This window comes from Candidatus Nitrosocosmicus agrestis, assembly GCF_008389435.1.
GTDB classification, from domain to species: domain Archaea; phylum Thermoproteota; class Nitrososphaeria; order Nitrososphaerales; family Nitrososphaeraceae; genus Nitrosocosmicus; species Nitrosocosmicus agrestis.
Genome location: NZ_VUYS01000014.1, coordinates 1 through 57671, shown reverse-complemented (window position 1 = coordinate 57671; position 57671 = coordinate 1). Strand labels below are relative to the sequence as shown.

Annotated in this window: 56 protein-coding genes, 3 tRNA genes and 1 other RNA gene (1 of these 60 running past the window's edge); 32 read left to right on the top strand and 28 right to left on the bottom strand. The window is 34.5% G+C overall.

Annotated elements, in window-relative coordinates; all coding sequences use genetic code 11:
• Positions 1 to 194: the 5' end (the start) of a hypothetical protein gene (locus F1Z66_RS09930; protein ID WP_149863458.1), read on the bottom strand. The gene continues 226 nt to the left of window position 1, outside the view; only the first 194 of its 420 coding nucleotides appear in the window; its start codon is at positions 192 to 194; its stop codon lies off the left edge, out of view.
• 27 nt (positions 195 to 221) lie between these two features.
• Positions 222 to 545, bottom strand: a complete 324-nt coding sequence (locus F1Z66_RS09925; RefSeq protein ID WP_149863457.1) for a P27 family phage terminase small subunit — start codon at positions 543 to 545, stop codon at positions 222 to 224.
• A gap of 152 nt (positions 546 to 697) precedes the next feature.
• On the opposite strand from F1Z66_RS09925, the gene F1Z66_RS09920 reads away from it, so the two are divergent.
• Positions 698 to 2230 carry a 4-hydroxyphenylacetate 3-hydroxylase family protein gene (locus tag F1Z66_RS09920; RefSeq protein ID WP_149863456.1) on the top strand — a complete coding sequence of 511 codons (1533 nt, stop codon included), beginning with the start codon at positions 698 to 700 and terminating at the stop codon, positions 2228 to 2230.
• 79 nt (positions 2231 to 2309) lie between these two features.
• On the opposite strand, the gene F1Z66_RS09915 is transcribed toward F1Z66_RS09920, so the two are convergent.
• Positions 2310 to 3425 carry a type II glyceraldehyde-3-phosphate dehydrogenase gene (locus F1Z66_RS09915; protein ID WP_230207511.1) on the bottom strand — a complete coding sequence of 372 codons (1116 nt, stop codon included), beginning with the start codon at positions 3423 to 3425 and terminating at the stop codon, positions 2310 to 2312.
• A 418-nt stretch (positions 3426 to 3843) separates the two neighbouring features.
• On the opposite strand from F1Z66_RS09915, the gene pfdA reads away from it, so the two are divergent.
• The 6 genes from pfdA to pckA all read left to right on the top strand — a co-directional run bounded on the left by pfdA (position 3844) and on the right by pckA (position 9679).
• Positions 3844 to 4326: a prefoldin subunit alpha gene (pfdA, locus tag F1Z66_RS09910; protein WP_159357489.1), complete on the top strand. Its 483-nt coding sequence runs from the start codon at positions 3844 to 3846 to the stop codon at positions 4324 to 4326.
• Between the two features lie 59 nt (positions 4327 to 4385).
• On the top strand, positions 4386 to 5735 hold the full coding sequence (gene ftsY, locus F1Z66_RS09905) for a signal recognition particle-docking protein FtsY (protein WP_149863454.1): 1350 nt from the start codon (positions 4386 to 4388) through the stop codon (positions 5733 to 5735).
• 36 nt (positions 5736 to 5771) lie between these two features.
• Entirely contained in the window at positions 5772 to 6734 is a 963-nt protein-coding gene (gene argF, locus F1Z66_RS09900) for an ornithine carbamoyltransferase (protein WP_149863453.1), read from the top strand.
• Between the two features lie 50 nt (positions 6735 to 6784).
• The gene (locus F1Z66_RS09895) at positions 6785 to 7093 is read left to right on the top strand and encodes a Rieske (2Fe-2S) protein (protein WP_149863452.1); all 309 of its coding nucleotides are present in this window, start codon (positions 6785 to 6787) and stop codon (positions 7091 to 7093) included.
• A 155-nt stretch (positions 7094 to 7248) separates the two neighbouring features.
• Positions 7249 to 7923 carry an SAM-dependent methyltransferase gene (locus tag F1Z66_RS09890; protein WP_149863451.1) on the top strand — a complete coding sequence of 225 codons (675 nt, stop codon included), beginning with the start codon at positions 7249 to 7251 and terminating at the stop codon, positions 7921 to 7923.
• A 193-nt stretch (positions 7924 to 8116) separates the two neighbouring features.
• On the top strand, positions 8117 to 9679 hold the full coding sequence (pckA, locus tag F1Z66_RS09885; RefSeq protein WP_149863450.1) for a phosphoenolpyruvate carboxykinase (ATP): 1563 nt from the start codon (positions 8117 to 8119) through the stop codon (positions 9677 to 9679).
• Positions 9680 to 9725: 46 nt separating this feature from the next.
• Here pckA and F1Z66_RS09880 read toward each other — a convergent pair.
• Positions 9726 to 9854: transfer RNA gene (locus tag F1Z66_RS09880), tRNA-Gln, on the bottom strand.
• 92 nt (positions 9855 to 9946) lie between these two features.
• The gene (locus tag F1Z66_RS09875) at positions 9947 to 10294 is read right to left on the bottom strand and encodes a hypothetical protein (RefSeq protein WP_149863449.1); all 348 of its coding nucleotides are present in this window, start codon (positions 10292 to 10294) and stop codon (positions 9947 to 9949) included.
• A gap of 75 nt (positions 10295 to 10369) precedes the next feature.
• Here F1Z66_RS09875 and F1Z66_RS09870 point away from each other — a divergent pair, with 75 nt between their 5' ends.
• Positions 10370 to 11119: a YkgJ family cysteine cluster protein gene (locus F1Z66_RS09870; RefSeq protein WP_230207509.1), complete on the top strand. Its 750-nt coding sequence runs from the start codon at positions 10370 to 10372 to the stop codon at positions 11117 to 11119.
• A gap of 14 nt (positions 11120 to 11133) precedes the next feature.
• Here the strand turns inward: F1Z66_RS09870 and F1Z66_RS09865 are convergent, their stop codons facing one another.
• Positions 11134 to 11757, bottom strand: a complete 624-nt coding sequence (locus tag F1Z66_RS09865; protein ID WP_149863448.1) for a superoxide dismutase — start codon at positions 11755 to 11757, stop codon at positions 11134 to 11136.
• Positions 11758 to 11895: 138 nt separating this feature from the next.
• On the opposite strand from F1Z66_RS09865, the gene F1Z66_RS09860 reads away from it, so the two are divergent.
• Together F1Z66_RS09860 and F1Z66_RS09855 are read left to right on the top strand one after the other, a co-directional pair.
• On the top strand, positions 11896 to 12327 hold the full coding sequence (locus F1Z66_RS09860) for a 50S ribosomal protein L32e (RefSeq protein WP_149863447.1): 432 nt from the start codon (positions 11896 to 11898) through the stop codon (positions 12325 to 12327).
• 12 nt (positions 12328 to 12339) lie between these two features.
• On the top strand, positions 12340 to 12786 hold the full coding sequence (locus tag F1Z66_RS09855; protein WP_149863446.1) for a 50S ribosomal protein L19e: 447 nt from the start codon (positions 12340 to 12342) through the stop codon (positions 12784 to 12786).
• A 21-nt stretch (positions 12787 to 12807) separates the two neighbouring features.
• Here the strand turns inward: F1Z66_RS09855 and F1Z66_RS09850 are convergent, their stop codons facing one another.
• Both F1Z66_RS09850 and F1Z66_RS09845 read right to left on the bottom strand, forming a co-directional pair.
• The gene (locus F1Z66_RS09850; protein ID WP_159357487.1) at positions 12808 to 13227 is read right to left on the bottom strand and encodes an NUDIX domain-containing protein; all 420 of its coding nucleotides are present in this window, start codon (positions 13225 to 13227) and stop codon (positions 12808 to 12810) included.
• A gap of 163 nt (positions 13228 to 13390) precedes the next feature.
• The gene (locus F1Z66_RS09845; RefSeq protein ID WP_149863444.1) at positions 13391 to 14290 is read right to left on the bottom strand and encodes a D-aminoacyl-tRNA deacylase; all 900 of its coding nucleotides are present in this window, start codon (positions 14288 to 14290) and stop codon (positions 13391 to 13393) included.
• Positions 14291 to 14406: 116 nt separating this feature from the next.
• On the opposite strand from F1Z66_RS09845, the gene F1Z66_RS09840 reads away from it, so the two are divergent.
• The 8 genes from F1Z66_RS09840 to F1Z66_RS09805 all read left to right on the top strand — a co-directional run bounded on the left by F1Z66_RS09840 (position 14407) and on the right by F1Z66_RS09805 (position 21755).
• Entirely contained in the window at positions 14407 to 15153 is a 747-nt protein-coding gene (locus F1Z66_RS09840; RefSeq protein WP_149863443.1) for a transcription elongation factor Spt5, read from the top strand.
• 41 nt (positions 15154 to 15194) lie between these two features.
• Entirely contained in the window at positions 15195 to 15677 is a 483-nt protein-coding gene (locus F1Z66_RS09835) for a 50S ribosomal protein L11 (protein ID WP_149863442.1), read from the top strand.
• Positions 15678 to 15765: 88 nt separating this feature from the next.
• Positions 15766 to 17427: a thermosome subunit beta gene (gene thsB / locus F1Z66_RS09830; protein WP_149863441.1), complete on the top strand. Its 1662-nt coding sequence runs from the start codon at positions 15766 to 15768 to the stop codon at positions 17425 to 17427.
• 93 nt (positions 17428 to 17520) lie between these two features.
• Positions 17521 to 17838, top strand: an RNA gene (ffs, locus tag F1Z66_RS09825) — signal recognition particle sRNA.
• A gap of 92 nt (positions 17839 to 17930) precedes the next feature.
• The gene (locus F1Z66_RS09820) at positions 17931 to 18290 is read left to right on the top strand and encodes a hypothetical protein (protein WP_149863440.1); all 360 of its coding nucleotides are present in this window, start codon (positions 17931 to 17933) and stop codon (positions 18288 to 18290) included.
• A gap of 334 nt (positions 18291 to 18624) precedes the next feature.
• Positions 18625 to 19374 carry a vWA domain-containing protein gene (locus F1Z66_RS09815; protein WP_201448583.1) on the top strand — a complete coding sequence of 250 codons (750 nt, stop codon included), beginning with the start codon at positions 18625 to 18627 and terminating at the stop codon, positions 19372 to 19374.
• 20 nt (positions 19375 to 19394) lie between these two features.
• Positions 19395 to 20816, top strand: coding sequence for a protein kinase domain-containing protein (locus F1Z66_RS09810; protein WP_149863439.1), 1422 nt, complete (start codon positions 19395 to 19397; stop codon positions 20814 to 20816).
• Positions 20817 to 20831: 15 nt separating this feature from the next.
• Positions 20832 to 21755: a PP2C family serine/threonine-protein phosphatase gene (locus tag F1Z66_RS09805; protein ID WP_149863438.1), complete on the top strand. Its 924-nt coding sequence runs from the start codon at positions 20832 to 20834 to the stop codon at positions 21753 to 21755.
• 87 nt (positions 21756 to 21842) lie between these two features.
• Here F1Z66_RS09805 and F1Z66_RS09800 read toward each other — a convergent pair whose 3' ends face one another.
• A complete protein-coding gene (locus F1Z66_RS09800) occupies positions 21843 to 23072 on the bottom strand; it encodes a tetratricopeptide repeat protein (protein ID WP_149863437.1) in 1230 nt (409 codons plus the stop codon).
• A gap of 522 nt (positions 23073 to 23594) precedes the next feature.
• Positions 23595 to 24857: a Clp1/GlmU family protein gene (locus tag F1Z66_RS09795; RefSeq protein ID WP_149863436.1), complete on the bottom strand. Its 1263-nt coding sequence runs from the start codon at positions 24855 to 24857 to the stop codon at positions 23595 to 23597.
• Positions 24858 to 25087: 230 nt separating this feature from the next.
• Between F1Z66_RS09795 and F1Z66_RS09790 the strand changes: the two genes are divergently transcribed.
• Positions 25088 to 25510 (top strand): hypothetical protein, encoded by a 423-nt coding sequence (locus F1Z66_RS09790; protein ID WP_149863435.1) that lies wholly within the window; start codon positions 25088 to 25090, stop codon positions 25508 to 25510.
• A gap of 80 nt (positions 25511 to 25590) precedes the next feature.
• Here the strand turns inward: F1Z66_RS09790 and F1Z66_RS09785 are convergent, their stop codons facing one another.
• Both F1Z66_RS09785 and F1Z66_RS09780 read right to left on the bottom strand, forming a co-directional pair.
• Entirely contained in the window at positions 25591 to 26388 is a 798-nt protein-coding gene (locus tag F1Z66_RS09785) for a DNA-methyltransferase (RefSeq protein WP_149863434.1), read from the bottom strand.
• A 1265-nt stretch (positions 26389 to 27653) separates the two neighbouring features.
• A complete protein-coding gene (locus F1Z66_RS09780; protein WP_149863433.1) occupies positions 27654 to 29414 on the bottom strand; it encodes an ATP-dependent DNA ligase in 1761 nt (586 codons plus the stop codon).
• A gap of 138 nt (positions 29415 to 29552) precedes the next feature.
• Here F1Z66_RS09780 and F1Z66_RS09775 point away from each other — a divergent pair, with 138 nt between their 5' ends.
• Both F1Z66_RS09775 and F1Z66_RS09770 read left to right on the top strand, forming a co-directional pair.
• Positions 29553 to 30011, top strand: coding sequence for a CBS domain-containing protein (locus tag F1Z66_RS09775; protein WP_149863432.1), 459 nt, complete (start codon positions 29553 to 29555; stop codon positions 30009 to 30011).
• Positions 30012 to 30351: 340 nt separating this feature from the next.
• Positions 30352 to 30426 (top strand) — tRNA-Thr (locus F1Z66_RS09770).
• A 485-nt stretch (positions 30427 to 30911) separates the two neighbouring features.
• Here the strand turns inward: F1Z66_RS09770 and F1Z66_RS15520 are convergent.
• Both F1Z66_RS15520 and F1Z66_RS09765 read right to left on the bottom strand, forming a co-directional pair.
• The gene (locus F1Z66_RS15520) at positions 30912 to 31064 is read right to left on the bottom strand and encodes a hypothetical protein (protein ID WP_154670538.1); all 153 of its coding nucleotides are present in this window, start codon (positions 31062 to 31064) and stop codon (positions 30912 to 30914) included.
• A gap of 219 nt (positions 31065 to 31283) precedes the next feature.
• Positions 31284 to 31589, bottom strand: a complete 306-nt coding sequence (locus F1Z66_RS09765) for a hypothetical protein (RefSeq protein ID WP_149863431.1) — start codon at positions 31587 to 31589, stop codon at positions 31284 to 31286.
• Between the two features lie 150 nt (positions 31590 to 31739).
• Here F1Z66_RS09765 and F1Z66_RS09760 point away from each other — a divergent pair, with 150 nt between their 5' ends.
• The gene (locus tag F1Z66_RS09760; protein WP_149863430.1) at positions 31740 to 32027 is read left to right on the top strand and encodes a hypothetical protein; all 288 of its coding nucleotides are present in this window, start codon (positions 31740 to 31742) and stop codon (positions 32025 to 32027) included.
• 755 nt (positions 32028 to 32782) lie between these two features.
• On the opposite strand, the gene F1Z66_RS09755 is transcribed toward F1Z66_RS09760, so the two are convergent.
• Positions 32783 to 33496 carry a hypothetical protein gene (locus F1Z66_RS09755; protein ID WP_149863429.1) on the bottom strand — a complete coding sequence of 238 codons (714 nt, stop codon included), beginning with the start codon at positions 33494 to 33496 and terminating at the stop codon, positions 32783 to 32785.
• 1273 nt (positions 33497 to 34769) lie between these two features.
• Positions 34770 to 35132: a hypothetical protein gene (locus F1Z66_RS09750; protein ID WP_149863428.1), complete on the bottom strand. Its 363-nt coding sequence runs from the start codon at positions 35130 to 35132 to the stop codon at positions 34770 to 34772.
• A 1490-nt stretch (positions 35133 to 36622) separates the two neighbouring features.
• Between F1Z66_RS09750 and F1Z66_RS09745 the strand changes: the two genes are divergently transcribed.
• Both F1Z66_RS09745 and F1Z66_RS09740 read left to right on the top strand, forming a co-directional pair.
• Positions 36623 to 37165: a hypothetical protein gene (locus F1Z66_RS09745; RefSeq protein WP_149863427.1), complete on the top strand. Its 543-nt coding sequence runs from the start codon at positions 36623 to 36625 to the stop codon at positions 37163 to 37165.
• Between the two features lie 280 nt (positions 37166 to 37445).
• A tRNA-Leu gene (locus tag F1Z66_RS09740) sits at positions 37446 to 37562 on the top strand.
• A gap of 335 nt (positions 37563 to 37897) precedes the next feature.
• Here the strand turns inward: F1Z66_RS09740 and pdxT are convergent.
• Both pdxT and pdxS read right to left on the bottom strand, forming a co-directional pair.
• A complete protein-coding gene (gene pdxT, locus F1Z66_RS09735) occupies positions 37898 to 38536 on the bottom strand; it encodes a pyridoxal 5'-phosphate synthase glutaminase subunit PdxT (RefSeq protein WP_201448582.1) in 639 nt (212 codons plus the stop codon).
• Positions 38533 to 39456, bottom strand: coding sequence for a pyridoxal 5'-phosphate synthase lyase subunit PdxS (gene pdxS / locus F1Z66_RS09730; RefSeq protein ID WP_255437915.1), 924 nt, complete (start codon positions 39454 to 39456; stop codon positions 38533 to 38535). The genes pdxT and pdxS overlap by 4 nt, the downstream gene beginning before the upstream one ends.
• A 197-nt stretch (positions 39457 to 39653) precedes the next feature.
• Here pdxS and F1Z66_RS09725 point away from each other — a divergent pair, with 197 nt between their 5' ends.
• A complete protein-coding gene (locus tag F1Z66_RS09725; protein WP_149863425.1) occupies positions 39654 to 39992 on the top strand; it encodes a hypothetical protein in 339 nt (112 codons plus the stop codon).
• Between the two features lie 143 nt (positions 39993 to 40135).
• The gene (locus F1Z66_RS09720) at positions 40136 to 40786 is read left to right on the top strand and encodes an ammonia monooxygenase (protein WP_134482982.1); all 651 of its coding nucleotides are present in this window, start codon (positions 40136 to 40138) and stop codon (positions 40784 to 40786) included.
• Between the two features lie 313 nt (positions 40787 to 41099).
• On the opposite strand, the gene F1Z66_RS09715 is transcribed toward F1Z66_RS09720, so the two are convergent.
• Both F1Z66_RS09715 and F1Z66_RS09710 read right to left on the bottom strand, forming a co-directional pair.
• Positions 41100 to 42065: a 2-oxoacid:ferredoxin oxidoreductase subunit beta gene (locus F1Z66_RS09715; protein ID WP_149863424.1), complete on the bottom strand. Its 966-nt coding sequence runs from the start codon at positions 42063 to 42065 to the stop codon at positions 41100 to 41102.
• On the bottom strand, positions 42055 to 44082 hold the full coding sequence (locus tag F1Z66_RS09710; RefSeq protein ID WP_149863423.1) for a 2-oxoacid:acceptor oxidoreductase subunit alpha: 2028 nt from the start codon (positions 44080 to 44082) through the stop codon (positions 42055 to 42057). The genes F1Z66_RS09715 and F1Z66_RS09710 overlap by 11 nt, the downstream gene beginning before the upstream one ends.
• 491 nt (positions 44083 to 44573) lie before the next feature.
• On the opposite strand from F1Z66_RS09710, the gene F1Z66_RS09705 reads away from it, so the two are divergent.
• Both F1Z66_RS09705 and F1Z66_RS09700 read left to right on the top strand, forming a co-directional pair.
• Positions 44574 to 45152, top strand: coding sequence for a methane monooxygenase/ammonia monooxygenase subunit B (locus F1Z66_RS09705; RefSeq protein ID WP_201448581.1), 579 nt, complete (start codon positions 44574 to 44576; stop codon positions 45150 to 45152).
• Between the two features lie 545 nt (positions 45153 to 45697).
• Positions 45698 to 46087, top strand: a complete 390-nt coding sequence (locus F1Z66_RS09700; protein WP_159357485.1) for a CBS domain-containing protein — start codon at positions 45698 to 45700, stop codon at positions 46085 to 46087.
• A 514-nt stretch (positions 46088 to 46601) separates the two neighbouring features.
• Here the strand turns inward: F1Z66_RS09700 and F1Z66_RS09695 are convergent.
• From F1Z66_RS09695 to F1Z66_RS09670, 6 genes are all read right to left on the bottom strand, one after another.
• Complete coding sequence (locus F1Z66_RS09695) at positions 46602 to 48401, bottom strand: M3 family oligoendopeptidase (protein ID WP_149863421.1); 1800 nt, start codon at positions 48399 to 48401, stop codon at positions 46602 to 46604.
• A 101-nt stretch (positions 48402 to 48502) separates the two neighbouring features.
• A complete protein-coding gene (locus F1Z66_RS09690) occupies positions 48503 to 49270 on the bottom strand; it encodes a hypothetical protein (RefSeq protein ID WP_149863420.1) in 768 nt (255 codons plus the stop codon).
• Between the two features lie 242 nt (positions 49271 to 49512).
• Positions 49513 to 49848, bottom strand: a complete 336-nt coding sequence (locus F1Z66_RS09685) for a hypothetical protein (protein ID WP_149863419.1) — start codon at positions 49846 to 49848, stop codon at positions 49513 to 49515.
• Positions 49849 to 49882: 34 nt separating this feature from the next.
• On the bottom strand, positions 49883 to 50311 hold the full coding sequence (locus F1Z66_RS09680; RefSeq protein ID WP_149863418.1) for a type II toxin-antitoxin system RatA family toxin: 429 nt from the start codon (positions 50309 to 50311) through the stop codon (positions 49883 to 49885).
• Positions 50312 to 50538: 227 nt separating this feature from the next.
• Entirely contained in the window at positions 50539 to 50964 is a 426-nt protein-coding gene (locus F1Z66_RS09675) for an Sjogren's syndrome/scleroderma autoantigen 1 family protein (RefSeq protein ID WP_149863417.1), read from the bottom strand.
• Between the two features lie 5 nt (positions 50965 to 50969).
• On the bottom strand, positions 50970 to 51491 hold the full coding sequence (locus F1Z66_RS09670; protein WP_149863416.1) for a PadR family transcriptional regulator: 522 nt from the start codon (positions 51489 to 51491) through the stop codon (positions 50970 to 50972).
• A 305-nt stretch (positions 51492 to 51796) separates the two neighbouring features.
• Here F1Z66_RS09670 and F1Z66_RS09665 point away from each other — a divergent pair, with 305 nt between their 5' ends.
• Positions 51797 to 52303, top strand: coding sequence for a 30S ribosomal protein S13 (locus F1Z66_RS09665; protein ID WP_149863415.1), 507 nt, complete (start codon positions 51797 to 51799; stop codon positions 52301 to 52303).
• A 15-nt stretch (positions 52304 to 52318) separates the two neighbouring features.
• On the top strand, positions 52319 to 52840 hold the full coding sequence (locus tag F1Z66_RS09660) for a 30S ribosomal protein S4 (RefSeq protein ID WP_149863414.1): 522 nt from the start codon (positions 52319 to 52321) through the stop codon (positions 52838 to 52840).
• A 21-nt stretch (positions 52841 to 52861) separates the two neighbouring features.
• On the opposite strand, the gene F1Z66_RS09655 is transcribed toward F1Z66_RS09660, so the two are convergent.
• Entirely contained in the window at positions 52862 to 53845 is a 984-nt protein-coding gene (locus tag F1Z66_RS09655; protein WP_149863413.1) for an ArsR family transcriptional regulator, read from the bottom strand.
• Positions 53846 to 54011: 166 nt separating this feature from the next.
• Between F1Z66_RS09655 and glmS the strand changes: the two genes are divergently transcribed.
• Positions 54012 to 55787 (top strand): glutamine--fructose-6-phosphate transaminase (isomerizing), encoded by a 1776-nt coding sequence (gene glmS, locus F1Z66_RS09650; protein WP_149863412.1) that lies wholly within the window; start codon positions 54012 to 54014, stop codon positions 55785 to 55787.
• Between the two features lie 144 nt (positions 55788 to 55931).
• Positions 55932 to 56636 carry a hypothetical protein gene (locus F1Z66_RS09645; protein ID WP_149863411.1) on the top strand — a complete coding sequence of 235 codons (705 nt, stop codon included), beginning with the start codon at positions 55932 to 55934 and terminating at the stop codon, positions 56634 to 56636.
• A gap of 6 nt (positions 56637 to 56642) precedes the next feature.
• Here the strand turns inward: F1Z66_RS09645 and F1Z66_RS09640 are convergent, their stop codons facing one another.
• Positions 56643 to 57491 (bottom strand): sulfurtransferase, encoded by an 849-nt coding sequence (locus F1Z66_RS09640; protein WP_149863410.1) that lies wholly within the window; start codon positions 57489 to 57491, stop codon positions 56643 to 56645.
• Between the last annotated feature and the right edge of the window lie 180 nt (positions 57492 to 57671).

The following is a 57671-nucleotide window of genomic DNA, read 5'->3' as shown; positions in this document are numbered from 1 at the left end:
TCATTGATTTGAGGCATTCCTATCTTATCAGTTATATCCAGAATGCCTAGTCTCTTTTCTTCACAAAATATTATTTTTGTAATTAAACTGCGCCATATGTCGACTGCCCCAATATTTCTTCCGTTCTCATTAATATTTATGACTCCGAAATATACTATTTTGTCTCTGTTATTTGATGAGGTTGACGACTGCATTCTGAATATAATGCTAGTAATCAACCCCTATTTAGTCATTGCATTATCTCTATTTTGTTCAATTTGATACTTTTCTACCATGATCGCCAAATTATCTATCTTGAGGTTCTTCTTGAATGGTTCATTCTTTATCTCACAAACTCTACGGTAACGGTTAACAATAGCAAATCTAGGATGTAGCGATCTATATGCACCCGTACTTATTTCAATAACCATGCCTTTTTTTTCTAATTCTTTTGAGACTTCTACTATTTCGTTCGAAGAATTATTTGTTAGAAATACAAGCCTCTCTCTCGAACATTTTTCCTCTCTCACTAGTATTAAAAAAATTTCAACTTCTAAATTGCTCATTTGCAATTCTTCAACCAATAGATTTCTCATAATATCCAATTGTTTCAATATCTTTCATAGATAAAGTTCAGGAATATAATGCCTATTTAAAGCGTCATTTATCATATACCGTGCATACAAATATTCAAATAATATCTTGTTCAATTTATTACATGCCTATCAAGAATGGGTCTGAGTACATAGAAAGTTTGAGAAACAGAAATTTACAAGTGTATCTTTTTGGAGAGCTAGTCAAGGAACCAGTGGATCATCCAATGATTAGACCCTCAATCAATGCAGTGGCTGCAACCTATGATATTGCAGTTAATGATCCGGAAATAGCGACTGCAAAATCTTCGTTGACTGGCATTAACGTTAATAGATTTTTACATATTGCTGAAAGCCCGCAAGATTTAGTTAACCAAAATAAAATGCAACGTAAGCTTGGACAAAATACTGGAACTTGTTTTCAACGCTGTGTGGGAATGGATGCACTCAATTCATTGTATTCTACCACATTTGAAATTGATCAAAAATATAAAACTCCATATCACTCAAGATTGATTGAATTCATTAAAAAAGCTCAATCCGAAAACTATGTCATTGGAGGGACTATGACTGATGTAAAAGGTGATCGTAGTTTATCCCCATCCCAACAAGAAGACCCTGATATGTTTGTTCATATTATAAAGAAAGATGAAAAAGGTGTATACATCAGGGGCGCCAAGGCTCATCAAACCGGTTGCATAAATTCTCATTGGCTGATTGTTATGCCGACAATGAGACTTAGGCCTGAAGACAAAGACTACGCTATAGTGGGAGCCATACCTGTGGATGCACCGGGAATAACTTATATTTATGGCAGGCAATCGTGCGACACTAGGAGTATGGAAGAGGGTAATTTAGACACTGGAAATTCGGAATTTTCTGGACAGGAAGCCTTAATAATTTTTGATAATGTGTTTATTCCAAATGATCTTATATTTATGCAAGGTGAGGTTGAATTTGCATCAATGCTAGTCGAGAGGTTTACATGTTACCATAGAAGAAGTTATGTTTGCAAGACAGGATTAGGTGATGTTATAATAGGTGCTGCAGCTGCAATTGCTGAATATAATGGTATTTCAAATGCTTCTCACATCAAAGATAAACTCATAGAAATGACACACCTAAATGAAACCATTTTTGCAGCTGGGATTGCATCTTCTTATCAGGCATATAAAACCCCTTCTGGTAACTATATCAACGATGATATGCTTGCCAATGTTTGCAAGCATAATGTCACCCGATTTCCTTATGAAATAGGTCGCCTTGCACAAGATATTGCGGGAGGTCTCATGGTTACCATGCCTTCTGAAAAGGATTTTAGGGGTCCGATAACTGGACCGCTGTTGGATAAATATCTTAAAGGTCGTAAAGGAGTATCTACAGAAGATAGAGTACGCATACTTCGATTAATTGAAAACATGACTTTAGGAAGAAATGCCGTGGGATATCTTACAGAATCAATGCACGGTGCTGGGTCACCACAGGCACAGAGGATACAGATAGCAAGACAGATGCAATTAGAATATAAAAAGAAGCTTGCCCGAAAGCTTGCTAAAATATCTGAAGGTGAGAATTCACTGAATGCGTCTGCCGCAGAATCATCTGAATATTTTGATAGAATATTTGGGATAAAACAAGATAAAGGTCAAAACAAATGAATATTAAAATAAATTATTTCTTTCAAATACTTGATTTGTTTTTTTTGCCGGATAGGACTCTATAAACTAGTACCACCATTTATTTCCCTCTAAATTTTCTTTCTAATATTTTCTTTTTTCTATTTATTCTAAATATTCTATCTGCTTTCTTCAATGCTTCTTCTCGTGGTTTATCGAGCAACATACCCTGTATTAACATGTAATTTTCTGGAATAACCATTCCGGTTTGATCATCTGAATAGGAAATTTTTAGAATATCATCTTGTACCCTTATCAATTCATCGTGAATATGCACCATCGATGTATCTCCATGCTCAAAACCTAACTCAATGGCCTGTTTTCTTAATTCTCCAGTTCCCTTAACGTTCTTCAAAACTGCTACTCCAAATTCATTTTGGAACAATTCTAGAATTTCATCCTTTGAAGGGGGTGTCCCTCTGAATCTGATTGTCATTTGATGGAGGTGCATCATCCTTGAGGGGACCTTGAGCGCATCGACAAATAAATTGACTTTTGGAATGAAATCTTTCAAGTCTTCTTGATGATGAGGATTCTTATCCCATTCTATTGAATCCTTAACTTCTTTCTTATCCTCCAAGTCTGCCCACCTTCTAATTAAATTAACATCGAAACGCTTTAATGATTTCCCATATTTTTCTACTAAAGGTTGTATTATTTTTCCCATTCCGGTAACATTACAACTACCTTGGATCACAAAGTCTTTTTTCCTTGCCTGTTCATAGTTGACTCTGGAATTATGAATCATATCTGCTACCGATTTTTCACCATACCTGTCTTCTCCACCTTGAAAAATTGCCTTTTTCTTTGCTGGCAAATAATATTTCTTTTTATTCTTGTAACCATTTCCTTCGGAAGATGCATCAATTACCAGATCTGCCTCAAGAATAGCATCTTCGATACTGCCTGAAATATCAAAATTGTTTTTTCTGAATTCTTTGTAAGAATCCTTTGGAACAAATACATTGAAACCGCTCTTGATGGCATCTTCGGTCTTGCCATCTGGAGAATATTTTGCAATACCTATTAGTTTAATTGATTTATCTTTTGAAACTGCAGTAGCTAGACGACTTCCTATAATACCGTAGCCATTAATGAAAACTTTAAACACTTTTAATTTAGAACGTAGTTTTATTAAATATATTTTTAATGTTTTATTCTCACGACCCTTAGACAATTCTCATTGGTACCTACATATACTATTGAATAACTCAATGCGGAAAAAAAGAATAGTCTATTTTTTGGAAACATTATACAAAGACATTTTGATCAATTGAGATTTATTTTTATAGAAAACCAGCAAATGTTCGTCTATTTCCCACTTTATCATAAGCGATGTTTTGAACTAGAAGAAATAGACGAGTTAAACTATTTCCACTGAAATAGTTTCTATTTTTTGAAGTATCCTCACAATATTTTTTAGGAATCCTAGTAAAATGGTGTTCAATCCGGGTATTTGTAGTCCATTATTGTAGAGATTGGAAATGTGAATATTATCAAAAATAACTGAATAACATGAGAATAACCAAGCCAAAGTTATAATAAAGTCCTCACGCATATATTGCAAGATGAGTATTAATGGCGGCAACAGACAAATGAATAGCATTGAGCAGACTGTAAATGACTTGATGCAAGAGTCAAAATTATTGGAAGCTTACTACAATGATATTATATCAAAGGAATCTGTTTTGCACCGATTATTTGAGGAATCTCATAATTCATTGGAGGCCTTGTCTGGTTTATCCTCAGAGTCTGATACACTTTCACTAGTACCAGTGGGCATCGGGGTCTTTGTCAAAAGCTCGATTTATCCTTTAGGACGTGTTCTCGTAAATATTGGAGCTGGAGTTGTAGTTGAAAAAAAGAAAGAAGATGCGATCAATTTCGTTGAACAACGGATCAAGGAATTTGAATTGGCAACAAAGCAATTAGCCGCCCAGAAGCAACAAATTTCTCAACGTATGATGGATATTCAAAATACCGTTAATTCCTACATGAATCAGATGCAAAGGGGAGGACCAAATTTAAATTCCCAGTCTCACGACCATGAATCATCGCTACACTCTCACACTCATTAATAGTGAGAACATTAAATCAGAGTTAATCTATTCGTTTATTTCGTATTAGGCGTAACAAAATGTTTGATAAATTAAAGAAGGCTTTTTCAAGTGCTGCTAGAAGCATTAGTCAAAAAGAACTATCTTCAAAGGACTTGGACGAAAGCCTTTTTGACCTAAATATCTCCCTCTTAGAAAGTGATGTATCACAAGAGGTTATTGATGATCTTTCTGCACAGATAAAAACAAATTTAGTCGGAATGAAACTTCAAAAGAATGAATCTACCGAAGAAATTATTGTTGATACCTTGAGGAGAAATTTTTCCGCGATTTTGGATAAGGCAGGTACAATTGACTTGCTGAAAGCCATTCAGGATAAAAAACAAAGTAAATCTGGCCCATTTAAGATTGTGTTTCTTGGGATAAACGGAACTGGAAAAACTACTACCGTAGCAAAGGTTGCGAATATGCTTAGAAAATCTGGATTCTCAGTGGTTATTGCAGCAGCTGATACTCATCGAGCTGGAGCTATCGAACAGATCTCCGCTCATGCTGAGAAATTGTCAATTAAGGTCATATCCCAAAGATATGGTGCCGACCCTTCAGCTGTATCTCGGGATGCACTTGAATATGCTCGAAAACACTATGTTGATGTTGTTTTGATTGACACTGCTGGACGTATGCAGACTGCCAAGAATCTTATGGATGAAATTGGGAAGATAGTTAAAGTCATAAAGCCAGATTTGAAATTATTTGTAGGAGATTCGCTCTCTGGTAATGATACTATCAATCAAGCTAAGGAGTTCTTTTCTTATACTTCGTTTGATGGAGCTATTCTTACCAAAGCCGATGCTGACGCAAAGGGTGGTTCAGTAATTTCAATTTCTTATATAACATCCAAACCAATTATTTATTTGGGTATTGGACAGGGATATGATGATATATTGTTATTTGATAAGGAAAAGTTTGTTGAAACGATTTTTAGTAATACATCTTTGATTGAATCGCAAAGACAATCTCAGTTTTCAAAATTTTCCGAAAAATCAAATGATTTAATTGTATCAGCAGCTCTGCCTATAGAAAAGAGGGTGGATAATTCGGAATTGAAAATTGTATCTGATATTCGGTCAAATACCTCATCTTCAGTAATTAACCCAAAGATAACAGACCTAGACCCTGCCGAATCATCATTGTCAGTAGATACATCGTCTAATGATCATAGTAGTTACGAAACTAAAAATAGTGACACCAAAGACTCGTCATCAAATGTGCAGGAACCGAAAGAGCCTTCAGTTGACTATTCACTTGATTCATCCAAGTCTATGCTCATTGAGAGGAGTGCTAATAATGAATTGGACGGCCATGATGTAGCAAAAGACAAATCAAGTGAAAAAAAGAGCCGGTTTGGTTGGTTTAAACGCAAAAAGTGACTTAAAGCAATAAATTAACGATTTTTTTTCACTTTTATATTGAAAAATGATATTCTTAGTCTCCGCAATCTTAGTGCTAAGCAGATTTTAAATATTTTGGATCTTGCCTCTAATTTAAAAGAACAATTGTTGACCTATGGTGCAAACGCCAAATATCTTGAGGGCAAAATTCTGGGAATGGTGTTCCAAAAGCCGTCGACTCGTACCAGGATTAGTTTTGAAACAGCGATGCTTCAATTGGGGGGAAATGCCATAAACCTTTCCTTTAATGACCTGCAATTATCGAGAGGAGAATCTATCGAAGATACAGCGAGGACTCTGTCTTTGTATTTAGACATATTAATGGCGAGAGTATATGATCATTCTGATATCGAAAAGTTATCAGAAAATGCAAAAATTCCAGTTATAAATGGACTTTCTGATCTTTTTCATCCTTGTCAAATTTTAGCTGACTTTCTCACTATTTTCGAATATAAAAGAAAATTCAAAGACCTTAGACTTGCGTTCATTGGAGATGGCAACAATGTATGTAACGATTTGTTACTCGGATGTCCGAAGATGGGCATGGATATTCGAGTTGCAACCCCTATTGGTTTTGAACCGCTTGACTGGGTTACCGAAATAGCGAGAGAGAATGCGATACTCCATAATACTGATTTGTTAATAACATCAGATCCTGTTGAAGCCATTACTGACGCCGACGTGGTGGTTACTGATACATACATATCAATAGGAAAGGAAAATGAGCATGATAGAAGGGAGAAAATATTTCTTCCCGCCTATCAAGTGAATTCTGACCTTGTACAGCATGCAAAAAAGGATTTCATATTCATGCATTGTCTGCCAGCCAAGAGGGAGAAAGAGGTATCTTCATCTATTATTGATGGCTTTCATTCGGTTGTCTGGAGCGAAGCTGAGAATAGACTTCATACACAAAAAGCGTTGTTGTTAATGTTGTTGAGACCTGAGTTTTACAACATATCTGGTTTATCGGATTAAATCCCATCGGATAGAATCTTTAAAATTATCTCTTTTTTTTATTTAGGCGTATGACAAAATTTCTTGTCGATAAGATCGAAAATTTTTCAGAAGGTCAAATGAAGAATGTCACTTTAGGAGGTAAAGAAATTCTAGTTGCAAAGATCGAAGGTCATTTTTACGCGATCAGTAATATCTGCTCACATGCTGGCGCCGAACTGCACGAGGGCACTCTAGAGGCAAACGAACTTACATGTCCATGGCATGGGGCAAAGTGGGATGTAAAAACTGGAGATTTGATATGGTTTCCGCAAAAGTTGAATAACCAAGATATCTACACAGTCTTAGTAGAAGATCAGAATGTGTATATCGAAATTTAGACAGAATTCGAGCAAACTTGAAGGTGATAAGGTCGTTGAATATATTTATACGTGAGAGGTAAGTCGGCCTGAACATAGACGAGTTTATTGCATCATTACCTTCTAATGTTATTGCTGGTGACAAAATCACAATTCCAGATGATTTTATAAGACGTATGTTCAGGTTATGCAACCTTAGTAGCTCCGACACCTTTTATCACTTGGGGGTGGGAAATAATATTTCGACTCTAAGGATAGCAGCGGAGGAATTTAAAGTAAAAAAAGCTATTGGGATAGATATTGATTCATCAGTTATAGGTTCAAATATTTCAAAGATTGAACCCCTTGGTAATGTTGATCTCATAGCTGAAAATATGTTTAAACAACCATTAAATGACGCTACTGTGGTTTTTTCCTGGTTTATTGATGAAAGAATAAACGAAATCTTGGTAGGCAAGTTTCAATCTGAATTGAAAAGCCAAGCCCAAATAATCTCTGTTTGGTCACCACCGGGCTTATTTCTGCCCGATAAAGTTGATTTTCCAATTACTATTTGCAAAAAACCGTTCCGATTAGGTAAATCTATCAAGGATCAATTAGAAGTGATTTATTCAAGTGATTGCATTGACTTTACCGCATCTTGGAATTTGGCAGATAAGTATATTAAAGCATTTGGCAATGTTGACAAGAGTTATTATAGGTTCCTTAACATCCTTCATAGCCTTATAATCTGGTTCAATGCTCGTGAAATTGGAATCGCTTGTGAAGATGAAGTTCCTCCGCCAGTCAAGAGTTATGTTGGGATCCTCAGATACTTTTTTAACATTGATATGAGCGAATTTATAAAATAACAAGAAGACATTGACCTGAATATTGATCGAATAACTTAATCTTATTAAATTTTTAATATTTGTATTTTTGAAATAAAATAAATTATAAAATTATTCTTGAGAAAATTTTTTTTTTTGAATATACTGACTATATCTTTAGGAAGAATTTACCCCAAAGATTATAACTATTGTTATTATGAAGCAAATTTAGAAGATGGACTTTACAATTAATGAGGGGCGAAGAAATTTAACGGTGCCTCTATTAGTTGAAGCGGCAGTACTGGGTTATGAGGGAAAATTGTCAACTACTGGATCTCTCTCTGTCAGGACCGGAAAATTTACTGGAAGGTCTCCTGAAGACAAATTTATCGTAAGGGATGACCTGACATCAGGTACCGTGGACTGGGGCAAAATAAATCATGAATTATCTGAAGATAATTTTGAGAAAATTTATTCTCGCATGGCTCAGTATATTGAAAATAACAACCTAAAGGATAAATTATATACATTTGATGGGTTTGTAGGTGCTGATAGAACATCCAGATTGCCAATAAGAGTAATTACTGACAAAGCCTGGCATTGCCTTTTTTCAACTCAGATATTTATTAATGCTAGCCGAGAGGAACTATCAAATTTTAAGCCTGAATTTACTTTGTTATCAATTAATGATTTTGCTTCTATTCCAGAGCTTGAAGGTACAAATTCTGACACATTTATTATTCTTAGTTTTAAGAAAAAATTAATACTTATGGGTTCAACTTCGTATGCAGGTGAAATTAAAAAATCAATGTTTTCTGTAATGAATTTCATTTTGCCTAAAAAAAGGATCTTTCCAATGCATTGTTCGGTCAATCTGGGTGATGATAATAAATCTGCATTGTTTTTTGGTTTATCTGGTACAGGTAAAACAACCCTTTCAGCAGATGAAAATCGCAGACTGGTAGGTGATGACGAGCACGGTTGGTCGGATGTTGGAGTTTTTAATTTTGAGGGTGGTTGCTATGCAAAATGTATAAACTTGAACAAGGAAAAAGAACCTCAGATCTGGAATGCGATAAAATTTGGATCGGTAATGGAAAATGTAGTTGTAGATCCCCTGTCTAGAGATCCTGATTTTTCTGATGGCAATTTGACTGAAAATACAAGGGTTGTATACCCACTTAACTTTATCCCAAATGCTGTAATCCCGAGTATTTGCGGACATCCGTCTGTAATTATTTTTTTGACTGCAGATGCCTTTGGTGTCTTACCTCCTGTTTCAAAATTGAGTAAAGAGGGTGCTATGTATCACTTTATGTCTGGATACACTAGTAAATTAGCTGGGACAGAGAGGGGTATTACTGAACCAAAAGAAACATTCTCCCAGTGTTTCGGAGCCCCATTCATGCCATTAAGAGCGTCAGAGTATGCCAAACTGTTGGGGGAAAAAATAACAGAACATAATGTAAGTGTATACTTGATAAATACTGGCTGGTCCGGTGGACCTTATGGAATAGGAAAGAGAATTGACTTGAAATATACTCGTACCATGGTGTCCGCGGCAATCAAAGGGGATTTAGAAAATGTAGAATATGAGACTCACGAAATATTTAATCTCAATTATCCTAAATCATGTAAAGATATTCCTTCGACATTGTTAAACCCAAAAAACACTTGGCATGATAAGGACCAGTATGATTTCTCTGCAAAAAGACTGGCAAAGTTATTTATAAAGAATTTCAAAAAATTTGAACCGGTATCAGAAGAAATTCGAAAAGCTGGTCCAGTAGAGTATTAGTCAATTATAAAAAGTGAATGAAATACGATGAATATTTTAAAAAAAGTAGCCCGGAGCAGATTCGAACTGCTGTCTCCAGGTTTCTTTTCTATAAGATCCAGAGCCTGAAATCCTTAGCCTCCTTTTAGGAGTTGACCGCTAGATTCGGCACCAATTGATTTGGTTCGACCGGGCTTCACGAGCTACAATAATCGGAGAGAATGTCCAATATTTTATTTTATCTCTGATCAATAGGAAATGTGTTAGGAAATCATAATCATGAGTAATTTACTTTTTTGTATTGATCTCTCTGATGACTGTTCCATAATCTAATTGAACCTTTTTTCTCATATAGGGAATTAACTTGTAATGTATGGAGTAGATATTTTTTTCTCTAACTACTATACCTTTGACTAATAAGGAAACAAATCCACCTGCAATTTTAGATGGGATTATCTCTTTCTCTTGACAAACTTTATCTCTTTTTTTATGATACTCGTGCAATGTAAAATAATTTCGATTTACCTCGAGGATTAGTGGCCAAATAACAAATTCCCACACCAGTCGACGATTTTCTGTAGATGAGGCGTGCTTTCCTTTTTTTTTCTCCTTCTGTTTGTAGTTCTCTAAAGTCATTTTCTCAATTTTTGAATGTATATGCTCTGATTTGATAACACAGTCACATTTAAACATCCGGGTTTATAATTCTACATGATGACCTCAATTGAAAACCAAAATGAGAAATTCAACGAGGTCTATTCGGCTTTAGATAATTTATCTAAAAGTTGGAAAATAGATCCAATCATAAGGGATATACACCTAGGTAGACGCCATGACTTGCAAGATTTTACTATTAAGATAAACCAAGTAACATTTCACATCCCTTATCTATCTGAAATCTCAAAATATATGATATGGGATTGTCTCTGGCCGGAGTGTCATAATTGCTGTAACAGGCAAGGACGACTCCCTCTAACTACCTCGGATATTAGTGAAATTTCCGAAAATTTGGGCTACATCCATAGATCAGAGTTTCTAAGAAATGAAACATATGTCGCGACTTGGGAAAATTATTCTGCCGACGAAGAGGCTGGGATTCCATTAATTACCACTTTGAGTATGATAAACTTAAAACGGAAACCTACTGAAACAGAAACAGAAAATGGAAAACCTTTGCCCTGTCGATTTTTGGATGATGCGGGAGCATGTACTCTTCATCCTTCGAAGCCAGGCGTATGTTATCTTTATCCTTTCTATTCTTGGAGTGAAAACTATAAGAACCGAATATCAATTCATGCCTCTTTTCAGCTAACTGGAGATTGCCCTGGATATTTGTTAACTGATAGTGTGGACGACATGATGCATGGATTAGAAAAATATTCAAAAATTATTTATGATTATACCATGAAAATGAATTCTACCATCCGACAGGGTTTTGCAAGAGTCGATTTTTCAAATTAAAAAATTGGAAGTTGCTAATTACTTGCTTCTTCAAACCGTTGATTGACATCTTTCCAGTTGATGAGATTCCACCATGCATTTACATAGTCTGGTCTTTTATTTTGGTATTTTAGATAATATGCATGTTCCCATACGTCGCAACCTAATAAGGGGACCAACCCCTCAGTCCTTGGACTTGTTTGATTCGGCATTGCCCTGTAATCAACTTTATTTGAGGAAGGATCAAATACCAACCAACCCCATCCACTACCCTGAATGGCTACTGTACTTGTTGTAAATTTGTCTTTGAACGCCGCAAAATTACCAAAAGTATTATTTATTGCTTCTGCGACCTTTCCAGTCGCTTCTCCTCCTCCATTCGGTGTTAAATTACTCCAGAAGATCCTGTGATTATCAAATCCGCCTCCATTAAAATTAATTGCTCCTCTAATATCCGCTGGTATGGTACTTAAGTTCTTTAGTATGTCTGTAATATCCATATTCTGAACTTCTTCTGAGCATTTTTCAAGAGCTGCATTTAAGTTGTTAGTGTATGTTTGATGATGTTTAGTATAGTGTATTTCCATTGTTTTTGCATCAATATTTGGTTCCAATGCATCAAATTCATAAGGAAGCTGAGGTAGTTCATATTTTTTCATTAAATTATTCTTCTAGATAAAACCTTTTATCCTTTTCCATATAATCCTCATTCTGATTAAGATTTGAATAGTTGTGTCGGAACTAATTAAGAGACGTAAGAAACATATTTATTTATTCTAAATCGAATTAACGATATTATGGTAATCAATAGTGATCTCCTTGAACAGCGTAAAAGGGTATCGGATCGGAGACCTAAATTTAAAAGACAGGAAAGCTGGAGATATAAAAGGCTAGCTACTAACTGGAGAAAGCCTAAGGGTATTGACAACAAGATGAGGCGACAAATGTCAGGGGTGCCGCCATTGGTAAAGATTGGTTATGGTGGACCACGAATGTCAAGGGGTTTACATCCATCTGGTTATACTGATAATCTCGTTCATAATGTAGCTGAGTTATCATTTTTTAACAAGGATAAAGATGCAGTTAGAATTGCACATACTGTTGGAACCAAAAAAAGATTGGATATTATTTCAAAGGCAGAATCAATGGGACTTAAGATACTCAATGGCAAGAAAACTGAACAAAAACCCTCGGATCCTGACAAAGGTAAATCCAAAGAGGAACAATAAATAGGGATAAAATTGGTAGTAAATATTCATAAGAAACGGGAATTGGCTTCAAGGATTCTAGGTGTAGGAGTGAATCGTGTTAGGTTTGAACCCGACAAATTAGATGATGTTGCTGATTCAATTACCCGAGAAAATATCCGATCCTTGATAAATAATGGATCTATCTGGACGGCAAAAGTAAAGGGTACATCAAGAGGTCGCGCAAGGGCCAGATTGGAAACTAAAAGAAAACATGGTACTGGGCCCGGATCCAAAAAAGGTAAAAAAACTGCTAGAGTTGGTAAGAAAGAGGTATATGTAATTAAGGTGCGTTCAATGCGCAAACATTTGAGGATTCTAAAAGAGCGCAAGGACATAACCAATGAGCAATTCTGGGCTCTATATAAGAAGGTTAATGGTGCACAAGTTAGATCACTATCTCATTTGAGAGAATTGGTCAAGATAGTCAAGACTCATTAATCCAAATTTTTTTATTTGTTTTTATTTAAAACAGCAGTTAATTAGTTCATCTAGTTTTGGAACTAGATCATATAACTTGATGTCGAAAATATCTATCCATCTAAATTCTACATGTTCCCAATTTAATGTAATACTGCTTACCTTCGATGAGAAGCAAAATGGTTGAATTACAAAAGTAACTTTACCTTCGTATTCAACTTGAATTGGGTAGAGAATTTTTTGCAAAATTACTTGTTCAAATCCAATTCCCGTTTCTTCTATTATTTCTGTCAAAGCGCGTGTTAATGGATCTTCATAAGACTCTAAATATCCACTAATACATCCCCATTTATTTTGCATTGACTTTGTTTTTGAGCTTCTTTTAAGAATCAATATTTTTGATTGATGTCGTAATATCGCCGTTACCACAAGTTTTAGACTCGTCGTGTTTTCAATAGACATTAATGACTCCTCTCCCATAAACCCGCTCATCCATCAAGTTATATTCGGTATTTGTATTTTTTTGGTGTTATGAACCTTAATATTGAATTCGCTCTGGAACTGAATTAATTATTAGTTCTTATTACCATAGATTGGCCTTAAATTTTATAACCTGTACAATTGATTAAACCAAATTTATTTCAAGATCTAATGATTCAGCGATCTTTGAAAGTCTTTGTCGTTCGGATCCAATAGTCTTTTTATCAATAAATAGTTCTGTTACAGGTTCAACTGACCTCGATTTCATCATTTGTAGCATTTTCGAATCAATATTATCTAAGTTATACTTACTGGCAATTGAAGCAAATGCGATATCGTCTCTAAGGATCATATCATTAAATTTTTGTGGATAATGATTTCCACCCAATCCAATAGCAATCTTTGAAGCAGACAGTGGTTTATCATTAACAAATTCTGTAATAGTACTAAGCAGGGAGTTACAAACAATGGAAGCCAAAAATTGGTTATTCCACTCTAACTCTGAAGAACCGATTTCTATGAATATTATTGGATTTTGCGATGTAGTTGGTCCGTGGTGCGAAGCTTCTATTGTTATCTTGTATTCATCTAATTTTTGCATATTTAGATAAAGCTGTTTCATGTAGACTTTTTGAAATGAAGGATATGCGATTCCAATTTCATTAGGATTACCTCCGAATAGTGTATTATTGCCAAAATTACCCGTGAAATGAGAGGTAAGTGCAGGAATTTTTTTCTTAGACGAATGTTTTGATAAAAAGATTAGAATGCTTTTGTCTGGCATAATTGAGTCTAGATAAGGTAGGTCCACCAAATTGTGCCTAAAAATCAGTAAATTGATATTATTATTTTTGGTAGATTGATAAATTTTGACCCCAGACAAAAGCTTATTTTTTATGAGGTTTTGAAATTGAAGGTCTTTATTCCTTATTGCTTTAGTGAGTGGGAAGTCTTGAAGGACAAATAACTCATTTTCTAATAAATAATTTGCCATTGAAGTACTTGCCTGATCCTGTGTAGATGCAATAATAACGGGTTTGTACAATGTGAACCTACTAGACCGTATTAATTTAATCTTTGTTGTCCACTAGAAACGAGGTTCCTAATTTGCCATTATAAATTTATAAATTCCGAACCTGATACATTTAGTGAATTCATTAAATGCCTAAAGACCTCCGATATGATGATGATGAAATTGACTTTGATGCCTATGATAGGGATGCCGAAGACAGCGACTTCAACAATAATGCAGATGTTGGAACTAAACCCATAAAAGACTCTAATACTTTAGGGATTGAACATTCAAAAAAAAACCTACCTAAAAAAAATACTGAAAAATATAAATCAACTTCAAATCAAAAGCGGACGGATTCCAATAATCAAAATGATGTATTTAATGAAATCCTTAGTGGAGAGGATCAGGATGAAACGGTTTCCGATTTGGGTGCTGCAGTTTTAGATGATGATGACTCAAAATTCTTTGTTGTAAGAGTTGCTGGAGGACAAGAAAACATGATTGCATCCATGCTACAAACGCGTTTAAATACTAAGAAAATTGATGGAATTTATTCTGTGCTTTTTTTGGATAGCTTTAAAGGTTATGTAATTGTTGAGGCAATTGACTCAAATATTGCCTACGAGGCTCTTCATGGAATTAGGCATATTAGGGGGCAGATCAGAGGTGAATTACCGTTCAAAGACCTTGAGGGATATTTGATCAAAAAGCCTGTAGTGACTGAGTTGATAATTGATGATACTGTTGAAATTATTGCTGGACCTTTCAAATCTATGAAGGCTAAAATTACTAGAGTTGACTATGAAAAGCAAGAAGCTACTGTAGTTTTACTTGATTCTCCCTATCAGATTCCAGTAACTGTAGATGCTAACTATTTGAAAAAATCTTTATAGAATTATAAATGGTTTAATCAAACTATCAGTTGTAATTATTTATGGGCGAAAAAAAGGTTGTAAACGCATTAGTTAGTGGAGGGGAGGCAAATGCCGGACCTCCATTGGGACCAGCACTAGGACCACTTGGTATCAATATTTTGCAAGTTGTAAATGCGATTAATGAAAAGACAAAGGATTTTCCCGGGATGAAAGTACCTGTAAAAGTTGAAGTTGATGCAGAAACTAAACAATTTGTTGTTGAAGTTGGGATACCCCCTACGGCCGCATTGATTTTCAAAGAAGCTGGGATAAACAAGGGGTCAGGAACCGCGGGGACAGATTTTGTAGGCAACATTACTATGGAAAGCATAGTGAAAATCTCAAAAATGAAATTGGATGTCTCATACGCACAGACGATCAAATCATCGGCCAAAGAAATAGTAGGTACATGCCTTAGCCTTGGTATCAAAGTTGAAGACAAAGTGGCACATGAGGTTTACAGAGATATCTCGGAAGGTAAATATGATTCGATTTTGTCTTGATATTTTTTGTTTTTCCATTTTAATAAGTAAGTTTAAAATATCCCAATAACTGCATGTTAAGTTATAATTTTAGGTGAATGATGAAAGTATGTCAATTCAAACAGGTTCAGCAGGCGGAATGCCGGTTTTAATTTTGAAAGAAGGCGCAAGTGAAACTAAAGGTAAGGAAGCTCAGAAAAACAACATAAATGCTGCAAAAACGGTGGCCGAAATTGTCAGGACAAGTTTGGGCCCTAGAGGTATGGATAAAATGCTTGTCGATTCGTTGGGTGATGTTACTATTACGAATGATGGTGCAACAATTCTCAAAGAAATAGATGTTCAGCATCCTGCTGCAAAGATGATGGTGGAAATTAGCAAAGCGACAGATAATGAGGTTGGTGATGGTACCACATCGGTAGTAGTTTTAGCAGGATCGCTCATAGAAAAGGCTGAAGAATTAATCACAAAAAATGTTCATCCTACTGTAATCGTAGACGGTTATAGGAAATGTGCTGTAAAAGCAATTGAACTCTTGAATAATATTGCAATTAAGGTAACAAACAATGAAAAAGAACAACTCGTAAAGATTGCAAAAACATCGATGCAGACTAAATTAGTTTCAAAGGAGTCTGACGATCTGGCCAGTATAGTGGTGATGGCATCTCAACAGGTTGCTGAAACAAGAAATGGTACAACAAAAGTCGATTTAGATGATATAAAAGTTGAAAAGAAATCTGGTGGTTCTATAAAAGATACTAAATTAATAAAAGGAATTGTACTAGACAAAGAGGTGGTCCATGGAGGCATGCCCAAAAGGGTGGAAAAAGCAAAAATTGCATTAATCAATTCTGCATTAGAAATTGAAAAGACGGAATTTGATGCAAAGTTAAATATTACTTCTCCAGAGCAAATGAAAAGATTCTTGGATGAAGAGAATACTATGCTAAAATCCATGGTAGATAAGGTTACCGGAACAGGGGCTAATGTTGTTATATGTCAAAAGGGACTTGACGACATCGCACAACACTACTTAGCAAAAGCCAATGTGTTAACTGTCAGACGAGTCAAAGAAAGTGACATGACTAAATTATCTAGAGCTACTGGTGCAAGGATAATCAACAATTTGGATGATTTGACATCAAAGGATTTAGGATCTGCAGATCTCGTAGAAGAACGAAAAGTAGAGACAGATAAATGGGTTTTTGTAGAAGGCTGCAAAAATCCCAAATCAGTCACAGTACTAATTCGAGGTGGATCACAACGAGTAGTCGATGAAGCCGAACGTTCTGTTCACGATGCTTTGATGGTAACTAAGGATGTTCTCGAAAAACCATTCATCGTTGCAGGTGGTGGTTCGCCCGAAGCATACGTCTCTGGCAAATTACGAGAATGGACAAATACTCTTACGGGAAGGGAACAATTAGCAGCAGAAAAATTTGCAGAGGCATTAGAAGTAATACCTTTGACATTAGCAGAAAATGCTGGTATGAATCAGATAGATACCTTAGCTGATTTACGTTCAAAACAAAATAAAGGGTCAAAATGGGCTGGAATTGATGCTCGAAGTTCTCGCATTGCAGATATGGCAAAATTAGACATTCTGGAACCTCTGTCTGTCAAAGAACAAATCATAAAATCATCGACTGAGGTTGCATCAATGCTCCTGAGAATTGATGATGTTATCGCATCTAGCAAGTCTGGTGGTGGAGGTGGAATGCCTCCAGGTGGTGGAGGTGGAATGCCTCCGGGTATGGATGGCATGATGTAGCAGATACATCCAATAATTTTCTTTAATTTGAAAGTAATTTTTCTAATTCTTTTACATCCAATAACATTATATTTGATTTCTGAATAAAAGTGGATGGGGTAGGTAGGATCGGGGTGCTAGCCGTACCCCATATCGAAAATCGGCTTTATGTCGAGATCAGTAACCGTTAGGTAAATTCGTGAATGGGAGAATACCCGCTCATTCGACTAGTATGAAATCATGCCGTATCGGATGGCTATGAGCAGCAACTTACACGAAGGTGTAAAATTGACTGCGAATTGTTGAAATGGGTGAGGTCCGGGAGGGAGCAACCCTAAGGCATCGCAGCCGTGCTGTTACGTCTACGTGGTGGATTTGGAAGAATTTGAAATGGGGCCTTCTATGCATGTTGGTACTAATGGGCTACCCCATCTTTTAACTATTCTTTGTTATGCTAGTTTGCTATATGACTTTTATTGTAAGTTGTTAAATTTTATAATTTCGATTAATAGAATGTTTAAATTATGACAGGCCGGTGTATAGATAATCCTTGTGATGAATTCGACGATGTAAAAACCTCAAATTCTGCTGAACTTGGTATGCCAATTAATGAACATGAAAGTTATCCTAAGGGAGCACCTGTTGAAAGTGAGATAACTCGCTTTATTCGATCTTCTGTGGAGAGATCACAAAAATATGAACCCGATCAAACAACGTCAACTATAAAACAAGTTATTGATATTTCAAATGACGCTTTTTCAGAGATTCCTATTTTGATAAATTATGCAGATCATTTTATCAAAAAAGCTATTTCTTTAGGAAAAGAAGGCATCCAGACTATTACCGAATTAAAAAACAGCTTTAGTATGACAAAAAGAGATTAATACTTTATTCGGCTAAATATTCAAATTTTCTTTTGAATTAATTCAGTATCTGGTAATTCTGCTAGATGGGAATCAGCAATAGATTTTGTTGTCTGCATTGCTTGTTTCCTAAAATTATAACTATAGTGATAAAAGTTGCCCAATTAAACCCTCTGTATCAAATGATTGGTCACACGTTGTTTCATCGCCGACCGTGTCTACTTTACTTTTTTACTTTACTCTACTTGTCTTAATCCTAGATTGAAATGTACTTTGTCACCTTTCCAATTTATTTTCTGCTTTGGTCAATTTTTCATGAAACTTAATTCTAGATAGAATTCACAATAATAAACCTATGAAACTTTTTGGTGAAATTGTTATTAATTTTGGATACCTTGTTTTCATGACTTTAATGACTCTTCCAGGCGGAGAAATTTCAAAAAGAGAGTTACATTTTATTTGGATTGTAGACTGTTCTGGATCCATGAGGGATGAAGGAAAGATTCAATCTTTAAATTATGCAATAAGAGAAGCTATTCCTCACATGCAGAGGGAAGCTGAAAATAATATCCAGGCAAATTTGCTGATAAGTGCCTTGAAATTTTCAACTGGTGCACAATGGATTATCCCACCAACCAGTGTAACTAATTTTAGGTGGATAGATTTGCAGGCCAAAGGTGAAACAGACATGGGCCAAGCTATGATCTTGTTATCAGAAGTATTGCATATACCTCCAATGACAGACCGAGGCTTACCACCTGTATTGGTATTGCTGTCTGATGGTCAGCCGACGGATAATTATGATGATGGACTAAATAAATTATTAAAAGAGCCCTGGGGAAGGAAAGCAATCAGAGTCTCAATAGCAATTGGAGAAGATGCTAATTTGGATGTTCTTCAAAAGTTCATTGGTTATGATGATCGAAAACCATTACTTGCACGAAATCCTGAGATGCTCTCAAACTATATCAGATGGGTCTCTACAGTAGTACAGTCAGCATCTGCTAGACCAAAAAGTCAGAATAGAGAATTAGATGACCAAAAGGCTAACATTGCTATCCCGAAGCCGCCCGAATTATTCTCAAATACTACTGATGTTTGGTAACATATGAGAGGGAAATTGTGATGACTAATGCCTCTGAATATCATCCTGGAGATTCAGTTTATATCAGGGATCTTGATATGGTTTGCAATATCGAAAAAGAGTTAGGATCGGGTACTCAGGGTAAAGTTTACTCCTTGATTTGTCCAGATAATTCTGACCTAGTACTTAAATGGTATTTTACAAATATGGCAACTGATGAACAGTTTGAGATTCTAAAATTCTTGACCACCAATCCATCCCCAAGTGAAAAATTCCTTTGGCCCCTCGCAATAGTTGAAGATTACAGTAAAAGTGGATTTGGCTACGTTATGTCTAGAAAGGATAATCGATTCAAGAGTTTTAGTTTATGGCTTTCCAGGAAGGTCGAACCTACTTTCAAAGTATTGTTGACTTCATGCTTTGAGATATGTCAAAATTTTCATATCTTGCATTCTAAAGGCTTGTGTTACCAGGATTTGTCCTTAAATAATTTATATTTCGATCCTGCAAATGGTGACATTAGAATAGGGGATACTGATAATATTGTGGTTAATGGATCTAATAAGGGAAACGTAATTGGCACTCCAAAATTTATGGCACCTGAAGTAATAACTGGAAATACATTGCCAAATACTCAAACAGATCTTTACTCCCTCGCCGTTCTTTTGTTTTACATATTGTTTTTAAATCATCCTCTTGAAGGTAAAAAGGAAACAGAGATCAAAAGTCTCGATCTTCCCTCGATGGAGCATTTGTATGGAGTCAATCCTATATTCATTTTCGATCCTGAAGATAAATCTAATTATCCTGATCCTATTTATCATCACAATGCCCTAATCTTTTGGGATATATATCCAAAAGTATTTAAAAATCTATTTATCCGATCATTTACTGAAGGCATCCGGGATCCTCTTCATGGTAGAGTTAGAGAAACGGAATGGAAAATCGCATTGTCAGAGTTGAGGGACTCTATTTTCCATTGTTACAAATGTGGTTCCGAAAATTTTCTTCAATTTAGAACAATTTGTGAAAGAAATGATAAAGTAGTATCTGATATCATGGACAACACAAGTACCATTATCAATACCAGATCTGAAAAAGTGGTACGTGCAAAGGATACTAGCTTTGTGGTTTGTTGGAATCCAAAATGTAGAAATTCCAATATTCATGTAATGTTTCTTCTAATTGAGGGGAGATTAATGGTAACTTTGAATCATGACACAAAATTGTATTCTCATCATATTAATCCTGACAATAGATATGATTTTAACAGTCCAATTGCAGAGGTAACAAGACACCCTAAAGACAAAAATGTTTGGGGACTAAGAAATCTTTCTCAAAATACTTGGGAAGTATTTAAACCTGATACTGGTACTGTTAAAGTGTATCCTCAACAAAATTTGCTTTTAACTACAAATACCGAGATTAACTTTGGATTTTCACGTGGTAAGATTTGTTACTAAGTTTTTATACTCGCGATGATCGGTTCATCGAACTCAGGTTTATCTCAATATAAGCCTCAGTCATTGTATGACTGGATTGTATCTGGAGCTACCGTTAAAGGACTTGCCCACATATATTCTGAACGTCCAAATCAGGATTCAATTAGGTGGTTAAACGAGCCCTTCAACGAAGTTAAAATATTGTCAATTGCAGATGGGCATGGGAGTGCAAAACATTTCAGAAGTAAGATAGGATCTCAAGCTGCGACTAAGGTTTCTGTTAAGGTTTTTAATAACTTGTTTCGAACAATTGATTTGACTCAAACGAGCATAACACAATTAAGAGATATTATAAGGTATACAATTCCAAGACATATTGTAAGAAATTGGAATGAAATGGTAACAAGTCATTTGATTAAAAATCCTATATCTGATATCGAACTCATAAAGGAACTTGGTGAATGCCGCGAAGAGATTTCGAGTATGATCGCCATAAATCCCCTAATGATATATGGGTCGACATCAATTACAATCGTGGTGACAAATAATTTCATCTTTTGCCTTCAAATTGGGGACGGGGATATCGTTATAGTTGATAAGGAGCGTAACCTTGTCAGGCCTTTTGCATCTAATAGTCTATCAACCAATAAACCTAGTATATCCTCAATGGATGAAACCAATTCTTTATGCATGAATAATAGCTGGAATAATTATGATGTTAAAATATATTCCACAGAGGAACTACAACCAAGATTAGTTTTGGCATCAACTGATGGATATTCCAATTCGTTTAGGAATTTGAATGGTTTTCTAAAGATTGGAACCGATTACCTTGACTTACTGGATAATAGAGGTCCAGTTTACCTGAAAAAAAAATTATCCCAAATACTGAGGAAAACATCAGACGAGGGAAGTGGGGATGATATCACATTAGGTTTTTTTTATCGAAAAATTCCTTGAATAAGTTTAATGACGAATTTATTTATGAATGTGCGTAATATAACACCATTTCACTTCATTTTCTTCTTTAACAACATACCTTTGATACTAATCAAATGTGGTTTTCATAGCCTTTGATAGTTCCGATTTAAAATTATCTACCGTTTTACTGGTAAAATCAATCTCTGTATTCTTACTTTGGGTATTATTACCTGTTACTCCAATCTTCGACTCTTTGTCTCCATTTGAAGGATCTGGTTGAACTTCTTTTGTGTTAAGTGGGATGTTTTTGATCTCATTTGCAATATTATCTGTAAATATAGAAATGGATTGTTTATCGATTGGATTATTAAGTACATCTGAATGCTGTATTTCTGTGCTGTCGGTACTATCTAAATTATTGTTCGACTCTAAATTCTGATCACCCAAAAGAAATTGCTTATTGATGTTGGGAAGTTCCAAGACAACATATGCCAAGACTCCGGTAAATAAGAGTCCTGATGTCAAAATAATTCCTATTAAGTATAAATTAGGTGATCTCCTTCTGACTTCTTTGGATCGGACCAATTTGGATGATATTTGACCATTTTGGGTTCTTTGTGAAGTTTCCATGGCGTATTTTTTTCTACGTAAAATATTCGGGTCCTCATGATTTAGCATAAGCGCTCTGTCATAACATTCTATTGCCTCTGCAAACCTGCCTTGGTTGTGCAATGACAATCCTTTGTTAGATAACAAATTATGATCTTGGGGGTTTAGCATAAGCGCTCTGTCATAACATTCTATTGCCTCTGCAAACCTGCCTTGGTTGTGCATTTTGTTACCCAATTCAAATAATGAATCCGATGTATCATAATCAAAAGGAGAATTAAAACCTTCTTCTATTACTTCCTCCTTAATTTGTGCAGAAGTTCGAGATGAATTTGATAATATAGGTATGCTGTTTATTTCTGCTCTTGAATTATCTTGCCCCCATTCCCGAATGAATCTCTCAAATTCTCTTTCTGTTAATTTTTTCAATCCCATGGCCCAAACAATGGTTGTCCAAGCAGCTGATTTTTCTTCCATTGAATATGTTAAACTCAAATAAGATATGGTATCTTTAAGGATAGGGCCCGGGTATTTGGAGTTCGATATTTTGTCAAGTCTCTCGTTTATCTTTGCTTTTACGGCCGTGACTATAAGGAATATTTCTTTCTTATATTTCGCACCATAAATGTCTTTTAAAAATCCCTCGAGTCGTAAAGGATCCTGTTTGATGTATTGATTTATACCTGGATATCCATTTAAAACATTGGCTATTTCAAAAATTGGTGGATATTCATGAAAATAATTCATTTAAATTTCCCCTATGTTTATAACTTGTCCATTTCAAAAATTTAGACAATTAATCGATAAACGATAAGATAAGCAACGAACGTATTGAAGAATAAATCTCGATAAGAATACATTTTTCATGAAATAGATTTTACGTATTGCCTATTAACCATTTAATTTAATTTTAATCCTCGGAATTCATTAAACTTTTTTAAAGTAGAATTTTAGGAACATAATTCTGAAATAGACAAGGCCAGATTTTCATAATTGTTTTTGGTTGTATTAACTATTGTTTTATTATTGAAATTATTCTTAATCTGTCTTAAATTTGGGGTAATATTGATCAAAGCATTTGTTACATACTATGCCCTTATATTTGAGATACTTTGGATTTTTATCTACTTTAGTAATTTCGTTACTCAAAATAATTTTACATATGATACAGGTTGATTTTGGATTTGCTTGTTCAGTCATGTTAACCTAATCTATTTTTGAACAGTGATGTTGATATTTGTATATAATGCCTTTGAATAATTTCTACTACTAATACAAAAGACGTTCTTTCATCCCTTTCAAAATTATATTGCTTAGATAAATGCAATCAAAATTCCGCGAGGTACAATACAGATGAAATCTTTTGTTTTCTAGAACGTTGATAATACCAAAGCCATTTATGAGTCCGTTGCTGCTTGATTTCCCCAATCCTACGAATTGACCATCCTTTAAATTATTTATCATAACTTTCAATTTAATGTAATTCTGACAATTGCGTAGGTTTAGTTGCATATTTCGCATATTTGTCTGACCAAGTTTATTAATATGATTTTTTTCCATAATTTGCGACCTTGTCAATTCGCTCATATCCAAATTTAATTTGTAAATTTTGCATTTCTTAAAAAATCTATAATAAGTGTCTAGCCGTATTAAGTACCTTTCGTGTTTTGATCTCTTGACAAGAGCCGAAGGGTTCTTGCATGTTAACCATGATGGGGTGTAATTTCTCTGAACTTTAGTCATTGCTTTTAGCCTCTCTTTTGTTGCGTCATTTCCCATATAGATGATGAGATCCGGATGTAATGTTTGAGCAAGCTTGAATTTATAGGATACTCCTTTCCCTGTAACAAACCCATCTGTATTTATGATGCATTTGTCAAAATCTCTGGATTTCTTTAACAATTTGTGGATTGAAGTGATTATGCTAATAAAGTGTCCTGAAGGTTGAGTATCCCCAACGAAGCAAATTCGTTCTGATTCAATAAGTGAGATATCGTATGTCTGTTTATTGATAATACTTGATCCAATACAAGTAGGTGGTGCAAGGTCTCCTTGACCAATGTCACCATCAATTAGTAGGGTGCGTAGTCCTAATTTAATGAACTTGTTAACTAGGAACAACGAAAATGATGATTTTCCCGAATTAGATGAACCCAATATAAGTATTACATCTCCTTTTTGGTACATAATGTCGCTGAATATAGGATCCCAAATTCTAGTTCCCAACCGTAAACTGCTGTACCTTAAGTTATGCGTTGCAAAGATCGAAGTTGTTTTTCCTATAAACCTAATTTCAGTTGAATCTTCAAATTCAATGGGGAGAACCTTATGCTGATCCCATCGTATCTTCTGATTTTTATAATATGCTCCAATAATATTGATCCTGCCTACAATATCTATCACTATTGGACCTTTGACCATTATTACCTTCATTATTATACTAATATCTATGTGATCAATATGATTATTCCAAGTGATTTCGTGGCTATCACAATAATTTTGAGCTGATTGAGAGCGACTTGTACTCGACAAGGAGAAGAGTGATCATTGTTTGATTGCAATTAAAAAAAAGGATACTATCATATTTTTTAAGAACAATGTGTCATCCTCTTGGAGTTGTCTCTTAAATCAAAGACAGGTCTGCTTGAAAAAGCAGCAACTTGTAATAGTCTTAAAGGGCTGTTTAAGATGAAAATATGATTGAAATATTTTTTATGATTTGCATCTTTAATAATTAAATAACCAATCTGTAAAGATACTTTATGGGAAGCACAAGAAAAATTACATCTGAAATACTAGCGGCATTTGCGCTTGCTTTACTACTGATATATATTATAGACGTTGGTGTTTCAATGATTAATGAATCTAGCGGATTTATACCATTATCAGCAAAAGATAGAGGAATAATATTTGGTGGTGGCTCAATATTGTTATTTATTATCTCGTTCGGTATCGGGATAAATGTTGTTTCAAAGTTGCTTACCGTATTGCTCATAGTAGGTGGAGCAATTATGGGGACAACTGTGCTTTTATCATCACTATTCTTAACGCCTTCAGATCAATCTCAAATGTCTGGCCCTAGCGAGAGTCAAAACCAAATTTTGGCACCACAGTCGCTTGGGATAATAGTAATTGGGTATGTGATTATGGGTATGGGTATTTTGAGAGTCCTCAAGTACAAATAGGGATTCACAACTGGCTTGTTGAATCCGAGGTTCATTTTATTGTGGAACCTCAAAATTAGATTCCAACAAATTTTGAATTTTTATTTACTATCTTTTTGTAATTTCTTTAAAATCATTTCATTTGCATATTCGATGTAATCTTTATCAATTTCTGTTCCGATATAATTTATACCCAGTTCTAAACATGCTAGTGCAGTGTTTCCAATTCCCATGAAAGGGTCGTAAACTAAGAAATTCTTTTTATGGTAACCGTGTAGACTTATGCATAATCTGGGAAGTTTTTCTGGAAAAGTAGCTGGATGTGGCCTACTCTGTTGAATTGTAGGATAAGAAATGAACCATACATTTCCTCTATCTCTCTTATCCATAGTAACGGATTTCCACCTATTGATATTAGTTTTGTCTTGATAGGGGACACCAATAGAAAGTTTGTCTAATAATTTGTCACCTGATTTAGTAAAATGAAATATATACTCATGTAAGTTTGTCAGGAACCTATTGCTATTTATGGGTCTGAAATGACCTACAGAAATACCATCACTACAACTACTATTACGGATTCCAACATCTTCTTTTTCAATGGAAACCGATTTGATCCAATGGATTGTATTCTGAAGGACAAAGCCTGCCAAAATGAATTTGCCAGCGACTTGAAAAGGTAAAAGTGGATCTGACGTAATGGATCCTACATTGAGAAAGAATGATCCATCAATTTTTAGTATTGCAAAGCTTTTTTTTGCAACTTGAAAAAGCCAATCAAGATAATCATTTCTATCCTTATTGTCGTTATAGGTATGATATTTTTTTCCAATATTGTATGGAGGAGAGGTAACTATTACATCTACTATAGTATCATAATCTTTTTTCAAGTTATCCATAAAATAGTTACAATCCTCACAGTAGATCTGATTGAATTTAATCACTTAAAGCCTTTAACAAGTAGACAAATTAAAATTTTGTTGTATATGTGAGAAGTTATTAATTATATATCATTCTTGTATTCATTTTACGTCTTTAATTTTACCGATTTCAGTTGATTAATGGAATACTCTGGTTGGTAACATTAATACGATCAATATCCATTTCCGATTTGATTTGATCCTAGAGAACTTTGCTAGAATTGATCTTAAAAATTTAGTAAAAACGGTCAAGATCTATAGTCTTAATCACCTGGATAAAGTTATAAATCGGTTATATGATTCGATCCTTTTGGAAAATAATATAAGAACAACTGCCAATTAGTCTAAATCAAATATTTATTCGTTCAGATAGTGGTTTTTTTTATAAATCATTCAATCTATATCCATATGAATAAATCTCTATAGATTTATGTCTCAATCGACCGGGGTAAAGTCGATAAGAGTCAGATTCTTTATACCAACTATTGGTAATTCCTGCTAGTGTTCTTTCTATTATTAAAAATAATGTAAGAATAATCTAACCAAAGGATTTAAAAATTCTAAATTACAACATTCGTTTAGGATAATTATTTAATTTGATGAACTATCATACAATTTTGATGTTTCGTAATCCTTGATTTTTAGACTCATGGGGTATATTTCTCCAATAATGAAGTCGCATTTATTACTTATTTATTACTGCTTGTTTACGAAAAAATAAACCTATGCTTGATCGGAACTAAATAAAAGTTGTCATAAATGATCTTGCAGAGGTATATTTTATATTAATTCCAAAAATGGTCTAATAATGACATTTAGTACACTTTCAACTCTTGACTGTTAACTGTTTGAAATCTCTCCTACTCCAAAAATGGTCTATGTTAGTGAAAGTTTCAATAAGTATCAGACCCTATAACCATTCAGAATATTATTACAAATGACATCAGATATATCACCAAATCAAACCTAAATCATCTATAATTTTGAGGGAATTGTATCAGAAACCATCTTATTTGACCGTATAAATAATGGAGAAGAGCATACCTAATGAATAGGTGATTTCTATTTTCTTAAAAAAACAAAATTTAGGATAAAATACCCATAAATGTATCCATAGTTGTTCCACTACTGATGAAATTGACTCTTGAACTCAAAGTTGATGAATTATTTCAATGGCGCTCCATAGCTGTGACTCCAGCGATGATGGTAAAATAAATATTTGTGATTTTCGGTATCTGATCTAATCAATTTGATTTTTGCTTAAATTGATTTCGATATAGTTCCAAGACTTCATCTATAGTGGTACTGTCCTCTGGAAGTTTATCTTCTCTTATCTTCCCTGAGAATTTAGGAAATCTAAGCGCTAGTCCATTACCTAGATTTACGGCATCTCTTGCTGCGGTATATATCGGACTAAGTGTAATCTCAGGAGAAATAATTTCTAAAACAACTCTTGGTTCAAACCATACATCCATCATTAAAGAACCCGCTTCAACTCTTGGACTCTTTCCTTGTAGCACTAACTTGCTCAGCCTGTCGGATAACAATGAAAGAATTTCATCTGTGAAGCCAGTACCAACTTTTCCTATAGTGTAAAAAGTGTCATTAACTCTATCATAAGCGCCTAATAGGAGGGCTCCGTACTTTCCCACCCTTCTACCTTTTCCATGAAGTGCACCAAGCACCACCAAATCCATCGAGTCTATGACCTTTCCAGAGTATTCTTTTTTGAGTTTAATCCAAGCCCAACCTCTTGCTCCTGCTCTGTATTCTGTTTTGGGATTTTTTAACATCAAGCCTTCACACCCATTTTCTAATGCTTTGGTCATAAAAGCATCAATGTCTTTTGTACATGAGACCTGAGTTTGTTCAATTAATTTAATTCTGTCACTCCGATTGTCTTTCAGAGCGAATTTCAAAAGCCGTCTTCTCTCTAAAAAAGGTAGATTAGTAGTATCGTTACCATCAATAAAGAGAATGTCAAATAAATTCAGCATCACTGGAAAAGCCTTAACTGCTTCTTGAATTTTGTATTTTCTCCTCCTTCGCATTAAATTTTGAAAGGGTAGATATCTTAGATTGTTAGGATTAATGGCTACAATCTCCCCCTCAGCTATCATTTCCTTAGGAGAAAGTAGTTTAATCATGTTGATTATGTCTGGAAAATTTGAAGATACATTCTCCAAACTTCTAGTAAACAATTCTATTTTCTCACCCTGTTTGTGAATCTGAATTCGCTCACCATCAATTTTGAATTCCGCTAGTCCAAAACCATCAAGCTTTTTCAAAGCTTCTGGAGAATCGACAGCACGCTCAGCCAGCATTGGTCTAACAGGTGTGAAAAGGGATATTGAAATTGACTGTACTTCCGAAAGAGACCCATTAGCAAGTGTAGCGGCTATTTTCCCTAAATCACTGGAGACGTTATATGCCCGTTCCAATATTACTCTATTTTTCTTATCCTTTGTGAATGCTAATGTTAATGCATCCAACAATGTAAAATTAGCTATTCCTAGCCTTAAATTGCCTAGAATTAACTTGACTATGAACTTTGATTCTAATCTGGAGGAACTGTTAATTAAGCTATTAACAAGTCTTATTTTAATATCCAAAGATCCGACTCCTGATGTATGGGCTATCTTTAACAATGTAGAAAAGACTTTGTCTACAGTTAGTACCTGAGCAAATAATGTAGATTGAGTTCTTTCTGTGAGGAATTTGTAGGCTACTTCACCTAAGTCACCTATTGAGTTATATTCTTTGATTATTTTGTCTACAGGAATTCGACTTGAGTGAGATAAAGTTTTGATCACAATTTTATCTGCAATTCCAAGTTCACTGGACTCGTGATCTGGTCCTAATTTCCCCAGGATTAGATATACTACCTTGTCTATTATCTCAGCTGGTGTAGTGGTAAATAGCTCCACCAAGTGATATGTAAGTTCAATTCTACTGCGGGTTTTTTCCATTTTTTCGAAGGTCTGTGCGAGCTCTATGAATAGCATTAAATTATGTCTAAAATTCTAAATATTTAATTTATGTACCTTTGTTTTTTTATTTGCTTACTCTACCCAACAAACCAATATAGTGGTTTGGACGAATTCATAATTTTATATAAAGTATTAATTGATTATTCTCTCTAGATGAGCGCAGTAAGCGAAATAATGTCTTATCGTGAACCAGTTACGGTGTCTGCGTATGCAAATAAAACTGCATACGATGTCGCATCCATTTTGACTAAAAATAAGATTGGTTCTGTGATAGTGATCGACCGGGATAAGGTTCCAATAGGCATTATAACCGAGCGAGACCTTGTAAAGAGGGTTTGCCTTGAAAAACTCAATCCAAGTAAGGTGTTAGTAGAAGAACTTATGTCGTCTCCTCTTATCACAATCATGACTTTTGACTCAGTTGATACCGCAACTAGGATTATGCTTTCAAATAAAATAAAGCGGTTGCCGGTGTTAGAATCTGACAATCGGTTAATGGGAATAATTAGCGTAACTGACATAACCAGAAAATTATCAAAAATCCTTATGGATGATCATAATAGGTTCAGATCATTGAGGAAAGTAATGGAAATGAATGATATTTATCATTAATTTGTGGATAGCGCTAAGCTAGTAATTTAATTAAATTTGAGAAACTTGAGTAAGAACGTTAAACCAAATATAACATATATATTTCGTCTTTCAAGAGAAGTCAATTTTCATTTACGTTTTATGCACCTCATCTTATAGCAAAAATATGAGGTAACCATTTATAATATGATTATTTTTATCAAAGGGTATTTTTTCCCAAGAGTTTATATCTGTATATTTCACTACCTCTATGATGGAATTTTTTTCCTAATATTCCTGAATTGTGCTTGAAATTTTAGTGATTTTTGTACACATAAAAAGAAATGGTTAAATTATGTCTGCATTTTTTTTAATATGACATGCCTTGGTAGCTCAGCCTGGCCAGAGCGTTGCCTTGGTAAGGCAAAGGTCGCGGGTTCAATTCCCGCCCAAGGCTTTTTTGTTTGGTTATAAGAAAGCCACTTTGTATTCCTTGATGATTCCGCTAATAGAGACCCGATCTTTCCAAAATCGGCAAGTATCTTACCAAATTTAGTAAGAAGTGTACTCCTCAGTCAAATTTATTGGGTTAGTGTTGAACTATATCTTGAGAAAAACTTTAATAAGCATACTTCAAAGGCGCGCTTCTCTTATTCCAAGAACTATTATGAAATTCTTGGTTTGATAGGGTAAAAAATGGTATGTGATGGCATTAAAAGGGATATATACCTTTGGCTAATCTTCATGAGTAAAAAAAATCTAGTTTGATTTATAATTGGCTATTTCAAATAGTCTCGAAAATTATACTTCAGTTAATGGAGTGTCTTGAAATTAGTCGTTTGTTCCACCACTGTCATCCACTCCGCCAGAGCCGGAGTCGCCACGGTATACATCGGTATTTCATGAGCTACCTTTGCCACCGTCTCCCCCATTACCGCCAGACTATTTGTTGAACTTATCGGGCTTCCCCGTGGGTGCATCGGCCTTCTGGTCAAACAAAGATGAGATTGCTGTAATGCCTATTATAATAAGAATTGACAGGACTACTCTCGTCACTGCTATTGAAATTTGTTTTTTTTGGTTAGTATTTTCCATAACTATTCGACCCAAACAATAACAAAATATGAATGTTTTTTGAGTTTAGAAAGGTTTTTTGAAATATTTGATTATTATTCTTAATGTAACTAATAGGTATAGATTTTTTTGCTTTAAATCTTTGGTTTATTTACCATATTAATCTTAAGCACTAGATATTAGGCCGTTATTTGAACGAAAGATTACAGGAATAATACTGAGAACTTTTTATCCCGGATTTTACTTGTATTTCCCGTGAGTCATTTTGACATTTTTAAGAATCTCGGAATATAAAACGGGTGAAATTTTTGTTGGTGATTTGATAAATGTTTTGGCGACGGTAATTGTGTGTTTAAGCAAATTTTGATAGTTGTTTAAAGTATGGTCTTGTTGTATACTTAGGGATGATATCGTTGTGTCAAAATTTCTTGAAGGGTGGATGAGAGCCAGGCGTCCCCTTTTCCTACACACACCGATTAATTGTTTTTTATCTATCTTCTCTAGTATTCTTACATTTTGCTGAGGGAAGTGGTACGATTGTATCACTAACAAATCCTTATGCAATATTATCTAAAAACAGATCCGCTGAACGCTCTATCTATCCTTCTATATCCACAAATTATCTTATATAGTACATTTTTTTGTGATGATGTTAAAGAATATCTTTTTGGTAACGGGTTGCTGAGCTCATTTATAATGGATTGCATACATAAATTCATGGATAAGAAAATCAAACTATCATTTCTATCAATGTTTCTTGCAGCAGCTCTCATTGGCTCTGTAGTAACTTTTGGTGATAACATGGCATACGCAGGAGGAAAAAACACGAAATCAAATGACTTACTGCAGCTCATAGAACAATCTTCAATTACTGGTCAGGATTCTGAATGTTTTTCCGAACAAGGTAATACAATAGCTTCATGCAACAACTTGGCTTTTACACTCAACTTGAATGACGGTAACAACGCTGCAGCACAACAATAAATTAGATAAAAGCCCCATTAATTTTTTTATTATAACTATTTTTGAAAACCTGTTTTTTTCTAATTTGACATGAATTAATCTGTAATTACAGTTTGTCAATTCAATTATTCCAAATGATTTGTGGTTGAATTAGACTTTTCGTGCCAATAAATAAAATAAATGACTATTCTAAGTATCATAAAATTCATATCCTGGTTTTTTTTAGGAATTTTCATGAGTTTTTGCTGAGGGAAGAAGGTCCTCAGTACTAAAGAGAAAGTTTGGATATGTCTAACTCTTTGAAAGAAATACCTTCATAGCATAAAAGCATAATAATGATCTTCCATAGGTATTATAGTAACAGACCCATAGCCGAGAATTCTATCTTTTTTAAAATTTCACGTCCATGTAATAAGGAGGTTGTTTATTAGCCATATAAAATCAAATGGTTTGGTGACGGTATATTGCGACACTCAGTAAAGTATGAGAATAAAAGATACCTGATGAGTGATTGGCTACTTTCTTATCTTTCTTCATTTCGAATCGCAAAGTCCAGAAGAATACTAATGGACTTGGGTATTAACCAAAGATTGAGATTGTCTATTGGCTTTTGATTCCGTAGTGACAAAAGAAGTAAATTGATAATAATCCTTTGAATCTTTTTCAAATAATTTTTTGATATCCAATTCTTGCAAACTCGCAACAACTATCTAATGAACAACACAGGGTTGTAATGGGTCATTTACCCAGAATCCATTAAACTATGAATGAATTACTTATCTACCACCATGGCTTCTAAATTCTCCTCCACCTGCTTGTGGCGAAAAGCCACCAATGTGTTCATGGCTAATTCCCTCATGATGGATAAAATGTCCATTACCATTTTGTTGTACATGATTACCATTGTTAAAAATCGAATAGTGGGCATGTGTTCCACTTGTATGGCTGTCATAAGCAGTCCTACTATCTCCTCTTTCATCATGGACTACTTTATTCCCGTTGTCATCATAATGGAATTTCTGGTTAAGATTGTTATCTGCATAATAGTACTTGTGACCATCATTGTCATACCAATAGCGGTGGCCTTGAAGGTCTTTATAGTATAAGTTGTTATTCTCGTCCTTGAAGTATGCATTACCATTCTCGTCCTTGAAGTATGCATTACCATTCTCGTCCTTGAAGTATGCATTACCACTATTGTCAGTATAGTAGTAATTATTTCCTCCATTAGAGTTGTCATCATCAGTATCATCATCAGTATCATCATCTTCATAATAGTAAATAGGCTGACCATAGTAATCATAATCATCAATAACCGTTTCATTAACAACATTGGGAATTGTACTATTTTGACCAAAAGCACTTGTCCCTGTACTATTTTGACCAAAAGCACTTGTCCATGATCCTACCAAAGGTACGGTTACTAGAATAATTGTAACAATATATACAAACACTAGCCTCTTATCCAAAACAAATTCTTTCTCAATCATAATCATCTATTGCAATAGTTCATATATAAAGTTGAATTAAATTGATCCATAAATACAAGAAATTTTCCAAAACTATATTTTATTTCGAATACCTTATGAACCCTCAATTCTTACATTGACCTCAGTAGTTTACTGAAGTTGTTATCCATCAGCCTATTAAGATATAATGTTGGAACATCTACTATTAGCTAATTATTTTTTTTATTGTAGACAAATTTAGTTTCTTAACCCATGAAGTAGTATCATTGAGGGTTTGATGGCAACATGAAAAACATATAAACCCTGCTCAATTACTGTGGCTATTTTTCTAATCATTTTTCTGATCTCTCAAGGCAAATATAAAACCAAAAAAATTATTTCTTTAATGCCGAGGATTAATTCCATATTTTCAGAGACTGAAGTTCTATTTCTTCAAAACCACATGAATTTTTCTAAATCTTTTGAGATGATCTACACCATTCTATGGAACATTAAATATTATCATTTATCAAAAATCTCTTACCACTATTATATCATAACCCGGTATTAGGATCAATTTCTATTAAAAGCCTTGAAAAGGAAAAGGTCGGGGTTAAAATACCTCAACCCAAGGTTTTTGACTGTAAAAAAATTGAGTTTGAACTTTACACTAAATAATATGACTAATCCCATGTTTCCCTAAGTTGATGGAAGTGACCGATGACTGTTGGGATTATTTGTCATTGTTCAAATATATCTTCGATAATCCTCAAGGGGTAGTGTTCATGCCGGTTGAGAAGAGCAATGAAAATCTCGTTTGATTCCGAAATAAACACTTTATCCATTCCCAATTCGTAACACATATTTTATTCGGTCCTGTTTACACCTTTATTTGTATATCTTATTCCACCTTCAAATTCATCACCATTAATATGTGTTACCTAGGATCCTCTAGATTATTGGACTTTCCTGTTTTTATCAATGTCATACAGCAACTGACGTTAGAATTGAATATTTATTTGGTAGACTGTAGGTCTAAATTTTTCCTAAAATGACTATTTCAAAAGAATTATTAGCTTCAAAACTAAATTAACTACTCTTATTACCGAACCATTGCAACATAAATTAATAAAATTTTGACCTATATATGGCAAGTTCAATCCGTTAAATGATGTTTATTCAGATTTTATCTGATTCCGGCGGAACCTAGCCTACCAGATTTTCAAAAATTTACGAGCTTCATCAAAGTAGAAATTACCTTGATGTTATGATCGTTTTTCTCCTGTTAGAAGAAACAGCAAGTACTAATTTCAAACTAATCTACAACGCCGACGCCGACGAACTTAACTCCGCAGAAAGGACAATATTTTATCTGTTCAACCGTAGGGTTAGAACTATTTTCAAGATAATAAAATAGTCTTCTTCTAAGCTCAAATACTCGTGGGTTTTTGTCTATATATAGTTCCTGATTTGTAAATTCTTTAAACCCTTCACAACAGAATACCTGTTTTTTGTTCCCTATAATTTCTGTACTATCTGATTTCTCGTTTACACCACAATTGTCACAACTTGTGAAATATGTTTTTTCATTTTTGTTAAACCACAAGTATGCTCTATCATTCTTACCACATTTTTCACATGGAACTCTTACGTCTTCAAAATACTCATAGTCATCCATATTACTTCATAATTATAAATGACTACATGACTAATAGCCTTGTTCAATAATTTTGTTCTGAGGCACAAAGAATTACTGAAATCTTATTTTGACCTTCATTTCATCAATCACAAATTGAATGAACTAGAAACCTCAAAAATTTTGAAGTAATAGCAATGTCTGGATCTTTTTGTAGTTTTTTCACACAAAAGCCGTATTTCTTCTATTTCATTAATCAATAGGGTCTTTGTCAAGGATATATCTGGATCCAGATCTAACTAAACTGTCTAGCTATTATGGTTTAGGACCATAGATGGTTACAGTTTACAAAGCAGTCGAATTCAATAACCACAGAGCGCAGCAGATGATTTGAAAATCGTATTTACAATACAATAGTTGTAAAAACCTTAAATATGTAAGAGTTGGCATAAATAAAAGTACCTGTAAATGATAATTGAAATACTATATAAACAAAATTTCAGGTTTTTATATTGATTGTTTACCTTTTCAAAAATAATGATTTTTTAAACTCTTAATTAATTGGACTAGCCTACTGCAAATTTTATGCTGTATATCGACCCCTGCAGAGCTTGGGTAGCTTGGCTCTTGCTTACAAATAATCTTTCTAATTGATAAACCTCGCCTCTTAACAATTACTTTGATTTTGTAATTCTTTCTTTTGATTATTTGATGTAATCATACAATATTGAGTATATTCTCTAATGTACCTAATCATTTTTTGGCCTATATCGTGTCTCTTGACAACCTCTGCTTCCAATAATTTATTTAATGAAAATATGTTACTACCTTAATATGTTAATATCTAAAATAAAATTACTATTATAGTTTTTTAGATAAGTTTAAAGCTGAGATATAAACGTGTAATGGCGTACCTCTCTTGAAGGTTAATTTAAGTATACTGTTTGGCACATTTAGTCTGCATATCTTTGAACCCTCTAAAGCATTTACCATACTTAAGTTTCGGTTAATTGCTTTGTGAAATGTCTTGTCAATATTCAAAGAATTGCAATCTAACATGGATTACATATTTCAGTATTGTTCCATCTCTTGTTTATGTGAATCTTTTTACATTCTTGAGACAAGATCTTTAAAACCCTCATGAAAATTATTATTTTGATTTATTAACACCATACCTTTTGCTAGTAAGTGTCATATACTCTTTTTTTGTTTACTGAAAAATTTATCTCCAACAGAGTAAAATAATTTTGGTATATTTTTCTGTCGATTTCAATTCAGCTAACAATTAGAGTTTTATCTGTAAATCGTTACTAAATTATAATTCGTCATATTTAAGTTACTTATCTATGATTTATTAAATGGGCATATGTGCAACTTGATTTTTTTAATAAGGTACATGAATTTATCGTTTCTGTTGATCCTCGGTGGACAAGTCGAAAAGGATAACCTCTTTGTCCATGAGATTTGACAAACATTTTTCTTGTTCAACCTGAAGGATTTTTATATTGCATTTCTAGACAGTAAAAGATAATTTGACAAGAATACAAAATACTTTGAATGGAAATACATCTATAATATTTTTTGGTATAATTGCCTTCCTGTTTTTAACATTTACTACGAATACATCAAATGCCCAAAGACCGTTAGAAGATTCATCTAGTAATGTGTTAATATTTAAACAAATGTCAAACACTTACAGTATTGATAATGGTACGGCTTTTATCAAACCGTTCTTTGACACTACCTACGTAATCAGTGGAAGTAGCTCTTCTCTTAATAATTCTCAATATCTGATAAATTCTACAATTATAAATGATTTTATCTCATCACCCACAATTGGCTACATAATGCAGATAAACAATGATACAAACTTGACTAGCAATAAGACAGTGACACTTCCTTCGGTACCGAATCCCTTTGTTGATATTGCTGATGTTACTAAAAGTGTCTCAAATAACTTGGCAAATGCATTAAATTCCGCCATAAAATCTAACATTTCTGAAATTGATGTCAGATGTCATTTTGGAAATAATATTCAACAATGGACATGCGAAGTTTTTAGTCTTCCCACCTAAACTCTTTTTTATTATTGTATTCTCAGATCCCAATCAATACTATACAAGTATTCAAAACCCTTCTTTCAATTATGCCTCTTTCAAATACCCTCTGACATTAATGCTTCCTTGACTAGCATATTAAATTCATACAGTTTAGTTGGCAATTTGGCTCTAAAATATTAAAAATTCTTAATCCTGATGATTTTGTTATTTTACATGGATAATTTCATGTAATCCATATCCAAAAAAGTAGAATTCATGATATATATACAAGTATTTCAGCAATATTTGTTAGTGCGCGGGGGTTGTAGAGCCTGGCCAAATAAATATTCCAATTTTGGAGACGCGGGACTTAAGATCTTTATGAGGGATCCCGTCTCTCAGGGGTTCGTGGGTTCAAATCCCACCTCCCGCACCTTCTGAATAGGACATAACATGACAATTATATCTTCAAATTCTATCAATTACAAACGAGCTAATATAAACAAATATAATGAAATATTTATTTATTTTTTATTTTACCAATTTACATCCTGCTCGAATTTCCAGATAAGATCAAGCACAGATATCTTATTATTTGTCTCAATTTAATTTTAAAAAATACATTAAATCTTCAGTAATTTTACTTTTAAGGTTAGTGTTTGGGCTTAAAAGATAAAATTTTCCTTGAATATTTCATCTTTTTATATCTACTTTCATCAGAAGCTATTTTGAATTCGTCTCACGATGACGGGTTGAAAACTAATATTTCTACATGCTTTTTGATTCATTATATGAAAGACATAATTCTATTAATTTCTTGTGAAATCTGTAATCATCCGCAAGCTCTGGGTGGAATGAAGTAGCTAAAATATTTTTTTGCTGCACTGCGACTATTTTTTCTTCCAGTCTGCAGAGAACTTCTACATCGTTTCCTGTTTCTGTAATTACAGGCCCTCTGATAAATACTCCCTTAAATAAATCATCTCCAATTGCCGGTACCGATAGTTGATTTTCGAACGATTCATATTGTCTTCCAAAAGCATTTCTTTCAACCGTTACATCCAATAGCTCTAACAGATGTTGCTTTGTATCTCCTAATCTTTTGTCATAGGCGCGCTTTGAAAGAAAAATCAGACCAGCACATGTTCCTAACACTGGTAAGCCATTTAAGATTTTATTTCTCAATATTTCCTTTTGCGATTCATCCAAAAACAATAGAGTCCCAATCACTGTGCTTTCACCGCCAGGTATCACTAGTCCGTCTAGCATGTCTATTTTAGACATGTCTTTAATTGGAATTACATTACCTTCAATGTTTAATTCATCCATCGATTGTTGAACTGCTGATACATTTTCTTCGACATCTCCTTGGATACTAAGGATACCGATGGTAATGCTTTTATTCAAATTTGAGGTCCCCTTTCTTGCATTCTTAAATCTAGATTCTTGGTGTCAAGTCCCAATAGTGAATTCTTTTCGTCTACCATTTTCTGGGCTTCCAATAATACCTTTGAGTCGTCATAAAAAGTCGTGGCCAAAACTATAGCTCGTGCTCGCAACGCAGGATCTTCGGACTTAAAAATCCCTGATCCTACAAAGACACCGTCACAGCCTAACCGCATTAAGAATGATGCGTCAGACGGTGTGGTTATCCCGCCTGCAGCAAAATTTACCACTGGTATTCTGCCTAATCTGCCTACCTCGTTTACCAGCTCTAGCGATACTTTGAATTCGCGTGATAAACGGATTAATTCTTGATTATCGTTGTCTATATAAGCTGAGCGCACAGATCGCACCTCTCTATTCAGAATCTTTATATGGTTGACAGCTTCTGCAACGTTTCCAGTACCTGGTTCACCCTTTGTTCGAATCATTGATGATCCTTCTTCTACTCTCCTTAATGCTTCTCCAAGATTTTTTGCACCATTTACAAAAGGTGTAGTAAAGTCCCATTTCCAAACGTGATTCACTTCATCAGCTGGGGTGAGGACCTCACTTTCATCTATCATATCTACTCCACACGTTTCCAACATCTGTGCTTCTGAGATATGTCCAATTCTACATTTTGCCATGATGGGGATAGAGACCGCATCCATTATGTCTTGGATTATTTTAACTCCTGCAGTCCTTGCTACTCCTCCTGCTTTTCTAACGTCGAATGGTAACTTGTCTAAGACCATTACAGCTACCGCCCCGGAATCTTCAGCTATTTGTGCCTGTTCCACATTTGTAACGTCCATAATCACTCCGTGTTTTTGCATATGGGCAAAACCTCTTTTTACTAAAATACTACCCTTGATTCTCTTATTTTGATCTTCAGGGGAAATTGATTCATCCTTTAACTTTCTATCGGATGGTATTAGTGAAATAGTCACAAATCTACTTAGATAAAACGATATATAGGTATATTTTTTTATCTAGTTTTCTATTCTTAGTTTTAATTCCAATCCTTGCAAATTGACACAATTCAAAAAGGCGAAATTAGATAGCAAAATTTAAAAAGGTACCGCCTTTATTACAAATAATGACTTTACCAAAAGGGTATAAACCTACTGGACAAACTGGTTCTGGTAGTGGTGGTGGTAGTAGTAGTAGTAGTGGTGGAGGCTCTTCAGGAGCAAGCAGAGACGAGATTGAACGGATGATAGGCCGTAGAGTTGAAAATATGAAAGGAATTATAGTTTTGGGATTTATTCTATGTTGGGTTGCTACAGCTGGTGGTGTTTATGTTGGAGTCACCGTGTATCCATGGGCTTACCCGTTACCAAGTGGTCTGTATGCACTCTCTGTCCTCACAGTAATTGAAGTATTAGGTATGATTTGGATGTTAAAAATAGTCGGTGAAAAGCCGGTTAGAATGTAATATCCTTACCCCCATTTTTTAAAACCCATTAAAGTTTTAGTGTTTATTTGACTGTTAATTAATCAATTAGTCTTTGTTATTATGCCAATTTAGGAATTTTGACATACAAAATCTTATATACTACCTATAAGAACAGCATACTAATGGTCTGGTTAAGACGTACAACTCACTATTTATTCATAGTTGTTGTTGCAGTTAATAGTACGTTGCTTACAATCAACGCAGGAGATTACATCTTCTACACTGACTGGGCATGGACATCATTTGTTGTGTTCTCGATTTCTCAATCCACAATGCTTGTGGTAGGAGCTATATACTATATGTTGTTTACAGGTGTTCCAGGCACTGCTACGTATTATGCGACTATAATGACGATATATACATGGGTTGCAAAAGGAGCCTGGTTTGCATTGGGATACCCATACGACTTTGTCGTGGTCCCAGTTTGGATACCGTCTGCAATGCTATTGGATTTGGCGTACTGGGCAACAAGGCGAAACAAACACGCAGCTATATTAATTGGTGGTGTGCTAGTAGGAATGTCACTGCCACTATTTAATATGATTAACTTGTTGCTGGTAGCAGACCCATTGGAAATGGCATTTAAGTATCCAAGACCGACACTACCTCCATACATGACTCCTATTGAACCACAGGTCGGAAAGTTCTATAACAGTCCTGTAGCGTTAGGAGCCGGTGCCGGAGCGGTGCTTTGTGTGCCTATTGCAGCTTTGGGTGCGAAACTCAATACCTGGACTTACAGGTGGATGGCCGCCTGGAGTAAATGGGACTAAATCCCAAATTTTTTATTTATATCAAAAATTAGGAAATACTGTATTAAACGTTCTATAATATAGAATTGCTTATCCAATTATCATTACCCATAGATGTAACGAAGGGTAGAATTAACAAGTAAGCTTATTTTAATATTGTTCTGAGATTTTAAAAAATGCAAATAATCTGGTTGCAACGAAAATGAGATCTTGGATGGTTATTGTATATGCTTTGAATTGAGAATGCCAATACTAGAGCAAATAAATCTGTGAATCCATTTATTAAAAAATGTCTAATATGAAGATGAAAAAATCTTGTCTGGTCTTGCAGAATTCAACCAGTTTTGAGATCTTCTATCAATCGATCGATATCTGTGATTGAGTAGCTGTCCTTATCAACGATTTGTTGTTGCGACGGTGGATATTGATAATAATTTTCGATTCTAGTTTGCAATCTTTCGCCAAAAGTTGGAATTAATTTGTTTTCATAAAAAACTCCTACGGGTATTCTGTCTTCCCATTCTCTTGATTTCTCAATTGCAGAAAGGATTTTAGTAGCCATATCGCCCTCCTCCTTTACTGTACCATCATATCCTTGATCTTCTAATTTGTATATTTTGGGAATCTTTATTGATGGATTGTCTTCATCCGTCTTGTAACTTTGATACCAATCTTTAGTATTTATATCATTGTAAGTAGGACAGGGCTGTAAAACATCTATAAATGATAGTCCTTTATGCACTATGCCTTTTTTGATTATTTCTTTTAGATATTTTACATCATAAGAATAACCCCTTGCCACAAATGTGAAACCACTAATACAAGCGAGTGCAATGGGGTTAATACTCTCGTTGACATTAGGCTGTGGTAAAGATTTGGTTTTAACTCCTAGTTTTAAGGTGGGTGAAGCTTGACCCTTTGTAAGCCCGTAAACACCATTATTGTAAATAATGTAAGTTAGATCAATATTCCTTCTACCTGCATTAACAAAATGTCCAGAGCCTATTCCAAGGCCATCTCCATCTCCTCCTACAGCAATGATATTTAAACTAGGATTTGCTAACTTTGCTCCTTGAGCAAATGGCAATACTCTCCCGTGTAACGTATGAATACCAAAAGTGTTTATAAAATGCGGTGTTTTACCCGAACATCCAATTCCTGAGAATATGGCTGCGTTGTGAGGTAAAATTTTCATTTCATAAAGTGTCATTTGAATTGCATTTAGAATTCCAAAGTCACCACATCCTGCACACCAATCGTTATGCACAGTTGTTTTATAATCGGAAATACTATACTCCATTAGTCAAAATCACCTTTTGTTCTGATTTATTTTCTATAATATTTAAAAGTGAATCATATATTTCTGTATTACTCATTGGCCTGCCATTGTATTTCAAAACGTTGTAATCTGCCCTTAAATTAGTATTCTGTTTTATCAAAAGATCTAGTTGCGATAAATAGTTCATTTCAATTACAACAGATTTAACTAAAAGTTTGGAAGAGATTTTTGTATTTTTCTTGATTCTTTCTATCTTATCCATTATTACATTTTCTAGTTCTTTACCGGGAAACGGATTCAGGAGCTTGATTTGTATGTAAAGGAATTGAATTTGTTTTCTTTCTTTCGACAACCTTGCAAGTGAATCGAGTATTGCACCCTTTGTAGATCCCCAACTTAGAACTAGGAGTAGAGTAGCCGAGCTAAAGTCTAGTTCACTTTCAAATTCGATTGATATTTGTTCATCTATTGGTATGTTACTACTGATAAGTTCCAATTTTGAAAGTCGTTTTTCCATCATGTCCTTGCGCATTGTTGGATCCTCAGTAATGTGTCCATACTCGTCATGTTCGTCACCCGTATTCCAAAAAATTGCGTTCTCAGTACCTAAAGGAACCCTTTCTGAAATTTCACCCCCGTTTAGGTCAAAGCGTTTAAATCGAGATTCGGGCAAGGTTTCGTCTTTAGGTTGAGTTTGTTTGAGTTTGCCTCTGTTAATTTTAATCTCACGATAATTGAAACGATTACACGTAATTATGCTGTTGGACAAATACTTGTCTAGGAGGTGAATTACAGGAGTTTGAAATATTTCTGCGTAGTTAAAAACTCTTATAGTATCGTAAAAACTTTCTTCAATGTCACCCGACGCATAAACAATTTTAGGAAATTCACCATGGCCTGCGTTAATGGCAAACAATAAATCCCCTTGTTCTTGTCTTGTGGGAAGGCCAGTTGAAGGACCAGCTCTTTGATATAGGGTAACTACTAATGGAACTTCATTGATTCCTGCCCATCCCAATGCTTCTGCCATGAGGGAAAATCCTGGTCCAGAAGTAGTAGTACATGCCCGTACACTGGTTAAAGCTGCTCCGATTGCCATCGTAATCGCAGCTATTTCATCCTCTGTCTGAACAACTACTACTGATCCATATTTTTCATCCTTCTGTTCAACTAGTTGATTTGATTCTAAATATTCGCTGTCGTCCGTAGCGGGTGTTATTGGATAATAAGTTTGGAATCTGCACCCTGCAACAATCTTGCCCAATGGCGATGTTTGGTTTCCTTGGGCAATTATCAAATTCTGTGCATTTGGCTTTTTGTCTTTTGTATTTACAGAATATTTGAAATAAGAATCTTTAAAATTTTCTTTGACATAGTTATATGTAAAAATAGCAGCATCCGTATTTATTTCCATTATCTTTGGTTTGCTTGAAAATGTATCTTGTATACCACGTTTCATTAATTCTACGTCGAAATTCATGATTGCCAAAGAAGCCGACAATGACATGACGTTTGTAATCCTGGCTAATTTGCTTAGAGAGTGATCCTGAATCTTTTCCGAAAATTCTTTGATCAAATCGAAATATGGTAATTCAATTAGTTTTACACCCCTCTCTCTAAGATCTTCTAAAATTCCTTTAAAATCATAACATTTTTTACTGGAGGATAGAATTTTCTTTATTCTTTCTTTAGATGAAAAGTCCAAAGTATGTATTTCTTCTATCTTCTTATTTGTGATGTCAGGATCATAAATTAGAACGCCCTCGTTTACTACAAATGGTGAGTGTCTTAGAACTGTCTCAGCATCGAAGCTTACGAGGATGTCAATTTCATCTACATGTGACCTTACTATCTTGTCAGAGAATCGTATCGAAAAATAACTATGCTCCCCTTTGATATTTGAATGGTATTCCCTCTTGCCAAATATGTGTAAGCCGGCCATTGCAATGGATTTCAGGAAAATGTGGGATGCAGAGTCAACTCCGCTTCCCTGAGGCCCACCAATTACCCAAGAAATGGACTCTCTAGAATTTAACATTAATTATTTTATAGTTTGTAACTGTTCTTAATATAGTTTCGATAACAAAATTTTATATATAACTATCCACCAGTCATGGAGTCTTGCACACAACACTCGCACTTGTCACTTCGGCCACAATATGGACAAACGCACATACAAGCGTCAAGTACGTTGCCACATAAATCGCACCAAACATTATCCTCAATATTTTGAGCTCGAAAGTCATCAATCTGGTCCAATGATTTGGTTTAAATATATAAAAACAATATATTTATACTTTTTAATTTCTTTATATCTAATAATAAAATTATGTGGACTTGATCATTCACTGTATGATGTTACAATGTAGACTATAACTGGTCTTGTGTATGTGGTAGAAAGGATCATCCCCTTGACTTGTTTGAATCCAAATATCTTCTTAGTTATTGTATATCAAATAAATCTAATATGTAATAACTGCTGGTTATAAACAGCAAACTTTTTATCTATGTAACCAGTGGAATCCCTAGATGAATAAGAAGAGCGGCAACAAACCCGCTATGGTGTTTCTAATTGTAACTTTTATTGCAGGAGCATCGATAATAGCCAGTATTATTGCACTACTTCCAATGGCTGATGGTCACGGAGTTCAGGCACAACTTCAAAGTAGATTCGTCAGAATCAATAATGAAGCCTTCTCGGCCCAATCACTTAACACAGGTGATACTTTGGTGGTGACAGGAGAACTACAAAGTCTTGTCAACAGACCAATGAGAGGGTGGATATCTTTGTTCAGTGAATCTACTAACGCAGGAAATAGATGGGAATTCGTCAGCAGAGATCCTCCAGGTAACATAATTGAAATTCAACCACAAGAAACTATACCATATAGGATTGAAGCTAAAGCCCTTGAACCAGGTATTTACCACGTTCATACTCAGTTGAACCTAGCATCCGTAGGACCAGGATTAGGCCCAGGTCAGACCATTCAAGTAGTAGGAGAACCAATACTAAAGCCCATTCCATGGAATAACATAATCTATCAAAGCATCATCATTGCTGCAGGGCTTGGAATTACGTTCGCCACTAGACCCTGGCAAGTTATCTAATCTCTTTCTTTTTTTAATTCTAAAAAAATATGTAAATATAGGTTTGTAATTTACTAACATAAATTATTTGTTATCGAAGGTTTTTCTCTAATGTACTTTTAGTATGTGACTTTACGCTTTATCTAGATAAGACCATATTATAAATCATTTATTCTTGATCCCTGTACTCCCATAATATGGAGGGGTAAATAATATGTGTATATAGATAAACTTGTGAGAAATAAATATCTAGAGCTTTGTGAATTTAAGCTGTTACCTTATGCTTCCTTGAAGCCCTAATAAGACGAATAGTACTTATTATTTTGGTAAAGAAATTCTTGGTTTCCATTACCACTTATTCTTGACCTGTCATTTTTAAATCTTTTGCGAGTTTTATCGGGTTACAAATGCTACTCTAGCAGCAGGTTTTCTTAAAAAAACTAAATTGTTATTCTTTAATTAATAGCTAGCTACTATGAAAACTGAAGCCTGACATCTGGTACAAAAGAAATCTTTTTTTATTTAATGGAATAGAAATTGTTATGCAAGAAGTGGTAAGTGAAATCATGTCAAATCAAGTAGTAACTATTGATCCTACCAAAACTGCTCTGGATGCCGCTTTGCTAATGAAGGAGAAAAGAATTAGCTCTTTGATTGTACAAGATAACGAACAACTCCTCGGTATAATTACTGAACGTGATTTTGTTAAACGAGTTTGTGCTAATGACAAGAAATCTTCCGAAGTCAAAATTTCTGAACTTATGTCTAAAATACAAACATTTGCAGCGCCCGATACTCCAGTGAACGTCGCTGTACAACGAATGATAAATAATAGGATTAGGAGATTACCAGTTATATCAAATGGAAAGGTAGTGGGCATTATCACTGTTACAGATTTGGCAAAAGAGTTGCGGAGAATAATGTTAACTCAGGGTATAGTGGAATTGATTGACTAATTATTGCACTCTCTAATTTGTAATTAATTGGTTTTATTTCTGGAAATAGTTTTCAATGTTTAAAGATATTGCTATAAAGAATTGGATCATAATATTTGGACTAATCGCTGCTATTGTTATCATCCTCGGATTGATATTTCAGATCTCATTTCAACAAATGATTGGCATTATACTTATAACTGTAATTCTCGTGGTATCTGCTCTCTTCTTTCGATTTATTGGAGAGAAAAAAACTTCAAATAACTAGCCAGTATTTCATCACAATAATTATCCTCGAATGCAGTCTAAGCTCAGCAAACAATTAATGATTGAGTAATTTCACTTTAATAATTTTGATCCTTTCATATTCACAAAAAAAAGAATTTTTCTTTCTATTTGCTGTTTTTAAAGCCTGCTCAACAATTTACAAACTGATAATATGATTAAATAAAAAGAAAAACTAGTGCAAATTTTCATAGTAGCCAAAAAAAAAAACACAGAAAAAGTTGTTGATGGATTTTAGGAATCAGATTTTTTAAATTTCTTTTAATGCTTTTACTTTTTCGCCTACGAGGTCGAACCCTCTTTGCCAAAAGCTTTCCTTTTTAATGTCTATTTCATTCTCTAACAACAATTCTTCTGGTTTTTTAGACCCGCCAGAGGAAAGGATATTCAAATACTTTGGTATGAAACTATTTCCTTCTTCTTTGTATTGCTGATACAAAGCCATTACCATAAGGTTTCCAAACGAGTAGGCGTAACAATAGAATGGTGAATGATAGAAATGAGGGATATACAGCCACTCATATTTGAAATCTTCTGAGATCTTCATCGACTTTCCAAATTGTTCCTTCAGGTTATTTAGATAAACATCACAAAGCTCATCGACTGTGGTGGCACTATTTTTTCCAACCATTTCATGAGCATTTATTTCGAAGATGGTGAAAAATGCTTGTCTCATGATTGTGGCATAAAAATCGTCTACTTGTTCTGCAAGCATGATTTTCCTATCTCTTTTCTTTGCATCTTTTAAGAGCTTGTCATTTAGTATCATTTCACCAAAAACAGAGGCAGTTTCAGCTAGGGGCAACGGGGGATGTTGTACGCTTATAGGCAATTGTGAAGCAAGCTCGCTATGAATAGCATGTCCAAACTCGTGAGCCATTGTTGAGATATCCCTCAAGGTTCCGTCAAAATTTAGCAAGACATATGGCGAAATGGTTGGGGAGATCGTAGAACAAAAGGCTCCGCCTTGTTTATTGTTTTGTAGCTTGGAGTGAATATGTTTTTTTGAAATTAAGTTTTCAACTATTTTACTAAATTGTGGCTCAAATTCTTTGAATGCATCCAAAACCATTTTCATTGATTTTGCATACGTTACCTTAGATTGATTTGTCGATTTTAGGGGTGCGTACAAATGATATCTTTCAAGCTTTTTGACCTTCAGTAACTTGGCTTTTTCAACAAAGTATTCCTGGAACAGTTTCGAATTGTCTCTGCAAATCTTTAATAGTGCTGAAATAGCCTCGTCGCTGATATCATTAGACAAGTTTCTAACAGAAATAGGGCTAGGAAATTTGCGAAGCAAAATGTATTCATTGTGCCAGTTTAGCAGACGATTCAAATAAATTTCTCCCAGTACTCCGCTGTTCTTTTTATAGGTAGATAATAATGCCTTGTAAGCAGCCATTCTTTCTGATGGCTTTGAGCTTCTTACAAGCGACATCAGTTTTTCTTTGTTTGTAAATATTTTGTTAATTTTTCTTTTTCCTCGAATTTCTTGATATTCAAATTCAAAACCATTTGACATTCTATCGTACACCTTGATCAAAGCACTAATCCCTGTTACATCCAACAAATTAATGATCCTTTCTTCTGGTTCCTCTAAGGTATATTTGGATAAAGAACGTTCATGATTTAGATGTGACTTGTAAACCGGAGGGACTTCATTAATCAATCTATTGGCGTTGTCATTATCAAGAACCTTTTTGAACCATAAATCAAAGAATAATAACCTATTTGAGGCTTCTGTTGAGAAGACGTTTGTTTTCGTTACCAAAGCAGCGACATCATTTGCGGAAGTATTTTCTGCATATTTTAAATGGGCATATCCTGATATTATGCTCAAATCCTCAGCTATAGATTCAGAATCTTTAATCAGTCTTGTGAATTCAGCGGCTTTAATATCGGGTTTTAATAGTAACTTTTTGTTCTCAAATGCTTTTATTTTGTCACTTATTTTTCGTAATCTATTCTCTATTTCATCTGACTTGTGACTCTTAACTAGATCTGACAAGTCCCATACATCGGGTTTTAATTTTAAAATATTGGACACTAGTGTATCTTTACTTTACTGACTACATATTTGTCTTTATTTGAAAAAATCATTAAAAAGTTACTAGAAATAGTACTTGACACTGATTTCAACGCACTTTCCTACTGCCGCAAGATTTGTTTTTGGATTAAATCATAGACTCTAGTAGCTTTATCATTTTCAACCACCAAGACTATTTCATCACTTGTAAAAAATACGTTGTTTATACTTATATTATAGTTACCCAAAACCTCGAAAATATTGGATAAAAGTCGTCTAACATTATTTGTATCTTTGTAAAACAATTTTATGGTGATTTTGGACAATCCTTCGGTTACTATTCCGTGGCATTTTTCAGACAGTGAGGTGATTAATCTTCTTGAATTTGACATGTCCTCTGTTATTATGCGTACTCTCTCCTCAGTTCTAATTAAATTATATTCAAATAATTTTTGTTCGGCTAATTCGTCCAATCCTTCAAATATGCTTTTGAAAAAATTCTGGTCTCCAAAATCAATATCAATAATACTTCCTGTTAATTTCAATTTAGCGTCTTGAGGAGATGAGTGTGATACAAGAGGATCTTTGTCCTCATTTTTTTTACCATCGCTGTTGTCAACTCTGTTATTATTATCTTGTGAATTCCTTGACAAATACTCTGATCTGAAAGTTAAATCTGCAAATCTCTTAATTGCTACCACTATCGTTCCAATATTTACTTTTGTTCCAGTGCTTAGTTCTACATCTCTTTGTATCTTATTGGCAATGGCAGTATAGTTCGCTATACCAGATTTTATGGCCTTTAAATAAAGATCATTGGAGGTGATTATTTCCTTAACCGCTTGGGGGACTGATATATCCCGAACATACATGACGAGTAATATTCCCATATCGTTCAAATAAACATTACTTTTGAACTATATTCATTGTATTTTGTTTTATATATTACATACTGTAATCCTGACCAACGATATTGGTTTTGTAGACACTGAAAGGCCCTAATAACTTGCCCATACTAACAGTACTAACGCTATTCTCAAATGTGTCTAGTAAAGGTGTAATAATTTTATAATAATGTGCCGCATAAAATCCAGTCTCCATTTAATTTTGAAAATCATCGATTTAGAAAACGTTACGTATCTTGCAATGGGAATGGGAAGTAAAAATAGATTATCTTTTTTATTTGTCGTAGTACTTTCTCTCTCACTGAGTGATTATTGTTAGGAAAGTAACACTTTGTACTTTTTATTTTATATATTTGAACTTTTTTTGCAAACCTTGTTATGGTTAGCTGAAATTCTTCATTACTTGCTTTATCGTCATATAATGGTACTTCAAAGATATTGAGATCAGATAGGTCAGTTTCAATAACCTGTTTTATGATAACCCGTCTTTTGATGAATTCTGGGTCAGGTACCATTTCATGCCTTTTAAAAAAGTTGACTGTCTTTTGTTCTGTAGGGCCCAATAATCGCTTGACCTTGTGTTCGCTTTTCCTTAGATCATTGTTCTAGTTTTTCGCAGCTTTGTGCTATCCTATCTAAAGCTTCTTTGGTTCCTTTCAGAATATGCCTTTTGACCATAAATGTAAATATACTCATGGGCCCCTGCAATTTTATATCCCAGATTGCTTCTAATTTGCAACTCAAATCTGAGATTTTGCTTAATTTCAACGTCTTGGTTCCTATAATTGGCCCTTTTATGATTTTAAAATCTATTTGCATATTATCCTTAAATTTTACAGTTTCTATGCAAGTAGATTTTCTAAAAGCAATTATCGTTTCTCTCTCCAAAAAATCTTGTTCTTTTCTCAAGTTTTTTACTTTCTTTATCCCGTACCAATAATTTGGATCATTGTCTACATCAGAAATTATCTTCCAGATGTTTTGTTTATTTGCATTTATTATTTTAAAAGCTGAAATTTGGACCATGTTAGGATAATATCTTTTATAATTAATTTGCATTTGGATTTCATAATCTTTTTAATCTCTGTATTGCATCTTCTAAACCAGATCTGGCACCTGTAAACAAAGATGACTTAGATGATTGTTTTAAAAGCGTTAGATTTCACTATCTATATGTTAGAACAAAATATTAGTTCGAGTGTAGCCAGATCTAGGGTGGCCGTATCTTATGGTTCAGTGTACTCGAAATATGCTTAGGTATTTTTTATCTCTTTAATTAACTTTATAATTCGTAACGATTGTTCTACAATAGTGCCTGTATGCTGATATTCGCTAAGATCTGATATTGTAAACAGTTTTTTGGTAGCGGCGCTTAAATTCTTCGCAATACCCATCTCTATTTCTTGCAAAAGTGATTGAATGTTTGTAGTTGTTTCAGAGATGTTAGGGACAGGGGGGCTATCATTTTCCATGTTTTCTTTATTTTTTTCTGAGGTGATGGTTGTAAGCTGCACTCCTGTCTCGATGGTGTTAGCTTCAATGTCGTTTTTGCATGTCATACAAATGACATTACCCTTGAATTTGATTTGTAAATTACCGCATTTTTCACATGGTTCCGATAGTAATGTGCCCCCTCGGAGTAAATAATAAGCACCTTGCTTGATAGGGTCGTTATTCATACCTGTTAAATTACAGTTTTGTCGTCAACTTTTCTATCCGCAACTTGAATACTTTCTTGGTTATTTAATTTCTGTAGTTCATTCACCAGAAAGTCTTTGTACTTGTTCTTTTCTTCTTCAGTCATTCTGTCCAAGTTAGAACTCAAGGTAGATCCGATTGCAGAAATACGATCAATTAGATCCATAGTCATAAACCTTCCCATATTCCCAATTCTAAACATTACCTCGAGATGTTTTTGCATAATGTTATGTGCGGATTTAATATCCGAGGCGATAGATATACCTTTTTTAGTTATCCTATATCTGCCATTTTCGTGTTCTTCTATCAAACCCTCTTCCAATAATCTGCCTAATAAAGGATAAATTAACCCTGGAGAGGGTTTCCACTTTCCCCCTGTTTGTAGTATTGCCTTATCGATAATTTCCTTGCCAGTCATTGGTTGTTCTGCAAGTAATTGTAAAATGTAATGACGTGAGAATCCCCTAGGAATAGCACTTCCAACCCTAGAGAACCAATCAGATATCATCTAGAATATATATATCACTAGCGACTTATTAAAATTTTCCCTTTCAATTTTTTAGACTAAATTGTGAGCTAGATGAACGTCGAATTTGGGTCCTAGTGTTGACTACACACTTTGGCTCTCTCCTTCAAGACAAAAACCTGAGTTAAATGGCCAGTTCATATATAGAATGCATTCTATAAGCCTAGTCTGTGTAATCAATTATTATCAATTGGTATTGGGTTTGCCACTTTGATTTTTGAATCAACATTTTCACTTTTTTCAATAATCATATTCGGTAATGCCTAGCATAGTTTTTATTTAGGAAAATGAGCAATCAAGGAATAAGCAAGTTGTCGGTCGAAGAGTTTAAACATATTCTAAGAATTGCTGGCAAAGACATTGATGGCAGCAGAAAGTCGGTAGTGGCTTTGAGTGAAGTTAAAGGAGTAGGTTATAATCTTTCTCAGGTTATTTTACAGTCATTAAATATTAATCCCTATTTGAGAATAGGTTTTCTAACTAATAAGGAGTTATCCGATATTGAGAATGCAATAAGGAATATTTCAACTGTTGGTGTCCCAAAGTGGTATCTCAATAGGCAGAAAGATATGGATACCGGTACTGACATGCATCTGATAACGTCTGATCTTGACTTTACACAATCAAATGATGTGGAAAGAGAAAAATCTGTTATGAGTTGGAGAGGATATAGGCATATGTTTGGATTGAGGGTTAGAGGACAATGTACGAGAACCACTGGCAGAAAAGCAACTGCTGTTGGGGTGAAGAAGGCATCAGGAAAGGCCCCGGCTAGTGCTGGCGGATCAAAGTAAAACTAGGTGGTTATAATGGGTGATCCTAGGAAATCAAAGAAAAGTTACAATAGGCCCAGAAGTATCTGGACTAGTGACCAAATAAGTACCGAGTTATATATAGTGGGTTCTTACGGCCTGAGAAACAAAAGAGAGTTATGGAAGGCACAGACTGAGATAGCCCGTATAAGAAACCAAGCCCGTGCATTACTGGCTTTGGCGATTGACATTAGGCAAGAGAAGGAAACACAATTGTTAAATTACTTATCTAGATTAGGTTTGGTAGCTGATCAGTCTACATTAGATGATGTGTTGAACTTAAAGATAGAAGATATTTTGGAAAGAAGACTTCAAACAATCATTATGAAAAAAGCCAACCTGAAATCTCCTTATCAAGCGCGCCAGTTAGTTGTTCATGGTCATGTAAGCATAGGTAATCGCAAGATTAATTTGCCTGGATATCTTGTGAGAAAAGAAGAAGAGGCTCAAATTCTTGTTCATTTTATGCCAACAACTACATCTGAAAACGCTCAAGTAGTCGAAGCTGGCCAGCAATAATTCTGAACTATTGCCTTCCGGTTAGCTTTTCTCAATTTTTTCAACATCTACATAATCAATTTTGCCATCGCTGTCCATATCATATCCTTGTACAAGTGCTTCCCAAGTATTTTCTTTTCCAGAATAATTCCTAAACAGCTTCTCTCCATAATTGGTGAATGCAATGACCGCCGATTTTGTTCCTATAGAACGTACACCTGCTATTAATATGATATGTCTATTGGGATTGAATGGATTTTTGAATTTAGCTATTATCCCTAGGCTATCTAGATGATATATCCTACCATTCTTGTCGACTAAACCTGACCAATAATTCTCATCATTGAATTTTATTGGAAGATATCGATTAAATTCAGACGACACTATGTTAGTTCCAGGACCTCCTATTATGATTAGGTTGTTGTCCTCAAGTTCTTTCTCAGCCTTCGCATCCTCATCCAATTTTACAATAAACCCTGGAGGCAATTCACAGATATTTCCCAAAAAAAATGCTAGTTGAATTGCGTAGTGGCCGTCTCTGGCAGAAGTCTTGAATATGCCGTGAGGATTTGGAGATCCTACTATCAACAGCCCGTTCAGCTTGTTTTTATTATCTATGAATTCGTTTAGGAATCTCCTGGTAAAACCATCTTCTGTTTTTCGTTTAGAATCACCAAAGTCATTATTGACAGAAACAGTTTCCATTCCATCCATCTCCAGTCCAAATGCAGAAAATGTTGGAGTGTATAATCTTGCCGTCCCACCCTTAATGAAATCCATTCCAGATTCTTTTATGGCTCCAATTGCAACCAATTTTCGGATATAGTAATAAGCACTTTGTTCGTAGATTGCTAATTCTTTAGCCACTTGTGCAGTGTAAAGTGGTTTTTTGGCGAGAAGCTTGATTATTTTCCATGCAATAGGATTTGACAAGATCTGGATTTCTTTTTGATTCTCAAAGATCAAAATATCTTTCTCCATCAATTTGCCATTTTTTTCATAAATTATCTTTTTTTCAATGCCCATTGCAAGGTATTATAATTTTTTTTTTGCTGGTATATAATTTTATAGGATTTGGCGAAATGAACTCTTCTTATTTTTTAAAATTTATTCCTCAACCATTATACATTTTTGTATAACGGTATTATATTTTATTAATAAAGAATTTAAAGTAATTTGACAAACCATTTTCGTGTGTTCTATAATAGGTTATAGTGGTAAATTAAACTTGGCTGCTCCCCTTTTGGTGGATAGTCTGAAAAAAATGGAGTATAGGGGATATGATAGCGTAGGGATAGCCACTTTGAATAACGGGAATATTATGGTAAGTAAAGGCGTTGGAAAAGTTGCAGAAGTAGATAAAGAATTAAATTTAAACCGCTTACCAGGACAAATTGGCATAGGACATACTAGATGGGCAACTCATGGAGGAGTTAACGATAAAAATGCACACCCTCATTACTCATGTACATCAAATATTGCTGTTGTTCACAATGGTATCATTGAGAATTATCATGAATTAAAGACAGAACTTGCAAATGAAGGCCACATTTTTAAGAGTCAAACAGACAGCGAAGTCATAGCTCACCTCTTAGAAAAATACTCCCGCATTTCAAATAATGACATTAAGAAAACCATGATTGAAACCTGCAAAAATCTTAAGGGTTCTTTTGCGTTTGTGGCTGTCTTTGATAACGGCATAATCTCTGGAGCAAGGTTTGATGAGCCTTTAATAATAGGAATAAGCTCTCAAGCACTCTTTTTATCAAGCGATGTATTGGGATTTTTAAAACATACAGACAAGTCCATATTTTTGGATAATGGCGACATCGTAATTTTAGAAAATGATAATTATACTATTTTTGACGATTCTGGAAACGTAGTACAAAGACCATTAACACAGGTAGCTTGGGAACTAGGGTCATCAGAGAAAGGAAAATTTGCTCATTATACTTTAAAGGAGATCCATGAGCAAACTTCGACTTTATTAAAACCCTTAAATGATTCTAATGATTTTGCTACTTTTTGTGAATACCTCCAAAGGGCATCTAACATCTACATTACTGGAAGTGGTACTAGTTATAATTCTGGTTTACTCGGAAAATTGTTATTATCAAAATACGCTAGAAAAAAATCGGAGGTGTACATGTCTAGTGAATTTCAATATTTTTCTGATACTATTGAACCAAATTCTGTTGTCATTGCTATATCACAAAGCGGCGAGACAGCAGATGTACTTCATTCGGTCAAAAAGGCCAAAGAAACAGGGGCAAAAATTGTGTCCATAGTAAATATACCTACATCATCCCTAGCGAGAATGAGTGATTCATATGTTACATTAAATTGTGGTCCAGAAATAGGTGTGGCAGCAACTAAGAGTTTCATGAGTCAGTTAATGATTTTGTATAAAATTGTGTCCACCTTGTCTAATCAGTATGTTTCCCTTGAAGGATCCGAACTCAAGAATTTGCAAAATTTGATAAGCAAGGTCCTTGGACTAGATGACAAAATTAGAAATTTGATTAACTCTTTGGACTCTAATATTAAAGACATCTATATTCTGGGGCGATCCATTCACTATCCAATTGCATTGGAAGGATCATTAAAGATCAAAGAATTGGCCTATATTCATGCTGAGGGTATTGCAGCAGGAGAACTTAAACATGGACCGTTGGCATTAATTGACCAAGAATCTGTAGTTATTGTAATTAATCCTGTAGATGAAACTCATTTGGATGTAATCTCTAGCGCAAATGAAATAAAATCTCGTGGTGCATATATCATTGGGCTTTCAAATTTGCGAAATGAAGTTTATGATGCCTTTATAGAGTTGCCAAAGGTAGCAGATTATCTATACCCAGTAATAGAAATAATTCCATTACAGTTGATGTCTTATTATTTGGCAATAAAAAAACAAGTTGATCCTGACTATCCAAGAAATCTTGCAAAATCCGTCACAGTTAAATAAAGTTTTGGTTCAATTCACATTCATGTTTAAATAAATAAAATTTGATTATTTTTAATATTGCCTCAACCAGATATTAAAATTGATAACTGTTCATTTCCTTCTGATTGTCTTTACGACTTAGAAAACTTGACTTGGATACGATTTTTGGAAAACAATGAATTTGAGGATAAAAACAAGGGTGAGCTTGGGAGGATGGATGATCAAAAAAAATATTCGCCGAAATTCATAATTGGAATGACTCCAATTTATTCCTATTTGGCAGGAAAGTTGACCGGTTTGAAATTAAAAGGCATTAATACACCAATCCAAAAGAACAAGAGTGTAGCTTCTATTTCTAGCATCACGCATTTTGGTACCGTTCGCTCTCCAATGGCTGGCAGGATAATTGATATAAACAATGATTTGATTAAATGTCCAAAAATTGTTAATGATTCTCCATTTAGTAAAGGATGGTTTGCAAAAATCGAAACTGAGAATGAAATAGCCGAGTCTAGTTGGAAGGATTTAAAGAGAATAGAAGACTGCAAGGACGACTTGGAAGAACAAATAAAGCGATACAATGTTAAATGTTTCAAGGTTTTTCCAGACTATCAAATGTTTGAATTGGGAACAGAATGTTCGGCTACTTTGGCCAAATTAGATGAGTTTATGGACAAATCCATGCTTGAGGGTGATGTGATCAGGTTAGTATCTGACGATCCCACCGCTGACTTGGAGTTACTGAACTGGGCAGAGCGAAATAGTCAAGAAATTATTGAAATAGTGCAGGAAAAAAATCCTGTTGCTATTAATAACCAGGCTAACAGTTTGTTGTTTAACATAATTATAAAAAAAAAATCTGATCAATAGACCTAGCTACTTTTCAATCGGATTTCCTATCATATTTCCCCATTCCGTCCATGAACCATCATAATTCTTAACATTTGGATATCCAAGTAGATATTTTAAAACAAACCACGTATGGGATGATCTTTCACCAATCCTACAATATGCTATCACTTCCTTTTCAGGTACAATCCCTTTTTCTTGATATAGTTGCTTTAATTCCTCTGCAGATTTAAATGTCCCGTCCTCATTAACAGCTTTTCCCCATGGTATATTATTTGCACCAGGTATATGTCCGCCTCGCTGTGCATGCTCAGTTGGATACTCTGCTGGTGCGGTAACTTCACCTGAAAATTCAGCAGGTGATCTGACATCAACTAATACCTTATTTGTGTCTTTTAAAGAATGAGACACTTCCATGAGGTAGGTTCTTATATTGTTGTCTGGGTCGCTGGCCACAAATCCTCCTGGAGAATATTTTGGAATTGTTTTATCCAAATCCCTATCTTCTTCCAGCCATTTTCTTCTTCCTCCGTTCATTATTCTGACATCTTTAAACCCATAATACTTGAATACCCAAAAAGCAAAAGCTGCAAACCAGTTATTAAAATCACCATAGAGGATCAAAGTGGTATCATCATTTACTCCGATAGATCTAAGTAAATTCTGACAAGATTCTTTTGAAAGGATGTTTCGACTAATTGGATCGTTTATATCTTTTCTCCAATCTAGTAACACTGAACCTGGAATATGACCAAGGTGATAATTAGTAGTGGGATCATAGTCTACCTCTGCAATTCTAACGTTTGGGTCATTTAGATGTTGACTAGTCCAATTTGTATCTACCAATACCTCTGGATGAGCATAATTACTTGACATATGAAGAAATAAGTAAAAAGCTCAACTATTTAAACAGTAAATTCCCTCATGAGGGCTCTGTAAAGTTAATCTCTAATGTTATTGTTATGATGCCAAGCGAATACCGTAATCCATTGTTTGATATGTTCTAGTTTGCAGTTTTGTTTTCTACAGGGAAAGTAATCATCAAAGCTTTCGGTT

Excerpts from the sequence above, each read along its gene's own strand:
- F1Z66_RS09750 (WP_149863428.1), bottom strand. The coding sequence starts at position 35,132 with ATGGATGACTATGAGTATTTTGAAGACGTAAGAGTTCCATGTGAAAAA.
- F1Z66_RS09925 (WP_149863457.1), bottom strand. The coding sequence starts at position 545 with ATGAGCAATTTAGAAGTTGAAATTTTTTTAATACTAGTGAGAGAGGAA.
- F1Z66_RS09815 (WP_201448583.1), top strand. The coding sequence starts at position 18,625 with ATGAAACTTTTTGGTGAAATTGTTATTAATTTTGGATACCTTGTTTTC.
- F1Z66_RS09665 (WP_149863415.1), top strand. The coding sequence starts at position 51,797 with ATGAGCAATCAAGGAATAAGCAAGTTGTCGGTCGAAGAGTTTAAACAT.
- F1Z66_RS09820 (WP_149863440.1), top strand. The coding sequence starts at position 17,931 with ATGACAGGCCGGTGTATAGATAATCCTTGTGATGAATTCGACGATGTA.
- F1Z66_RS09725 (WP_149863425.1), top strand. The coding sequence starts at position 39,654 with ATGACTTTACCAAAAGGGTATAAACCTACTGGACAAACTGGTTCTGGT.
- F1Z66_RS09920 (WP_149863456.1), top strand. The coding sequence starts at position 698 with ATGCCTATCAAGAATGGGTCTGAGTACATAGAAAGTTTGAGAAACAGA.
- F1Z66_RS09785 (WP_149863434.1), bottom strand. The coding sequence starts at position 26,388 with ATGGATAACTTGAAAAAAGATTATGATACTATAGTAGATGTAATAGTT.
- F1Z66_RS09890 (WP_149863451.1), top strand. The coding sequence starts at position 7,249 with ATGTTCAGGTTATGCAACCTTAGTAGCTCCGACACCTTTTATCACTTG.
- F1Z66_RS09755 (WP_149863429.1), bottom strand. The coding sequence starts at position 33,496 with ATGATTGAGAAAGAATTTGTTTTGGATAAGAGGCTAGTGTTTGTATAT.
- F1Z66_RS09710 (WP_149863423.1), bottom strand. The coding sequence starts at position 44,082 with ATGTTAAATTCTAGAGAGTCCATTTCTTGGGTAATTGGTGGGCCTCAG.
- F1Z66_RS09640 (WP_149863410.1), bottom strand. The coding sequence starts at position 57,491 with ATGTCAAGTAATTATGCTCATCCAGAGGTATTGGTAGATACAAATTGG.
- pckA (WP_149863450.1), top strand. The coding sequence starts at position 8,117 with ATGGACTTTACAATTAATGAGGGGCGAAGAAATTTAACGGTGCCTCTA.
- F1Z66_RS09705 (WP_201448581.1), top strand. The coding sequence starts at position 44,574 with ATGAATAAGAAGAGCGGCAACAAACCCGCTATGGTGTTTCTAATTGTA.
- F1Z66_RS09720 (WP_134482982.1), top strand. The coding sequence starts at position 40,136 with ATGGTCTGGTTAAGACGTACAACTCACTATTTATTCATAGTTGTTGTT.
- F1Z66_RS09810 (WP_149863439.1), top strand. The coding sequence starts at position 19,395 with ATGACTAATGCCTCTGAATATCATCCTGGAGATTCAGTTTATATCAGG.
- F1Z66_RS09675 (WP_149863417.1), bottom strand. The coding sequence starts at position 50,964 with ATGAATAACGACCCTATCAAGCAAGGTGCTTATTATTTACTCCGAGGG.
- F1Z66_RS09800 (WP_149863437.1), bottom strand. The coding sequence starts at position 23,072 with ATGAATTATTTTCATGAATATCCACCAATTTTTGAAATAGCCAATGTT.
- F1Z66_RS09680 (WP_149863418.1), bottom strand. The coding sequence starts at position 50,311 with ATGGTCCAAATTTCAGCTTTTAAAATAATAAATGCAAATAAACAAAAC.
- F1Z66_RS09660 (WP_149863414.1), top strand. The coding sequence starts at position 52,319 with ATGGGTGATCCTAGGAAATCAAAGAAAAGTTACAATAGGCCCAGAAGT.
- F1Z66_RS09865 (WP_149863448.1), bottom strand. The coding sequence starts at position 11,757 with ATGAAAAAATATGAACTACCTCAGCTTCCTTATGAATTTGATGCATTG.
- F1Z66_RS15520 (WP_154670538.1), bottom strand. The coding sequence starts at position 31,064 with ATGGAAAATACTAACCAAAAAAAACAAATTTCAATAGCAGTGACGAGA.
- F1Z66_RS09835 (WP_149863442.1), top strand. The coding sequence starts at position 15,195 with ATGGGCGAAAAAAAGGTTGTAAACGCATTAGTTAGTGGAGGGGAGGCA.
- F1Z66_RS09655 (WP_149863413.1), bottom strand. The coding sequence starts at position 53,845 with ATGGGCATTGAAAAAAAGATAATTTATGAAAAAAATGGCAAATTGATG.
- F1Z66_RS09840 (WP_149863443.1), top strand. The coding sequence starts at position 14,407 with ATGCCTAAAGACCTCCGATATGATGATGATGAAATTGACTTTGATGCC.
- F1Z66_RS09860 (WP_149863447.1), top strand. The coding sequence starts at position 11,896 with ATGGTAATCAATAGTGATCTCCTTGAACAGCGTAAAAGGGTATCGGAT.
- F1Z66_RS09895 (WP_149863452.1), top strand. The coding sequence starts at position 6,785 with ATGACAAAATTTCTTGTCGATAAGATCGAAAATTTTTCAGAAGGTCAA.
- F1Z66_RS09690 (WP_149863420.1), bottom strand. The coding sequence starts at position 49,270 with ATGGGAATATTACTCGTCATGTATGTTCGGGATATATCAGTCCCCCAA.
- F1Z66_RS09875 (WP_149863449.1), bottom strand. The coding sequence starts at position 10,294 with ATGACTTTAGAGAACTACAAACAGAAGGAGAAAAAAAAAGGAAAGCAC.
- thsB (WP_149863441.1), top strand. The coding sequence starts at position 15,766 with ATGTCAATTCAAACAGGTTCAGCAGGCGGAATGCCGGTTTTAATTTTG.
- pfdA (WP_159357489.1), top strand. The coding sequence starts at position 3,844 with ATGAATAGCATTGAGCAGACTGTAAATGACTTGATGCAAGAGTCAAAA.
- F1Z66_RS09715 (WP_149863424.1), bottom strand. The coding sequence starts at position 42,065 with ATGGAGTATAGTATTTCCGATTATAAAACAACTGTGCATAACGATTGG.
- F1Z66_RS09790 (WP_149863435.1), top strand. The coding sequence starts at position 25,088 with ATGGGAAGCACAAGAAAAATTACATCTGAAATACTAGCGGCATTTGCG.
- F1Z66_RS09760 (WP_149863430.1), top strand. The coding sequence starts at position 31,740 with ATGGATTGCATACATAAATTCATGGATAAGAAAATCAAACTATCATTT.
- F1Z66_RS09850 (WP_159357487.1), bottom strand. The coding sequence starts at position 13,227 with ATGTCTATTGAAAACACGACGAGTCTAAAACTTGTGGTAACGGCGATA.
- F1Z66_RS09805 (WP_149863438.1), top strand. The coding sequence starts at position 20,832 with ATGATCGGTTCATCGAACTCAGGTTTATCTCAATATAAGCCTCAGTCA.
- F1Z66_RS09670 (WP_149863416.1), bottom strand. The coding sequence starts at position 51,491 with ATGATATCTGATTGGTTCTCTAGGGTTGGAAGTGCTATTCCTAGGGGA.
- ftsY (WP_149863454.1), top strand. The coding sequence starts at position 4,386 with ATGTTTGATAAATTAAAGAAGGCTTTTTCAAGTGCTGCTAGAAGCATT.
- F1Z66_RS09870 (WP_230207509.1), top strand. The coding sequence starts at position 10,370 with ATGATGACCTCAATTGAAAACCAAAATGAGAAATTCAACGAGGTCTAT.
- F1Z66_RS09775 (WP_149863432.1), top strand. The coding sequence starts at position 29,553 with ATGAGCGCAGTAAGCGAAATAATGTCTTATCGTGAACCAGTTACGGTG.
- F1Z66_RS09700 (WP_159357485.1), top strand. The coding sequence starts at position 45,698 with ATGTCAAATCAAGTAGTAACTATTGATCCTACCAAAACTGCTCTGGAT.
- F1Z66_RS09780 (WP_149863433.1), bottom strand. The coding sequence starts at position 29,414 with ATGCTATTCATAGAGCTCGCACAGACCTTCGAAAAAATGGAAAAAACC.